Annotated in this window: 51 protein-coding genes and 1 riboswitch (2 of these 52 only partly in view); of the genes, 19 read left to right on the top strand and 32 right to left on the bottom strand. The window is 62.8% G+C overall.

The genetic code is table 11. The features are described from left to right. A protein-coding gene (locus IGS58_RS07675) for a LysR family transcriptional regulator (RefSeq protein WP_230521007.1) crosses the window boundary here: on the top strand, positions 1–487 show its 3' portion. It extends 434 nt beyond the left edge of the window; only the last 487 of its 921 coding nucleotides appear in the window; its start codon lies off the left edge, out of view; its stop codon occupies positions 485–487. A 42-nt stretch (positions 488–529) separates the two neighbouring features. Beyond that, positions 530–1,393, top strand: a complete 864-nt coding sequence (gene motA, locus IGS58_RS07670; protein ID WP_070255446.1) for a flagellar motor stator protein MotA — start codon at positions 530–532, stop codon at positions 1,391–1,393. A 26-nt stretch (positions 1,394–1,419) separates the two neighbouring features. Here motA and IGS58_RS07665 read toward each other — a convergent pair whose 3' ends face one another. From IGS58_RS07665 to IGS58_RS07645, 5 genes are all read right to left on the bottom strand, one after another. Beyond that, the gene (locus tag IGS58_RS07665) at positions 1,420–1,818 is read right to left on the bottom strand and encodes a VOC family protein (protein WP_230521006.1); all 399 of its coding nucleotides are present in this window, start codon (positions 1,816–1,818) and stop codon (positions 1,420–1,422) included. 139 nt (positions 1,819–1,957) lie between these two features. Further along, on the bottom strand, positions 1,958–3,424 hold the full coding sequence (locus tag IGS58_RS07660) for an aminotransferase-like domain-containing protein (RefSeq protein WP_092606014.1): 1,467 nt from the start codon (positions 3,422–3,424) through the stop codon (positions 1,958–1,960). 10 nt (positions 3,425–3,434) lie between these two features. After that, a complete protein-coding gene (locus IGS58_RS07655) occupies positions 3,435–4,019 on the bottom strand; it encodes a LysE family translocator (RefSeq protein WP_070255455.1) in 585 nt (194 codons plus the stop codon). Positions 4,020–4,261: 242 nt separating this feature from the next. Continuing rightward, entirely contained in the window at positions 4,262–4,789 is a 528-nt protein-coding gene (locus IGS58_RS07650) for a GNAT family N-acetyltransferase (RefSeq protein WP_329957975.1), read from the bottom strand. Positions 4,790–4,820: 31 nt separating this feature from the next. After that, complete coding sequence (locus tag IGS58_RS07645; RefSeq protein ID WP_329957974.1) at positions 4,821–5,816, bottom strand: AraC family transcriptional regulator; 996 nt, start codon at positions 5,814–5,816, stop codon at positions 4,821–4,823. 59 nt (positions 5,817–5,875) lie between these two features. On the opposite strand from IGS58_RS07645, the gene IGS58_RS07640 reads away from it, so the two are divergent. Next, entirely contained in the window at positions 5,876–7,129 is a 1,254-nt protein-coding gene (locus IGS58_RS07640; RefSeq protein ID WP_230521005.1) for an MFS transporter, read from the top strand. Positions 7,130–7,259: 130 nt separating this feature from the next. Here IGS58_RS07640 and IGS58_RS07635 read toward each other — a convergent pair whose 3' ends face one another. Together IGS58_RS07635 and IGS58_RS07630 are read right to left on the bottom strand one after the other, a co-directional pair. Further along, positions 7,260–9,077, bottom strand: coding sequence for a DUF4153 domain-containing protein (locus IGS58_RS07635; protein WP_099394689.1), 1,818 nt, complete (start codon positions 9,075–9,077; stop codon positions 7,260–7,262). Between the two features lie 101 nt (positions 9,078–9,178). Further along, entirely contained in the window at positions 9,179–9,616 is a 438-nt protein-coding gene (locus tag IGS58_RS07630; RefSeq protein WP_099388335.1) for a hypothetical protein, read from the bottom strand. Positions 9,617–9,698: 82 nt separating this feature from the next. Here IGS58_RS07630 and IGS58_RS07625 point away from each other — a divergent pair, with 82 nt between their 5' ends. Then, a complete protein-coding gene (locus tag IGS58_RS07625; RefSeq protein ID WP_099667219.1) occupies positions 9,699–10,088 on the top strand; it encodes a MerR family transcriptional regulator in 390 nt (129 codons plus the stop codon). 58 nt (positions 10,089–10,146) lie between these two features. Here IGS58_RS07625 and IGS58_RS07620 read toward each other — a convergent pair whose 3' ends face one another. The 3 genes from IGS58_RS07620 to IGS58_RS07610 all read right to left on the bottom strand — a co-directional run bounded on the left by IGS58_RS07620 (position 10,147) and on the right by IGS58_RS07610 (position 12,703). Further along, complete coding sequence (locus IGS58_RS07620; RefSeq protein ID WP_230521004.1) at positions 10,147–10,788, bottom strand: choice-of-anchor C family PEP-CTERM protein; 642 nt, start codon at positions 10,786–10,788, stop codon at positions 10,147–10,149. Positions 10,789–10,925: 137 nt separating this feature from the next. Beyond that, a complete protein-coding gene (gene rraA / locus IGS58_RS07615) occupies positions 10,926–11,420 on the bottom strand; it encodes a ribonuclease E activity regulator RraA (protein ID WP_230521003.1) in 495 nt (164 codons plus the stop codon). A gap of 32 nt (positions 11,421–11,452) precedes the next feature. Next, positions 11,453–12,703: an MFS transporter gene (locus IGS58_RS07610; protein WP_230521002.1), complete on the bottom strand. Its 1,251-nt coding sequence runs from the start codon at positions 12,701–12,703 to the stop codon at positions 11,453–11,455. A gap of 100 nt (positions 12,704–12,803) precedes the next feature. On the opposite strand from IGS58_RS07610, the gene IGS58_RS07605 reads away from it, so the two are divergent. Further along, a complete protein-coding gene (locus IGS58_RS07605) occupies positions 12,804–13,604 on the top strand; it encodes an AraC family transcriptional regulator (protein WP_230521001.1) in 801 nt (266 codons plus the stop codon). A 112-nt stretch (positions 13,605–13,716) separates the two neighbouring features. Here IGS58_RS07605 and fliD read toward each other — a convergent pair whose 3' ends face one another. The 4 genes from fliD to alr form a co-directional block, all read right to left on the bottom strand. Further along, entirely contained in the window at positions 13,717–15,102 is a 1,386-nt protein-coding gene (gene fliD / locus IGS58_RS07600) for a flagellar filament capping protein FliD (protein WP_230521000.1), read from the bottom strand. A 229-nt stretch (positions 15,103–15,331) separates the two neighbouring features. Then, positions 15,332–15,652: a PilZ domain-containing protein gene (locus tag IGS58_RS07595; protein ID WP_071653418.1), complete on the bottom strand. Its 321-nt coding sequence runs from the start codon at positions 15,650–15,652 to the stop codon at positions 15,332–15,334. A gap of 261 nt (positions 15,653–15,913) precedes the next feature. Then, complete coding sequence (radA, locus tag IGS58_RS07590) at positions 15,914–17,290, bottom strand: DNA repair protein RadA (protein WP_046683923.1); 1,377 nt, start codon at positions 17,288–17,290, stop codon at positions 15,914–15,916. Positions 17,291–17,359: 69 nt separating this feature from the next. Then, positions 17,360–18,457 carry an alanine racemase gene (gene alr, locus IGS58_RS07585; protein ID WP_230520998.1) on the bottom strand — a complete coding sequence of 366 codons (1,098 nt, stop codon included), beginning with the start codon at positions 18,455–18,457 and terminating at the stop codon, positions 17,360–17,362. A gap of 257 nt (positions 18,458–18,714) precedes the next feature. On the opposite strand from alr, the gene lplT reads away from it, so the two are divergent. Beyond that, positions 18,715–19,977, top strand: coding sequence for a lysophospholipid transporter LplT (gene lplT / locus IGS58_RS07580; protein ID WP_034779369.1), 1,263 nt, complete (start codon positions 18,715–18,717; stop codon positions 19,975–19,977). Between the two features lie 75 nt (positions 19,978–20,052). Here lplT and IGS58_RS07575 read toward each other — a convergent pair whose 3' ends face one another. Genes IGS58_RS07575 through tsaB form a run of 4 tightly spaced genes read right to left on the bottom strand, consistent with a single transcriptional unit; the run spans position 20,053 to position 23,123 of the window. Further along, positions 20,053–20,988 carry a DUF1853 family protein gene (locus IGS58_RS07575; protein ID WP_230522207.1) on the bottom strand — a complete coding sequence of 312 codons (936 nt, stop codon included), beginning with the start codon at positions 20,986–20,988 and terminating at the stop codon, positions 20,053–20,055. Beyond that, positions 20,984–21,895 carry a uracil-DNA glycosylase gene (locus tag IGS58_RS07570; RefSeq protein WP_230520997.1) on the bottom strand — a complete coding sequence of 304 codons (912 nt, stop codon included), beginning with the start codon at positions 21,893–21,895 and terminating at the stop codon, positions 20,984–20,986. The genes IGS58_RS07575 and IGS58_RS07570 overlap by 5 nt, the downstream gene beginning before the upstream one ends. Next, on the bottom strand, positions 21,892–22,401 hold the full coding sequence (gene rimI / locus IGS58_RS07565) for a ribosomal protein S18-alanine N-acetyltransferase (protein ID WP_070255497.1): 510 nt from the start codon (positions 22,399–22,401) through the stop codon (positions 21,892–21,894). Before rimI ends, IGS58_RS07570 begins: the two co-directional genes overlap by 4 nt. Next, a complete protein-coding gene (gene tsaB / locus IGS58_RS07560; protein ID WP_230520996.1) occupies positions 22,398–23,123 on the bottom strand; it encodes a tRNA (adenosine(37)-N6)-threonylcarbamoyltransferase complex dimerization subunit type 1 TsaB in 726 nt (241 codons plus the stop codon). The genes rimI and tsaB overlap by 4 nt, the downstream gene beginning before the upstream one ends. Before the next feature lie 224 nt (positions 23,124–23,347). Between tsaB and dapC the strand changes: the two genes are divergently transcribed. The 7 genes from dapC (at position 23,348) to IGS58_RS07525 (ending at position 31,854) form a co-directional block, all read left to right on the top strand. Then, positions 23,348–24,580: a succinyldiaminopimelate transaminase gene (dapC, locus tag IGS58_RS07555; RefSeq protein ID WP_070255503.1), complete on the top strand. Its 1,233-nt coding sequence runs from the start codon at positions 23,348–23,350 to the stop codon at positions 24,578–24,580. Between the two features lie 13 nt (positions 24,581–24,593). Next, the gene (gene dapD / locus IGS58_RS07550) at positions 24,594–25,421 is read left to right on the top strand and encodes a 2,3,4,5-tetrahydropyridine-2,6-dicarboxylate N-succinyltransferase (protein WP_034779378.1); all 828 of its coding nucleotides are present in this window, start codon (positions 24,594–24,596) and stop codon (positions 25,419–25,421) included. A gap of 122 nt (positions 25,422–25,543) precedes the next feature. Further along, positions 25,544–27,091, top strand: coding sequence for an FAD-dependent oxidoreductase (locus IGS58_RS07545; RefSeq protein ID WP_230520995.1), 1,548 nt, complete (start codon positions 25,544–25,546; stop codon positions 27,089–27,091). Between the two features lie 133 nt (positions 27,092–27,224). Further along, positions 27,225–27,581 (top strand): ArsC family reductase, encoded by a 357-nt coding sequence (locus IGS58_RS07540; protein WP_070282205.1) that lies wholly within the window; start codon positions 27,225–27,227, stop codon positions 27,579–27,581. Between the two features lie 47 nt (positions 27,582–27,628). Further along, positions 27,629–28,765 (top strand): succinyl-diaminopimelate desuccinylase, encoded by a 1,137-nt coding sequence (gene dapE, locus IGS58_RS07535; protein WP_230520994.1) that lies wholly within the window; start codon positions 27,629–27,631, stop codon positions 28,763–28,765. Between the two features lie 56 nt (positions 28,766–28,821). Beyond that, positions 28,822–29,712 (top strand): 50S ribosomal protein L3 N(5)-glutamine methyltransferase, encoded by an 891-nt coding sequence (gene prmB / locus IGS58_RS07530; RefSeq protein WP_070282203.1) that lies wholly within the window; start codon positions 28,822–28,824, stop codon positions 29,710–29,712. A 138-nt stretch (positions 29,713–29,850) separates the two neighbouring features. Continuing rightward, on the top strand, positions 29,851–31,854 hold the full coding sequence (locus IGS58_RS07525; RefSeq protein WP_092606050.1) for an ATP-binding cassette domain-containing protein: 2,004 nt from the start codon (positions 29,851–29,853) through the stop codon (positions 31,852–31,854). A 37-nt stretch (positions 31,855–31,891) separates the two neighbouring features. Here IGS58_RS07525 and IGS58_RS07520 read toward each other — a convergent pair whose 3' ends face one another. Further along, positions 31,892–32,374, bottom strand: coding sequence for a chemotaxis protein CheW (locus IGS58_RS07520; RefSeq protein WP_034779394.1), 483 nt, complete (start codon positions 32,372–32,374; stop codon positions 31,892–31,894). A 195-nt stretch (positions 32,375–32,569) separates the two neighbouring features. Here IGS58_RS07520 and arfB point away from each other — a divergent pair, with 195 nt between their 5' ends. Then, on the top strand, positions 32,570–32,968 hold the full coding sequence (gene arfB, locus IGS58_RS07515; protein WP_034779396.1) for an alternative ribosome rescue aminoacyl-tRNA hydrolase ArfB: 399 nt from the start codon (positions 32,570–32,572) through the stop codon (positions 32,966–32,968). Here the strand turns inward: arfB and IGS58_RS07510 are convergent, their stop codons facing one another. Next, the gene (locus tag IGS58_RS07510; RefSeq protein WP_230520993.1) at positions 32,969–34,828 is read right to left on the bottom strand and encodes a flagellar assembly protein A; all 1,860 of its coding nucleotides are present in this window, start codon (positions 34,826–34,828) and stop codon (positions 32,969–32,971) included. A 158-nt stretch (positions 34,829–34,986) separates the two neighbouring features. Next, a complete protein-coding gene (locus IGS58_RS07505) occupies positions 34,987–35,376 on the bottom strand; it encodes a hypothetical protein (protein WP_230520992.1) in 390 nt (129 codons plus the stop codon). Between the two features lie 263 nt (positions 35,377–35,639). Here IGS58_RS07505 and ompR point away from each other — a divergent pair, with 263 nt between their 5' ends. Next, the gene (gene ompR, locus IGS58_RS07500) at positions 35,640–36,341 is read left to right on the top strand and encodes an osmolarity response regulator transcription factor OmpR (protein WP_223278807.1); all 702 of its coding nucleotides are present in this window, start codon (positions 35,640–35,642) and stop codon (positions 36,339–36,341) included. A 13-nt stretch (positions 36,342–36,354) separates the two neighbouring features. After that, entirely contained in the window at positions 36,355–37,713 is a 1,359-nt protein-coding gene (locus IGS58_RS07495) for a sensor histidine kinase (protein ID WP_034779404.1), read from the top strand. 125 nt (positions 37,714–37,838) lie between these two features. On the opposite strand, the gene IGS58_RS07490 is transcribed toward IGS58_RS07495, so the two are convergent. Continuing rightward, positions 37,839–38,318 carry an Imm26 family immunity protein gene (locus IGS58_RS07490; RefSeq protein ID WP_034779408.1) on the bottom strand — a complete coding sequence of 160 codons (480 nt, stop codon included), beginning with the start codon at positions 38,316–38,318 and terminating at the stop codon, positions 37,839–37,841. Between the two features lie 125 nt (positions 38,319–38,443). Continuing rightward, positions 38,444–38,749: a ferritin family protein gene (locus tag IGS58_RS07485; RefSeq protein ID WP_070255786.1), complete on the bottom strand. Its 306-nt coding sequence runs from the start codon at positions 38,747–38,749 to the stop codon at positions 38,444–38,446. 142 nt (positions 38,750–38,891) lie between these two features. Between IGS58_RS07485 and IGS58_RS07480 the strand changes: the two genes are divergently transcribed. Together IGS58_RS07480 and IGS58_RS07475 are read left to right on the top strand one after the other, a co-directional pair. After that, on the top strand, positions 38,892–40,049 hold the full coding sequence (locus IGS58_RS07480) for an iron-containing alcohol dehydrogenase (RefSeq protein WP_034779411.1): 1,158 nt from the start codon (positions 38,892–38,894) through the stop codon (positions 40,047–40,049). Between the two features lie 78 nt (positions 40,050–40,127). Continuing rightward, a riboswitch (TPP riboswitch) is annotated at positions 40,128–40,225 on the top strand. Positions 40,226–40,310: 85 nt separating this feature from the next. After that, a complete protein-coding gene (locus IGS58_RS07475; protein ID WP_230520991.1) occupies positions 40,311–42,476 on the top strand; it encodes a TonB-dependent siderophore receptor in 2,166 nt (721 codons plus the stop codon). On the opposite strand, the gene IGS58_RS07470 is transcribed toward IGS58_RS07475, so the two are convergent. The 3 genes from IGS58_RS07470 to IGS58_RS07460 all read right to left on the bottom strand — a co-directional run bounded on the left by IGS58_RS07470 (position 42,477) and on the right by IGS58_RS07460 (position 44,229). After that, complete coding sequence (locus IGS58_RS07470; RefSeq protein ID WP_230522206.1) at positions 42,477–43,025, bottom strand: AAA family ATPase; 549 nt, start codon at positions 43,023–43,025, stop codon at positions 42,477–42,479. It abuts the gene before it with no gap. Further along, entirely contained in the window at positions 43,025–43,636 is a 612-nt protein-coding gene (gene pnuC / locus IGS58_RS07465; RefSeq protein WP_070282197.1) for a nicotinamide riboside transporter PnuC, read from the bottom strand. Before pnuC ends, IGS58_RS07470 begins: the two co-directional genes overlap by 1 nt. 74 nt (positions 43,637–43,710) lie before the next feature. Beyond that, positions 43,711–44,229, bottom strand: coding sequence for a DUF2867 domain-containing protein (locus IGS58_RS07460; protein WP_230520990.1), 519 nt, complete (start codon positions 44,227–44,229; stop codon positions 43,711–43,713). 67 nt (positions 44,230–44,296) lie between these two features. Here IGS58_RS07460 and IGS58_RS07455 point away from each other — a divergent pair, with 67 nt between their 5' ends. Then, a complete protein-coding gene (locus tag IGS58_RS07455) occupies positions 44,297–45,472 on the top strand; it encodes a TetR/AcrR family transcriptional regulator (protein ID WP_230520989.1) in 1,176 nt (391 codons plus the stop codon). A gap of 13 nt (positions 45,473–45,485) precedes the next feature. Here IGS58_RS07455 and IGS58_RS07450 read toward each other — a convergent pair whose 3' ends face one another. The 6 genes from IGS58_RS07450 to IGS58_RS07425 all read right to left on the bottom strand — a co-directional run. Next, positions 45,486–46,028, bottom strand: a complete 543-nt coding sequence (locus tag IGS58_RS07450; RefSeq protein WP_230520988.1) for a hypothetical protein — start codon at positions 46,026–46,028, stop codon at positions 45,486–45,488. Between the two features lie 118 nt (positions 46,029–46,146). After that, positions 46,147–48,303, bottom strand: a complete 2,157-nt coding sequence (locus IGS58_RS07445) for a S46 family peptidase (protein WP_442908356.1) — start codon at positions 48,301–48,303, stop codon at positions 46,147–46,149. A gap of 87 nt (positions 48,304–48,390) precedes the next feature. Beyond that, a complete protein-coding gene (locus IGS58_RS07440; RefSeq protein ID WP_230520986.1) occupies positions 48,391–50,520 on the bottom strand; it encodes a PAS domain-containing sensor histidine kinase in 2,130 nt (709 codons plus the stop codon). Continuing rightward, entirely contained in the window at positions 50,517–53,129 is a 2,613-nt protein-coding gene (locus tag IGS58_RS07435; protein ID WP_230520985.1) for a chemotaxis protein CheB, read from the bottom strand. The genes IGS58_RS07440 and IGS58_RS07435 overlap by 4 nt, the downstream gene beginning before the upstream one ends. 129 nt (positions 53,130–53,258) lie before the next feature. After that, positions 53,259–54,680 (bottom strand): efflux transporter outer membrane subunit, encoded by a 1,422-nt coding sequence (locus IGS58_RS07430; RefSeq protein ID WP_230520984.1) that lies wholly within the window; start codon positions 54,678–54,680, stop codon positions 53,259–53,261. Then, positions 54,677–57,074, bottom strand: partial view of an efflux RND transporter permease subunit gene (locus IGS58_RS07425; RefSeq protein WP_230520983.1) — the 3' portion only. The gene runs 854 nt beyond the window's last position; the window shows 2,398 of its 3,252 coding nt (coding positions 855–3,252); its start codon lies off the right edge, out of view — the gene reads right to left on this strand; its stop codon occupies positions 54,677–54,679. Before IGS58_RS07425 ends, IGS58_RS07430 begins: the two co-directional genes overlap by 4 nt.

Below are 57,074 nucleotides of genomic sequence, written 5' to 3'. Positions count from 1 at the left end.
CCGCTTCGGCGACTTGCCCGACACGCGTTTGTCGGCGCGCAAGATCATGTCGAACCGGCGCTTCCTGTGCGCTTCACCCGCCTACCTGCAGGCGCACGGCACGCCGCACACCCCGGACGAGCTGGCGCAGCACCGCTGCATCGTGCACCGGCAAAACGACGACGCCTACGGCATCTGGCGCTTGAGCCGTGGCCGCGCCACCCACACGGTGAAAGTGCGCGGCACGGTGTCCAGCAACGATGGCGACGTGGTGCTGGGCTGGGCGCTGGACGGCCACGGCATCCTGCTGCGCTCGGAATGGGACCTGGCCCGCTACCTCGACAGCGGCCGCTTGCGCGTGGTGCTGGAAGACTACGCGCTGGCGCCGGCCGACCTGTACGCCTACTACCCCAGCCGCCACCAGTTGCCCGCCAAAGTGCGCGCTTTTATCAATTTTCTCAGCCGGCAGTTACAGCCGGAAGCGGCCACGGCGGCCAAATCAGGTTAAACTACAATATTGCGATATGGCAATATTATGAAGGAGTAGGTTTTGCTAGTCATACTCGGATTTCTCGTCGTGCTGTTTTCCGTCTTCGGCGGCTTCGCCATGCAGGGAGGGCACCTGGCGGCCCTGTTCCAGCCGCTGGAACTGCTGATGATCGGCGGCGCCGCGCTGGGCACCTTCTTTGTCGGCAATGACGCCAAGGCCATCCGCGCCACGTTCGCCGCCCTGCCCACCCTGTTTCACGGCTCGCAATACACGAAGGCGCGCTATATGGAACTGATGGGGCTGATGTATGAAATCCTCAGCAAGATCCGCAAGGAAGGCCTGATGTCGGTCGAGGACGATATCGACGACCCTTACCGCAGCCCCATCTTCGTGAAATACCCGTACACGCTCGGTGACGAGCACATCCTGGAATTCATCACCGACTACCTGCGCCTGATGGTGTCGGGCAATATGGATGCTTACCAGATCGAAAACCTGATGGATAACGAGATCGAAACGCACCATGAAGATGCGGAAATGCCGATCCAGACGATTTCCCAGCTGGCCGACGCCATGCCCGCCTTCGGCATCGTGGCCGCCGTGATGGGCGTGGTGCACACGATGGCGTCCGTCGGCTTGCCGCCAGCCGAGCTGGGCGTGCTGATCGCGCAGGCGCTGGTGGGCACCTTCATCGGCATCCTGCTGGCCTACGGATTCATCGCGCCGCTGGCCAGCTTGCTGCGTCGCAAGCACCATGAAACGGCAAAGATGTACCAGTGCGTGAAAGTGACCTTGTTGGCCAGTCTGAACGGCTATGCGCCAGCGCTGGCCGTGGAATTCGGCCGCAAGGTCATTTCCGCCACGGAACGCCCCTCGTTCAGCGAACTGGAAAACCACGTGCGCCAGGTGCGCACGAAGAACTGATCCGGCCTGTTTGCTGACTCGGCGCGTCAGGCTTCCGGCGCCGTCCAGACCAGGTTCCACAGGTGGCCATCGATATCCTCGAAGCCCTGGTCATACATGAAACCATGGTCCTCGGGCGGATGCGGTATGCGGCCACCTGCGGCCTTGGCCCTGGCGATCAGGCTGTCCACCTCTTCCCGGCTTTCGCAGCTGAGGCAAATGACGACTTCATTGGCTTGCTTCGCATTCGCCACCGGCTTGCCGATCAGTGACTGAAAAAAGGCTTCGGTCGTCAGCATGGCCTGGATGCTGCCGTCGACGATATTCATGAACGCCGCGTTCTCGCCGCTGAAGCGGGGATCGAAGGTAAAGCCGAGGGCGGAAAAGAAGGCCCTGGATTTCTCCAGGTCCTTCACGGGCAGGTTCAGGATGATCTGTTTGTTCATGGCGCTTCCCTGATAAAAGTGGAATGGGCAACCGGTGCGCCGTCCCGGTGAAGGGTGGCGGCACACACAATCGACACGCTGGCGAAAAAAGAGCCCCTCCAGAATATCAACAAATCATGAAGGCAGGCGCAGACCATGCTCAGGACTTGCCGCCGATGCTGGCGGCGCGGCTGGCGCGGGCCAGGCTTGAGCGCGCGCCAGCCACCGCCCGCAGGCGTTCTTCAAGGTAGGCGCTCACGCGGGGATGCTGGCTGAAGGCGACGTTGAAGCGGATGTGCTGGTCGGGCGTGTCGTTGGCGGAGAACGCGGCGCCGCGCATCAGCAGGATCTTGTTGCGGTAGGCGTCCTGCACCAGCAAGTCCACGTCCAGCCCTTCGGGCATGCTGCCCCACAGAAAAATGCCGGCGTCGCCGGGCTGCTCGAACAGCACGCCGGCCGCGCTCAATTGCCGCGTGCTGGCGTTGCGCGCCACCATGATCTTGCGTTGCAGCCGCTCCAGGTGCTTGCGCAGGTTGCCGGCCTTGAGCACTTCCAGCAAAACGTATTCGTTCAGCGCAGGCAAAGTCATGATGGCGTGGATCTTGGTGCGCATCAGCAGCTTGAGCAAAGCGGGCGCCGCAGCCAGGTAGCCCATGCGCAGGGCCGGACTCAGCGCCTTGCACAGGCTGGAGTAGTAGATCACGCCATCCAGTCCGGACAGCGATGCCAGCCGCGTGCTGTGGCCCGGCTGAAAATGGCCGTGCACGTCGTCTTCGGCGATCAGGAAGCCATGCTGCTGCGCCATGATCAGCACCTTGTGCAGGTTGGCGGCGCTGCTGCTCCACCCGGTGGGATTGTGCAAAGCCGTCTGCACGAACAGCAGGCGCGGACGGTGCGCGCGGCAGGCCGCTTCCAGTTCGTCCAGGTCGAGGCCATCGGGACGGCGCTTGATGGGTACCAGGCGCACGCCGTCCTGGCGCAGCCTGCCGAACATCAGGAAGTATCCGGGGTCTTCCACCAGCACCGTATCGCCGGGCTGCAGAAACGTGCGGCAGATCAGATCGATTGCATGGGTGCCGCCGAACGTGGTGAGGATGTGGCTGGCGTCCGCAGCGATGCCGATGCCGCGCAACAGCAGCGCGATCTGCTCGCGCAGTTCGGCCAGCCCTTGCGGCGGACAGCGCGAAGCCATACCGGCCGCGCTGCGCGCCAGGCCACGTTGCACGGCAGCCGCCGGCAGCGCGTCCTGCAGCCAGGTGGGCGGCAAGGCGCCGCTGCTGGCCAGCAGCACGCCCGGCCGCTGGTCGTTCACTTGCTGGCTCAGCCAGACCGGCTCCTGCTCCTGGCCCGCTTCCAGCGCCACCTCGTCGGGAATGGCGCGGCTGGCATCGCTTGGCGCGCAGACGAAGAAGCCCGTCGTGCCGTGCGTATCGATGACGCCTGCGGCCACCAGCCTGTCATACGCCACCACCACGGTGTTGGTGCTGACCGCGAGCTGCGTGGCAAGCTGGCGGATCGACGGCAGCCTGGTCCCGCCAGGCAAGACGCGTTGCGCGATCTGCAGGCGCAATGCGGCCTCGATCTGCTTGAACAGGGCGATGGGCGAGGAGCGGTCGATGGCGAACATGGGTGGCAGTCTAGCGTAAAAACATCAAGGCGAGGAGCAGCAGGATGGCCCCCATCGCCAGATTGAATAGGCGCTGGTTGCGGGGCGCCTTCAGCACGCTGCGGATCGAGACGCCGAACAGCGCCCACATGGCGTTGCACGGCGTGCCCACCACGGTGCCGGTCACGGACACCAGCAGCGCGCTGGCCAGCATATTGCCCTGCGTAGGCATGAAGACCGACGCCATGGTGACCGCCTTGAGCCAGCTCTTGGGGTTCAGCGCCTGAAACAGCGCCGCCTGCGCAAACGACACGGCCTTCGGTGCGCTGCTTCCCGCCACCGAGGCGCCGGCCAGCTTCCAGGCCAGGAACATCAGGTACAGCGCGCCCGCGATCCGCAGCACCTGCTGCGCCATCGGATACGCGACGAACACGCTGCCCAGCCCCACGCACATGAGCACGGTCTGCACGAAGATGCCGGCCTGGATGCCGAGGATCACCGGCAGCGCGCCGCGATAGCCGAAGTTGGCACCGGTGGTGGCCAGCATGACATTGTTCGGCCCCGGCGTGGCGGACATCACAAAGCAATAGCTCATCAGGGGCAGGAGTTCGGTCATGGCAGGCAGTCGAAGCGTGGAGAAGGCCCCAGTCTAGAAGCGCGGCACGGCAGCGACAAGGTACAAGGCGCCGCATGCAGGCACATGCTGTATCAGTCGAACGACTGCTACAGCGGCGATACAGGCAGCCCTGCCCGGACAAACTCCACCGCAGGCGCGCAACGCAACTGGTGGATTGTCAATTGGACTCATTGGCAGTTTCCGCCACAAAACGGAGGCTCATCTTTATTATAAATGGCGCTCTACATTTGATCCGGGCGCCTGGTGTCCATTTCGCATGGACGAATGTAATAATTGTCAAAGTCTCCTTCCTCGATCAATGTAAATCCGTGGCGCACATAGAAACGGTTTGAGCCGCTACCGCGCAGGGCTCCCACTCGAACCGGCAAACCAAGAGCGTTTGCCTCTTCGATAATACGAGCGAGAACAACCGCCCCGATACCATTGCCCTGGTTGTTTGGATGAATATAGAGGTGGTCGAGCAGCATGGCCTTTGGTTGCTGTTTGAGAACAACAAAGCCGACCCGTTTGCCTTCTGTTTCAATATGGCGTGTGTGCTCCGGCAAGAAGCCTGACAGAAACCTCTCTCTCGCTCGAACCGGATCGAATCTCCCCACCTGCATCAGGCTATCGCGCATCGCCTCAATGCGAAGTGCGACAAGTTCATCCGCGTCGTCTTCCTGCGTCGGTGTAAACGTTACAAACGGTCTTTTCAATAACATATCAAAAATAAACCTTCTAGTGGCGAGGTTTGAAAAGTGGCGCGCCAAATCAATATTTGCTCCCCGAAAGCTATTCTCCTCACAGCACTTCCCGATCGCGACCCGGCGGCCTGCCGATGACGCGCTTAAAAGCACGACTGAACGCGGCTTGAGATGTATAGCCAAGGCGTTGGGCAACGGCGTCGATGGACACTCTTTCGTGAGTGAGCAATTGTTTAGCAAGACGCATCCGCAGTTCCGTGGCATACCGCAGGGGTGGCACCCCGATGGTGGTTTGAAAGCGTCGTGCGAAGACAGAGCGAGAGACATGAGACTCCGCAGCCAACTGTGCAACTGTCCATTCCCGTCCTGGCTGGCGGTGCAGCGCCAATATGGCAAGAGCGAGGCGCGGATCACGCAATGCGGCGAGGAGACCGGAGGCGCTTTCACAACCGCATTCAATCCAGCCGCGCACGATCATTGCTGCCGCAACCTCTGCCAGTCGAGCCAGAATGCCTGCAAAGCCAATACGACCGGCGCAGATTTCACGCTTCATTGAATCCAGCACAGGCAGCAAGCCGGGATAACCCTGCGCTTGCGTGTCGGCCACCATGACGGTTGGCATCAACTTACCGACCCCCTGCATCCCGCCGAGATCGAATTCCATGCAGCCGTAAAAAATAATTGCACTGGGCACGGAGGCCGTACTGGGACATGTGTCGACTCCGCTAACGGCGTCACCAAGGGGCGCGACATCGAACTTGTCGATGTCCTGAAATGCAATGCCCGCATCCGATAGCAGCTGGTGCCTCCTGCCGTGCGGCATGAACACCGCGCTACCGGCGGACAGCTCATGCAACTCGCCATCATCCGTACATAGGTAGGCAGTACCAACAGCCACGAAGTGGAAGTAGGCGTGGCCTGCCTTGTCTTCAAAGCCTATGCCGAAAGCTGGACCGGTCTGAATGCGGCGGTACTGGACGCCACGCAGGCGCATACCCATCAACAGTTCACTGACGAGACTTGAGGACAGGAAAACTTGATTCTTCTTGCTCATTTTAGGTGTTTCGGTCAAAACATCAAGACTTATCATCATAGATCATCCTGGACTTTCCCTCTAGACTTTCGACTCTGATCGTTTTAGGAATGTTAGAGATGAACAATGATGTTTTGGGTAACGGGCAAACGCCCAACGCGAGCGATGCGTCTGTTGCAGAGCCAGCGGCGGCAGCATGGATGGCAGTGTTTTCACTGGCAATGGGAGTTTTCGGCCTCCTGACGGCGGAGTACCTGCCAGCCAGCCTATTGACCCCGATGGCCTTCGATCTCGGTGTGTCGGAGGCGCTGGCTGGTCAGGCAGTGACGGTGACGGCCGTCGTGGCCATGGTCGCAGGGCTTTCAGTGCCGCGCCTGACGCGCAGTTTTGACCGACGTGTCGTCTTGTTAGCTTTCACAGTGCTGATGATCGCGTCGAACTTGCTGGTGGCGTTATCGTCAAGCTTGACAGTTTTGTTGGTGATGCGCATTCTGCTGGGCGTTGCCTTGGGAGGCTTTTGGAGTATGGCGGCAGCCGTGGCTATGCGACTGGTGCCAGCAAAGTCAGTGCCGCGAGCGCTATCCATAATCTTCAGCGGTATCGCCATCGGGACGGTTGTTTCCGTACCGTTGGGCAGCTACTTGGGGGGGATATATGGCTGGCGCAGTGCATTTATAGCAGCCGCAGCTGTCGGAGGGCTAACACTGTTGTTTCAATTGTTCACACTGCCCCGTATGGCACCGCGCACGATGATGCGCACCCCGTCTGTCCTGGCACTGCTGCGTCGCCCGGGGATCGGGATCGGGATGTTGGGCTGTGTACTTGCCCATACGGGGCAATACGCATTGTTCACCTATATTCGCCCCGCTCTTGAAAGCGTTGCCCATATTGATGTAAACAGTTTGTCTCTGATGCTCCTGGGTTTTGGTGTCGCCAACTTCATTGGCACGCTGCTGGCCGGCTGGCTAATGGAGCGTAGCCTGCATGCTACTTTAGTGGGTATGCCTGCGCTGGTGGGCTTGGCGGCATTCGGCATGATTTTACTGCCAGTCCAGGGAACCGGCCTGATGTTTTTGGTGGCTCTGTGGGGGCTGGCGTTCGGCGGCGTACCTGTCGCCTGGTCCAACTGGGTAGCTCGTGCCGTTCCTGATCAAGCGGAGACGGCCGGCGGCATGGTCGTCGCTGCGGTGCAATCTTCCATCGCTGCCGGCGCGGCATTGGGTGGCATGATGTTCGGGTTTGGTGGCGTCACAGGCGTTTTCATTATTGCTGGCGTTGTGATGCTGTTCGCTTCTCTTGTCATCGCTTTCAGAGTTCAAGTCGAACTGCCACAGGAAGACGCTACACTACCAGACACAGGCTCAACGATTTGAACAGTGTGTTGCGTTGATCGATTGAATCCGCAGCCGATACCGGGCAGTCTGAGTGATTCAGTGCACGAAGGTGCTGCCTTCGGAAGCAGCAAGAGGCTTGGTCCCGTGCGCCAAGTCCTCTCACTGCCATTTACGGAGCCGGCGCCGTCTCATCGGGGCAGCTGACCTCGTCCTCTGGCGTATATAAAGTCATCGGCACGCGCTGGCCGTCGACTTCCAGTTCGCGCACTTTCGGCGGCACCAGCTGGAATTCGCCCGCCTGCAGCTTCTCGCGCAAGGGCTTGCAGCGCAGGGCATCCGTGGGGATTTGCCCGCGCGCCGACCAGCTGCCGTCTTCCTTTTCCGCGAGCAACACCGACGAGGCGCGCGGGTCATTGCTGATCAACAGTACGTCCTGCTTGCCATCGCCATCGAAATCGAGCAGATACGCGTCGCACTGCGGCCCTGCCCGCTTCAAGCAGGCGGGCAGGCGCCAGGCCGGACTCACTTGCGTCCAGTCCTGGCGCAGGAAACTCTCCGGCAACTTCGCCGTGGCCGGGCGCAGGGTCAGGTTGATCGACACGTCGCTCAGCGCGCCCGTCTCGTCGAGGCGGTTCTGGCGCTTGAGCATGGCGTCGGCGCGGGCCCGCACGATGGCCGCGTCAGGCCCCGTCGTGCGTTTGCTCAATTCCTGCAAGGCCGCCTGGCCATAGCGGGCGCCCTGGAAGCGCAGGTATTCGAAATCGAACTTGTCCACGCCAACCTTGCCGCTGTTCAGGCGCGCCATCTGGCTGGCCACGGAAATGCGCGCCGGGTCCGCCAGCGGCGAGAACAGGGCAAACAGCACCAGCAGGGTGACGCCGGCGGTGGCTACGTTGACGTTGGCGATCAGGTGCAGCCAGTCGCCATACTTGCTGGCCGCCCAGGCATAGCCGGCGGCGTAGCAGGTGGCGACCAGCAGGCAGGCGGCCGCGATCAGGCGGTCGGACGTCCAGCCGTGCGACATCACGCGCAAGGTCAATGCATAGATGGCGATGCCCACCACCCACGGCAGCAGCAGGCAGGCCAGGCGCGTGCCCAGGCGGATGCCGCGCGCCACGCCATGACCCACTTCGCCATTCTGGAAGGCGGCATTGATCAGCACCACCAGCACGCCGGCCATGCCCAGCAGCACGGACGCCGCATGGCGCGTGGCCCACAGGCGCTCGAAACCGATGAATGGCAAGGTCAGCAGGAAGCCGGAGACCAGCACGGCGGCGATCGGCATCAGCCACGACAGCAGCACCAGCAGCAAGGTGCGGATGCCGCGCACGATGGATGGGCGCACGTCCGTGATATGGATGGCAAACGAAAACGCGAAACAGATGACGGGAATCACGAACCAGGCCTGGCCCAGCAGTTTTTTCAGGAAACTCAGTTTGATGAGCAGGAACAGCTGCCCGCCCAGCCACAGCACCAGCCACAGGCCCAGCACGAACAGCAGGGAAAACAGCAGCTGGATGCCGAGTTTCCAGGCGATTTCAAAGTAGGTGGGATAGCGGGCGATGCGCTGGCCATCCTGGGCGCTGGCCAGCACCAGCGCGTGGGCGATATAGAAGCCCACCACGCAAAAGCCGAACAGCTGGGCCGAGATCACGCGCAACGGCGCGCCCGGCTTGTAGTTGCCCCAGATCACGTGCTCGGCGCCGCGCGCCACGTCATGCCAAGCCAGCACGGCCAGCACGACGGCGGCGCCCGCCATCCACAGCACGATGCGCTTCGCCGACATATGGCCCAGGCTGGAGACCAGCAGGATCGGTAGCAGCAAGCTGATCAGCATCAACGGACCCAGCAGATAGGCTTCCGTGGCGGGCCACACCTTGTCCTGGGCCGTGCTGTACAGCCAGTACAGCAGCAAGCCTTGCAGCAGGCCCGTCACCAGGCGCGTCACCGCGATGCGCGGCGCCACCACCGGATCGAGCAACGCCATGTTTTTTCCAGCGGCATCCTGCTGCATATTCATTCCCTTAGAGTCGTTCATTGCAGTCATTGTTGCACTGCGAGCACGGCCATTATTGCATTTCGTTATCGTCATCTCAACAGCGATTCGCGTGGATGCCCTTCCCGCCCACCTTCGCTGCGGCGCAATGGCAAGCTTTGCGCGAGGCCCCAGGCCAGTTCCGGCACGAGGAACAGCCACAGCAGGGGCTGGCCCGTCACCAGCAAGGCCCACGCCATCCAGGTGGAAAACAGGTAGCGGGCCACCGCGTCGTAGCGGCCGAAGCGCGGCTGCGGATCGAGCATGCGCAGCACCGACCAGACCATCACCACGCTGCCCATCATGCTGCTGATGAGCAAATGCAAGGGTTCGAACACTGGCAGTGGCGCGCCGCCCAGGGCCAGGTTGAGGGCATTCAAGTGCTCGCGCATGAGCAGGAACGTCCACGGCGTGACAAACGCGGCCGTCATGAGCACATCGTAAATGGCGCTGGCACGCACCAGGCGGCGGAAAGCAACAACAGATAACATGGGAACTCCTGTGTATGGAAAGCGCCCATTCTCAAGGCTGGAGTACACTCCATGGTCAAGCATTTTATGAAGGAATATTTCCATGCAGATCGGCGAGATGGCGCAGGCGACGGGCTTGAGCCGCGATACCCTGCGCTTCTATGAAAAGCGGGGCTTGCTGCGCGCGCGGCGCGGCGCGAATGGCTACCGCGACTATCCGCCCGAGGCGGCGGACTGGCTGCGCTACCTGCGCACGGCGCAGCAGCTGGGTTTTACGCTGGCGGAAATCGAGGCCGACATGCCGCTGCTGGCCGGCGCAGGCGATCCGGCCATGGCGGACCTGCTGCGCGCGGCGCTGGCGCGCAAGCTGGCCGACATCGATGCGCGCATCGCCGGCTTGACGCAGCTGCGCGGCGAACTGGCGCGGCGGATGGAACCGCAGGCGGCCGCCTGTCCGTTGCGGGGAGATGCCGATGCAGCACCAGCCCCCTGAAAAACAAAAAACCGCCTGTGCAATGCAGCAGGCGGCCTGACGTGGGGCGGAGCCGGGATTACCTGGCGGCCTTGCGACGGCGCAGGAAACCCATCAGGCCCAGGCCGGCCAGCAGCATGGCGTAGGTTTCCGGTTCCGGCACGGCGGCCATCACGGAAACATTGTCGATCACGGCGCCCGAGTAATTGTCGAACGGCGTGCCGGCCTTGGCGGCGCTGGCAAACGACAGGGTCGCCATGCCGGTGGCAGCGGCCGTGAAGCTCAGCGTGTTGCTGTACAAGGTGTTCGAAGCGGCAGCCGTCGAGTAGAAATCCCCGGCCACGCCGCCGAAATTGACGCTCACGCCCTGGCCTGCCGGGCCGCCGGAATTGCGCGCCATGTCAAAGCTCAGGTTATATGTCTGGCCGGCAACGACGCTGAAATTTTGCGACAGGAAACCCGGACCTGGCGTGCCCAGCAAATCGATGCTGTAGCCGTCGATGGCGTTATACGCATTGCGGATCAGGTCAACGGAACTGGCGCCCACGGTCCAGCCCGTGATGGCCGACGAACCGCTGTTGACGACTTTAAAGCCGCTGTCGAAGGTGTAACCGGAAGCGACCGTTTCAAAATTGCCATTCGTGATCAGGTTGACGGGGCTGGCGCTGGCGCTGCCGGCGACGAACAGGGCGACAACTGCGGCGATGGTGGCGATTTTCATGATCTGATTTCCTTGCTTTGTTGACATTAAAGTTACCTTAAGTGAAATCATATCCCAGCCATGATGAAAATCAAAGAACTTTGCAAAAATATATTTAATGTAGAAAATTTGCAACACATCTTCCGGAGAGGAATGCCTCAATCAAGTTCCTGGCGCGCCACCAGGATACCGTCCGCATCGGCGTAGATCCAGTCGCCCGGATGCACGGCCACGCCGCTGATCTGCACGCGCACGTCGCGCTGGCCGGCGCCCGTCTTGTTGCTCTTGCGCGGATGCGTGGCCAGGGCGCGCACGCCGATCTGGCAGACATTGATTTCCTCGCTGTCGCGGATGCAGCCATCGACGACGATGCCGGCCCAGCCGTTGCTTTCGGCCAGCACGCCCAGCTGGCCGCCCACCAGCGCGCGGCGCAGGCTGCCGCCGCCATCGATCATCAGCACATGGCCGTGGCCCGGCGTTTCCAGGGTGCTGCGCACGAGCGCGTTGTCTTCGAACACGTGCAAGGTGGTGGCGGGGCCGCTGAAACGCACGCGCTGGCCGAAGGCGCGGTACACGGGCGGCAGCACGGCCAGGGTGCCATCGTCCAGCATGGCTGCATAGTCGTCGCACAGGTCGGTGGTGGCAAAGGTCATGGGGATTCCTTTCGTGGCAGATGGCAACGATTCTATGCCTTTTGCAGCGCCGCGGCGCGGGTTTTGCCGCCCACGCCCACGGCCGTGGCAATCGCCAGCGCCTGGAACACGCCGATGAAGACAAACAGCAGGGCCGGATGGTTGCCATCCATCAGCGCGCCAAAGAACAGGGGGCCGACGGCCAGGCCGCTGTCGAGGCCCGAATACACGACGCCATACACGCGCCCGGTGGCATTCTTCGGCGCTGCGGCGCGTATCATCAGGTCGCGCGATGGCCCCGCCACGCCCGACGTCAAGCCGATGGCGCCCATCAGCGCCACCGCGCCCCAGGCCGGCACGACGGCCATGGCCAGCAGCACGGCCAGCAGCGCGGCGGCGGAAAAGGCGATGGCGACGTTACGGTCCGGCTGCTTGCTGCGCGCGCCCACCACGCCGCCGGCCAGCATGCCCACGGCCGAGGCCAGCATATAGGCCGTGTAGGCGCTGGTGGCCAGCGCCAGGCTCATGCCATACAGCTTGACGAGGGCCACGCTGGCAAAGCTCTGGATGCCGCCCAGGGCGATGGCCGTAATGAAGAAGAAGGCAAAGCACATCCACACGGCAGGCAATCGCAGAAAGTCCAGCGTGCCTTCGCCACCGGCCGCCTGGCCCGGCGCGGCCTTTTTCACGGGTTCGGGGCGGATGGCGTGGCGGTTCAGGAACAGGATCAGCAGCACGCCGAACGGCAGCACGGCCGCGCACTGCAGCGCGATCCGCCAGTCATAATGGGTGGCAACATACGTCATGAACAGGGGCGCCAGGGCCCAGCCGATGTTGCCGCTGATGCCATGCACGGAAAAGCCGTAGGCCACGCGGGCCACCGAGACGCGCTGGTTGAGGATCGTGTAGTCGGCTGGATGAAACACACTGTTGCCCATACCGGCCAGCATGGCGCCCAGCATCAGCGCCGCATAGCTGTGCGCAGTGGACAGGGCCAGCGCCGACACGCCCAGCAAGAAGATGCCGGAAAACAACACGGCGCGGGCGCCGAAACGGTCGACGACAAAGCCGGCCAGCGCCTGCCCCACGCCCGAGATGATGAAGAACACCGTCATCAGCAGGCCCAGCTCCGCATACGACAGGTCGAAGGCGGGTTTCAGCCAGACGAACAGGGCCGCGAGGATCAGGTGATAAAAGTGCGACACGCCATGCGCCAGGCCCACCAGGGCGATGACGCGCGCATCGTTGCTCAGAGTTGGCGGTGAGTGCGGTGGCAAGTCCATTGCCGAGTTAGTTGTTATCATGTCATACCCTGTCTTATACTGGTGAAGCTCAAGTGTATGCAAAATACTATCGTCTGTTTTCCGACAGAACGACATAATTTATCGAATTAAGGCCAAGCTGATGGGTGTACCTATCCTCCACCATACCCGCATGTGTCCGCCGCGGGAAGCGCCCAGCGCGACCATCCCCGTGACGATGATCGCGCGCGACCTGCAACCCGATGAATTTTTATTACCGCACAGCCATCCCTGGGGCCAGGTGACGATGGCGCTCGAAGGCGTGCTGCGCATCACCGCCAACAACAGCAGCTGGGTGCTGCCGCCCATGCGCGCCATCTGGATCGCGCCCAACGTGGAGCATGCCGTCACGATACTGGAAAAAACCCGCTTGCGCCCCCTGTGCATCCATGCCGCGCGCGCGCCTTTCGCGGGCCAGGACTGCAAGGTGCTGGAAGTATCGAACCTGCTGCGCCAGCTGATCATGGCGCTGGAACAGCTGGACCCTGGCCAGGAACCGGCGCGCGAGGCGCTGCTGGCCGAACTGATCCTCGATGAATTGAAACGCTCGGCCACGCGCCCCATCCGCGTACCCTTGCCCAGCGATAAGCGCCTGAAAACCCTGTGCGACAGCCTGATCGAGAAACCGGGTTCGCACCAGACCCTGGAACACTGGGCGCAGCAAGTCGGCGCCTCGGAGCGTACCCTGGCGCGGCTGTTCGAACGGGAATTGGGCATGAGTTTTGGCCAGTGGCGCCAGCAAGTGCGCCTGGCGCACGCGGCGCCGCTGATCGCGCGCGGCGTGCCGCTGTCGCAAGTGGCCGAAGAATTGGGCTACGCCAGCCAGTCGGCCTTTTCCGCCATGTTCAAGAAGACTTTCGGCAGCTCGCCGTCAGCCTTCTTTTCCCAGGGCGACAGAATCTAGCCAGCTGGAAAGCGCGCCGATACAGCGCTCAGGGCAAGGCGCAGCGCCGCAGGCAGTACGCTGGTACGGCAAGGCGATGCAACGCCGCCATGGGCGCTTTAGCGGTGCGCTCTTAAGCCATGAAGTCGAACAAGGAATTCTTGCCGGTATAACCCGGCAAGGCCGAGTTCGTTCCCATCTGTTCCTGGGCCGAATATGCTTTCACCAGCGCCTGCGCCTGGGCCGTCAGCGCCTTGGCCAGCACGGCTTTCTTGTTGGTGAGCGTCGTGATGTCCTTGCCGACCGTCTGCACTTCCTTGCGTATGATGCTCGTTTCGCCTGTCAGCTCGCCGATCTTGCTGACGAACTGGTCCGCCACGCCCTTGCCGTTATTGGTGAACATCTTGCTGACGGCGTCCGGATCGGCAGCGATGGCGGCCTTGAGTTTTTTATCGTCCAGCACCAGCTCGCCGCTCTTGCCCAGGGTCACGCCGGCACTGCCCAGCACCGACGATGGCACGCCCGTGCTGGCCGTGCGCAGCACCTGCTCCATCTGCGAACGCACCTGGCCCAGGGCCGTGTCGGACTTCAAATCGCCCTGCTGCAGACTCTGCAGCTTGCTGTTGAGTTCATTGTAGGCCGTGACGAAGCTGGCCACGTTGCTGGCGATCTGGCTGCTGTCCTTGGCGATGACGAGGTCCGTCGTGCCTTTTTTCTTCAATTCGATGGTGGCGCCCTCGACGGCCGTCGTCAGGGTATTCGTGGCGCTCTTGATTTCCTTGCCGTCAACGGTCAGCAGCGCGTCCTGCGCGGCGGCCGTCTGCTGCATGCCCTTGCCGGCGCCGGGCGCATAGCTGAGCAAATTACTGACGGCCGCGTCGCCAGCCACGCTGATGCGCATGCTGCTGTCGGCGCCGCTCTTGCCGTTCAAGGCCAGCGAGTAGCCATCGGGGCCCTTGACCACGCTGGCGTCGATACCCTGCTGCTTGAGCGCGGCGGCGATGCCGTCGAGACTATTGTTGCTGCTGTCTATCGTCAGCGAAATGATCTTGCCGCTGCCGGGCGTAAATTGCTTGCCATCGGCCGTACCCACTTCGATCTTCACCAGCGCCGGCGCGCCCGTGCCGATCGCCGCACTCGAGGATTTCTGCGCGCCGCTGAGCAAAGTCTGTCCCTGCGCCAGTTGCTTGACGTTCAGTTCATGGCTGCCGCTGGCGGCCTTGTCGGTGGTGGTGGCGCTCAATACATCCTTGCTGCTGGACGTGGCCGACGTGGCCAGGCCGCTGCCGGCCATGTTCTTGGCCACGGTCTGAAATTTCGCCAGCGCCGATTGCAGCTGGCCCAGGCCCGAGAACTTGGCCTGGTCGCGCGCCAAGCTGGCGTTGAGCTTGACGACGCCCGTGTTTTGCGACTGCATCTGGCGCTCCACCTTCGCATACACATCGGCCGAGATATTGCCCTGCGTCGTCTGCTGCGTATTGTTGGTATAGGCCCTGCTGTTGATGGTCGAATTAAACATGGTAGGCGTTCCCGTCGGATGTAAGGTCATGGCGCACGGTTCAGGTCGTGACCGTGCTGCGCGAGAAACGGACGGCAGGCGCGCGTGGCGCGGCAAGGTCCCTCTTCTGGTTGATAATTATGCAGTATTACTGGAATATCAAAACAGCGAACAGAACAGGTTTTTCCTGACTGCAAACCCATATGCACCATTTTAGCGCATTTCACTTGCAGCACTCTCCCGGCTTGCCTCAGCGCATGAATTTCGAGATGGCGCTGCTGACGGCCATGTCCAGCTGCAGGAAAGTGAGTCCCACCTTGAAACCTGCGCTGCTGAAAATGCAGTGCGAGACGGACACGCGCGCCTCGATGATGTGCGCCGCGCCGTCGTAAAACAATTCGAACAGCACCTTGCCCTTCTTGCCTGTCGGCACCGGTTCCGCGATGACGGCCGCCATGCCGCCCGGCCCCACATCGAGGGTGCGCGCCGCCACGGGGCCCGCGCCATCCATTACCAACATCGCCTTGGCACGCAATATCTTGCGTGCGCCCTGCCTTTGCTCAACTGACACTGTATTCCGCTTCTCTATCAATTCATTGTCGATGCGGATTCATGGGGAGAATCCATCGGACAAATATTATAGTTCTAAACGGAAATTCTGTTTGACTTGTCTCAAGCTTGGCATTTAAACCATACCAAGCCAAACCTTTAAACACCTAACATAACCGTAGCGAGCGGAAGTGAGTTGTAGCCGAGAAGCGCAGCTGTGCGAATGCACAGTGAGCACCGCAGGCTGCAAATCGCGACGCGCAGTAGGTTAGGTTCGGTGTTTTTACTCCAGGTCGCGCAACTTGTTGAACGCTTCATCGATACGCTCGACGCCGATGACCTTGAGGCCTTCGATGACTTGCTTGGGCAAGTTCGACTTGGGCACGACGGCCAGGGTAAAGCCAAGCTTGGCCGCTTCGCGCAAGCGCTCCTGGCCCCGTGGCGCGGGGCGGATCTCACCGGCCAGCCCCACCTCGCCAAACACCACGAGTCCCCGCGGCAAGGGCTTGTTGCGCATCGACGAGTTAATCGCCAGCAACACGGCCAGGTCGGCCGCCGGTTCCGTAATTTTGACACCGCCAACGGCGTTGATGAACACATCCTGGTCGAAGGCGGCGATGCCCGCATGGCGGTGCGCCACGGCCAGCAGCATGGCCAGGCGGTTTTGCTCCAGGCCGACGGACAGGCGGCGCGCGTTGGGCAAGTGGCTCGTGTCGACGAGGGCCTGGATTTCCACCAGCAGCGGACGCGTGCCCTCCTGCGTCACCATCACACAGGAACCGGGCACCTGATTGTCATGCTGCGACAGGAACAGGGCGGATGGGTTTGACACACCCTTCAAGCCCTTTTCCGTCATGGCGAACACGCCCAGCTCATTGACGGCGCCGAAACGGTTCTTGATGGCGCGCACCAGGCGGAAGCTGGAGTGCGCGTCGCCCTCGAAATACAGCACCGTGTCGACAATATGCTCGAGCACGCGAGGACCGGCCAGCGCGCCCTCTTTCGTCACGTGGCCCACCAAAATGATGGTCACGCCCGTCTGCTTGGCCGCGCGCGTCAGCTGGGCCGCGCATTCGCGCACTTGCGCCACGGAACCGGGCGCCGAGCTGAGCGCGTCAGAGTACACGGTCTGGATCGAATCGATGACCACCACTTCCGGCTTCAGGTCGTTCAAGGTGGACAGGATCTTTTCCAGTTGGATCTCGGCCTGCAATTTGAGTTCCTTGGCGTCGATGACGAGGCGCTTGGCGCGCAGGGCGATCTGCGCGCCCGATTCCTCGCCGCTGACGTACAGCACGCGCTTGTGATGCGACATGTTGGCCAGCGCCTGCAGCAGCAGGGTCGACTTGCCGATGCCGGGGTCGCCGCCGATCAGCACGACGCCGCCCGCCACCATGCCGCCGCCCAGCACGCGGTCGAATTCCTCGATGCCCGTGCCGAAGCGGGGCACGTCGATGGCGTCGATATCATCGAGCGACAGCACGGGCGCCGTCTGCGCCAGCGACATGTGCTGCGGATTCGAATAGCGGTTGTTGCCGCCCGTCTCGGGCAGGGTTTCCACCATGGTATTCCACTGGTTGCACGAGGTGCATTGCCCCATCCATTTGTTGCTGATGGCGCCGCAATCGCTGCAGGTGTAGATGGTCTTGACTTTTGCCATGGTGTACTTTGCCCGGGTAAGGTGAAACTGCTGTCTATATATACAGTATATACAAACAGCGGGCCGCCGTCACTGTGTCGCTTCGACCAGAGGCACACGCGGTGCCAGTGCGCACATCAGCTCGTAGCCGATGGTGCCGGCGGCCAGGGCCACCTCGTCGATCGGCATGCCCTGGCCCCACAAGGTCACGCTGCTGCCAACCCGTGCGCCCGGCACGTGCGTCAGATCCACCATCAGCATGTCCATCGATACCCGGCCGATGAGCCCCGTGCGCACGCCGTCGACCAGCACGGGCGTGCCTTCGGGCGCATGGCGCGGGTAGCCATCCGCATAGCCGCAGGCCACCACGCCCACCTTGATATTGCCTACCGCTTCGTAGCGGCTGCCATAGCCCACCACTTCGCCGGCGGCGATATCCTGGATGCCGATAATGCGACTGCGCAAGGTCATGGTGGGCAGCAAGCCGAATGCTTGCGCCGATGTGCCGCCGGGAGCGCCGCTAGGCGTGCCGCCGTACAGCATGATGCCGGGGCGCACCCAATCGCTGTCCAGGTGGTGCAGCAGCACGCCGGCCGAATTGCACAGGCTACGCGGCAGCGGCGTGCCTATGCTGGCCGCGCCCGCTTCAAAACGCAGCATCTGCTGGGCCAAAGGCAAGCGCGTGGGCGCCGCCTCGTCCGCATTGGCGAAGTGCGTCATCAAGGTGATCGTACCGATATGCGGGATGGCGCGCAGGCGCGCATACGCGGCAGCCACGGCCTGCGGTGTGAAACCCAGGCGGTTCATGCCCGTATTCATTTTCAAGTGCACATCAATACTGTGCGGCAAGTGCGCCGCTGCCAGCATGGCGATCTGTTCTTCGCAATGCACGCTGCCGTTCAATCCATATTGCGCCATGACCGGCAAATCGCTGGCATCAAAAAACCCTTCCAGCAGCAAGATGGGCTTGGTCCACCCCAGTTCGCGCAAGCGCACGGCATAATCGACCTCGACCAGCGCGAGGCCGTCAGCGTCAGAAAAGCCCCGCATGGCCCGTTCCAGGCCGTGGCCGTAGGCGTTCGCCTTGACGACGGCCCACACCTTGGCGCCGCGGGCGCCGGCACGGGCGCGCGCCAGATTGTGTTGCATGGCATCGAGATGGATGGTGGCGATAAGGGGCCTGGGCATATGCGTCGTTCACGGCGGGTGGGAAAGCCGTATTTTACCGGATGGGCTGGATGCGGGTCGGCAAGCCGGCAAGGGAATGCCTGCGATGGTCGCCCAGGACAGCATGTACAAAATGCTCACATGTATGTGTATTTTTCTACGGCAGAAAAATTAAGCTTCGCTTAGACAAGACTATGCAAAGCAGCCCCTTCCAAACTTGGGGTTTGCCGTTTTTTCGTGGTATAAAGCAAGCCAGATATGATTTCAGGCATTCCAGAATGAATCGTGGTTTTTATACCATCATGGCGGCGCAGTTCTTTTCCTCGCTGGCAGATAACGCCCTCTTTTTTGTCGCCGTCGATTTATTGGTGTCCATGAAATCACCGGCGTGGATCACGCCGCTGCTCAAACTGTCATTCGTCCTGTTTTACGTGCTGTTGGCCGCTTTTGTCGGCGCCTTCGCGGATGCTCTGCCGAAAGGCAAGGTCATGTTCATCGCCAACATGGTCAAGATCTTCGGCTGCGCCCTCGTCTTCTTCCACGTACACCCGCTGCTGGCCTACGCCGTCGTCGGTTTTGGCGCGGCCGTGTACTCGCCCGCCAAGTACGGCATCCTGACGGAACTGCTGCCGCCGGAAAAGCTGGTGGCGGCGAATGGCTGGATCGAAGGCTTGACCGTCACCTCCATCATCCTCGGCACCGTCATGGGCGGCGCGCTCGTCAGCGGCCACGTGTCCGACATGCTGCTGTCCTTCGACTTCCCCCTGATCGACACGGGCATCACCAACAAGACGGAAGCGGCCCTGTGCGTGGTGGTCGGCATTTATGTGCTGGCGACCCTGGCCAACCTGAAGATTCCCGACACGGGCTGCGTGTATCCGCACCAGGAACGCAATCCTATCAAACTCATTACCGATTTTGCCAATTGCTATTCCATCCTGTGGAAAGACAAGCTGGGCCAGATCACCCTGGCCGTGACGACCCTGTTCTGGGGCGCCGGCGCCACCTTGCAACTGATCGTGCTGGAATGGGCCAAGCAATCCTTGAACATGCCATTCGACAAGGCGACCAGCCTGGTGGGCGTGGTCGCCATCGGCGTGGCCGCCGGCGCCGTGCTGTCGGCACGTTTCATTCCACTGCGCAAATCGCTGACCGTCATTCCGCTGGGCATCGCCATGGGCGTGATCGTCATGATGATGACGCAAGTGCACTCCGTGTGGATCGCTTACCCGCTGCTGATACTGATAGGCGCCCTGTCCGGCTTCTTCGTCGTGCCCATGAACGCCCTGCTACAACACCGCGGCCACGTGCTGATGAGCGCCGGCCATTCCATCGCCGTGCAGAACTTCAATGAAAACCTGTCGATTCTGACCATGCTGGCCGTGTACTCGATCATGATCCGCCTGCACCTGCCGCTGAACATCATCATCACCCTGTTCGGCCTGTTCGTCGCCGGCACCATGTACATGATCATGCGCAAGCACAAGCTGAACCAGGCAGAGCATGACAATCTGTCCTTGATTGGCGAGCAGAAACATTAAGCAATGTGACGTCGGATTACGCGCTACGCGCTAATCCGACCTACATGACTTCGGCAATAGGCTCACGGTACATGGTTACGCAGGTAGCGTGCCTGTCAACCGCCGCGCGGCAGCCTGCTCCGTCCAGTCATGCGGCACGACAAAACCGCGCGTGCACTCCACTTCCCAGCCTTCGATAGTATCCACCGTTGCCACCATTACGGGTTGCGCCAGATCAAACAACTGTGCGCGCAAGGCATCCACGTCCAGCACTTCCACGTCGCGCCCCTTGAATGGCGCCAGCCATTGCAGGCGCGGCAGCACGACATAGCGCCGCGCCGGCAATTGCGCCGGCGTGCACCAGAAGCCGTGCCCATGTTCCCGGGAAATGCCGTCCATGGCGGGCGTGGCGTCCGATGGATAGAACAGCCAGCCCTTGACCAGTGCCTGCGCCGCGCGCACAGGTTGCGCCAGCAGGCTTTGCGCGGCCCGATGACGGGACAAGGCCAATTGCTTGTCGAGAATCTTGCGCATCTTCAATCCCAGGGTATCGGCCAGGTTCGGGCCGATCAAGTGGTTGAAGACGCCGGGATCGGGCGCGCCTTCCAGCAGGTAGAACTTGGTGGCGAATTCCCAGTGCAGCAAGTCGTTACCATCACGCAGCAAAAAATCGAACTCGCCCACCGTGTCGTTGCGGTTGACCTGCACTTGCAAGCCATGCGCTTGCAATACTCCATGCTGCTCAAAATAAAAGGCCAGCAGCTTTTCAGCATACAGGCCCAGGCGGGAATAGAATTTCGGCCCCAGCGCCGCATCGAGCGGCGACGGATCATCCTGCAGCGCCCCCAGCCAGGCCGCCACAGTTGGCGTGACGGGCGCGAGGCTGGCGATGCGCCCGCCCCAGTGGGGACTGGCCGGGTCCAGCAAGTCGGGCGAGTCCAGCAGCCAGGCCAGCGCACGCACGCGGGGGTGCGTCAGATGCCCCCAGCGCTGCTCGAAACGGGCCTGGAAGGTGACGACGGCCGCATCAATCACCGTGCGAATCGCCGTGCGTGCTTTTCGCCAGGCACAGGTCGGCCCAGGCGCGCGCCTTGGCCTTGCCCGTCTCGTCCTGCAGCAACATTTCCGGATGGAAGGTAGCCACGACCGAGGCATTGCCCAATTGGCGCACCGTGCCACGCACGGGTTTTTCGCCCGGATTGATGCCGGCGGCGGCCATCGACCCCAGTGTCACGATGGTGCGCGGCTGCAGCAGGGCCAGTTCGCGGTCAAAGTACGGGCGGCAGGCGGCGGACTCGGATTCAGTCGGCAAGCGCTCCTGGCCCGCCTCGTCGAGCGGACGGCATTTCAGCAAGTGCGTGATGTACACGTCGCTGCCCGCATCGACAGCTATGGCTTTCAGCATATTGTCGAGCAACTTGCCCTGCTCGCCCGGCAAGGCGCGCCCTTCGCGTTCTTCCGCGCGCGAGGGACTGCTGGCCAGCATCAGCCAAGCGCCCTGGCGGTCGCCACGGCCCATGACGACGCCCTTGCGCGTTTTGCACAAGTCGCAGCGCGCGCACTTGGCGACGGCGGCCGTCAAGCCTTCCCAGTCGAGGGCGGCGATATCCGTATCGCTCAGCTGTTTGGCAGGCGGTGGTGGCGGCGCATCGTCGAACCAGGCCGTGTCGTCCGGCTCGGCGGCGGGAACCGGTGTAGCGGCAACGGCGACGGGTACGTCAGCCTTCACCTCGGCGACCACTTCGGCGACGACAGCAGCGGCCACCTCGGCAACCACCTCAGTCACGGATTGAGCGACTTCGGCCATGGGGGCCGCCACGGCGACTTCCATCTCCACGGGAGCTTCGACGACATCAACGGCTTCGGGTGCGGCGCCCTGGCGCAAGCGCCACAGGGGACCGACGCCCATTTCATCGAGGAAAACGGCGCTGCGGTTCATAAGGTATAACGCATCACGATGGCGTCCTCACGTTGCGAGTTGCTGGCCGGATAGTATCCCTTGCGCCGGCCGATCTGTTCAAATCCATAGCGCTGGTAAATATCGAGCGCGCGCACGTTCGACGGGCGCACTTCCAGCAGCATCGATTCCATGCCCAGCTGGCGGGCGCAGGCGCAGGACTGGTTCAACAGGAAGCGGCCCAGCCCTTGGCCCTGGATGGCGCCCTCGACGGCCACGTTGAGCAAGTGCGCTTCATCGACAACCAGCATCAGCAAAAAGTAGCCGAGCAGGGTGCCGTCCACGTCACGCAGCACCCAGGCAGGGTAGCCGCTCTTGAGGGAATCGACGAAATTGCCATGCGTCCAGGGATGCGGATACACGCGCTGCTCCAGCGCCAGCACCTCAAGCAGGTCCGCTTCGACCATGGGCTGATAGTCGAGGCGCAGCAAGTCCCAGCCTGCCGCGCTGCCATCCTGCGTCACTGCGTCCTTGCCCGCCTCCATCATTGTGCCGGATCCGCGGCGGCCTTGGCCTGTTGCATCTCGTGCCGTTCCGCGCTCGTGTAAGCGATCTTGTTGCGCAAGTACAAAGGCTGCGCCTCGGCCGCCGTCACGAAATGTCCGGCGGCAAAGGCGATGCGCGCCAGTTGCGCCACTTGCACGGCATGCGGCATGATGGCCGCGTCAGCAGTCGCAGCGCATGGCAGCGCGGCCAGTGCTTCGGCATAGGCACTAAAGCCGTTGCCACAGCCGGCAACATCGCCTTGCGGCGCCACGCCGGCGGGCGCGCTCAGTGCCGGTGGCGAAACGAGCCGCAAGCCATCCTGGCAATCATATTGCGCCCAGTACACTTCGCCCATGCGGGCGTCAAGCACGGTCACGATGCGTTGCGCGCCATGCTGCTGGTGGCATGCCAGCGCCATGGCGTCGAGCGTGACAACGGGCACGACGGGCAGGCTGGCGCCATAGGCCAGGCCTTGCGCGATGCCGCAGGCCGTGCGCACGCCCGTAAACGAGCCGGGACCGGAGCCATAGGCGATGGCATCGACGTCGGCCAGGGTCACGCCCGCTTCAGCCAGCAATTCCTGCACCATCGGCAAGATGGACTGGGAATGGGTGCGCACGCCCGACGACGCGCGGGACAGGACGACATCGCCGCGCAGCAAGGCGCAGGAGGCGAGTTCGGACGAAGTTTCAATAGCAAGCAGGGTGGGAAGTAAGGTAGACATAGCGTATTTTACCTTGCCGCGCCATGGCGCGGCACTCCCCGCTGCGGCATGCCGTGGCAAGCCGGGCAACGATCAGGCCGGCGCGGCCCGATGCGGCTTGCACAGCGGGCCCGCGAGGACGGCTATAATGAAAGACGCAGCTTATTATTTGACCGGCATCAAGTCTGCCGCGCCAGTTAGTCGCTTAGCAACATCGTCTTTCCACTCTTGCCCTGGTCCGTTCCGTGAATCCACTTCTTGCTAAACTGCAACCATATCCATTTGAAAAGCTGCGCCAGCTGTTTGCCGGCGTGACGGTCAACCCCGAGTATGCGCCCATCAGCCTGGGCATGGGCGAACCCAAGCACCCGACGCCGGCGTTCATCGAACAGGCATTGACCGACAATATCCATGGCCTGGCCAGCTATCCGACCACCATCGGCTCGGAAGCCTTGCGCACGGCCATCGCTGGTTGGCTGGAACGCCGCTACGGCATCCCCAAGCTCAATCCTGCCACGCAAATCCTGCCCGTGAACGGTTCGCGCGAAGCGCTGTTTGCGCTGGCGCAAACGGTGATCGACCCGTCGGCCGGCTCGCTCGTGATCAGCCCGAATCCGTTTTACCAGATCTATGAAGGCGCGGCCTACCTGGCCGGCGCCGAACCGTATTTCGTCAATTCCGACCCGGCGCGCAATTTCGGCTGCGACTACGACAGCGTGCCGGCCAGCGTGTGGGAAAAGGTCAAACTGCTGTTCCTGTGTTCGCCCGGCAACCCGACGGGCGCCGTCTTGACCCTGACGGACTGGGAACACCTGTTCGCCCTGTCCGAGCGCTACGACTTCGTCATCGCCGCCGACGAGTGCTATTCCGAGATCTACCACGGCGACACGCCCCCGCTGGGCGCGCTGCAGGCGGCGCACATGCTGGGCCTGTCCACCATCGAGCGCCCGTATGCGCGCCTGGTGGTGTTTTCCAGCCTGTCGAAGCGTTCGAACGTGCCGGGCATGCGCTCGGGCTTTGTCGCCGGCGATGCCGAAGTATTGAAAAAATTCCTGCTCTACCGAACCTACCACGGCGGCGCCATGAGCCCTGCCGTGCAGGCGGCCTCCGTCGCGGCCTGGAACGACGAAACCCATGTCGAGGAAAATCGCGCCAAGTACCGCGCCAAGTTCGACGCCATCACGCCGCTGCTGCAATCGGTGATGGACGTGCAATTGCCGGACGCCGGCTTCTACCTGTGGGCCGACGTCAGCCGCACGGGACTGTCCGACACGCAATTCGCGCAACGCCTGTACGCCGAATATAATGTCACGGTATTGCCTGGCAGCTACCTGGCGCGCGACGCGCACGGCATCAATCCGGGCCGCAACCGCATCCGCATGGCCCTCGTGGCCGAAACGGCCGAAGGGCTGGAAGCAGCGTTGCGCATAGTAAAATTCTGCCAGCAGCTTTCCGCATCCGCATCAACCCCTACATAAACAAGACATCATCATGAGCCAACAACTGCAAAACATCATCGACCAGGCCTGGGAAAACCGCGCCGAGATCAATCCGGGCAACGGCACGGCCGAACTGCGCGACGCCGTCTCCCACGTCATCAATGGCCTGGACAACGGCAGCATCCGCGTGGCGGAAAAAACCTCGGGCGACTGGGTCGTCAACCAGTGGGTCAAGAAAGCCGTGCTGCTGTCGTTCCGCCTGGAAGACAACGTCGTCCTGCCATCGGACGGCACGATGCAGTTCTACGACAAGGTCCCGACCAAGTTCGCCAACTACACGAAGGAAGACTTCGTCAAGGGCGGTTTCCGCGTGGTGCCGCCCGCCGTCGCCCGCCGCGGCAGCTTCATCGCCAAGAACGTCGTGCTGATGCCGTCCTACGTCAACATCGGCGCCTACGTCGATGAAGGCGCCATGGTCGACACCTGGGCCACCGTCGGTTCCTGCGCGCAGATCGGCAAGAACGTCCACCTGTCCGGCGGCGTCGGCATCGGCGGCGTGCTGGAACCGATGCAAGCGAACCCGACCATCATCGAAGACAACTGCTTCATCGGCGCCCGCTCGGAAATCGTCGAAGGCGTGATCGTCGAAGAAAACTCGGTCATCTCGATGGGCGTCTACATCGGCCAGTCGACCAAGATCTACGACCGCGCCACGGGCGAAGTGACGTACGGCCGCGTGCCAGCCGGTTCCGTCGTGGTCTCGGGCAACCTGCCTTCGGAAGACGGCAAGTACTCGCTGTACTGCGCCGTGATCGTCAAGCGCGTGGATGCGAAGACGCGCGCGAAAACCGGCATCAACGAACTCTTGCGCGGTATTTAATTACTGCGCCGTAAGGCGCACGTAGCACCGTGAATGTCCCGCTTCGGCGGGACATTTTCATTTCCGGACAGCAACTTCAATCGTCGCGCAGCCATGCCCCATCCTGTCCTATACTGGATGGCATGAATACTCCTCCCGTCTTGATCGTCGGCGCCGGTCCTACCGGCCTCATGCTTGCCTTGCACCTGGCGCGCCATGGCGTCGATTGCCGCATCATCGACAGGAATAGCGGTCCGGGCCAGGCGTCGCGGGCCATGGCCGTGCATGCGCGCACCCTGGAGTTTTACCAGCAGCTGGGCTTTGCCGACGAGCTGGTGCACCTGGGCATCAAGATCAATGCCGTGCACATCCACGAAGGCGGCGAGGAGCTGGTGAAACTGGCGCTGGGCGAGATCGGCGAAGGGCTGAGTCCCTATCCTTTCGTGCTGAGCCTGCCCCAGGACGAGCATGAACGTTTTCTTATCAGCAAGCTGGCGGCGGCCGGCGTGCACGTGGAATGGAACGTGGCGCTGGACCTGTGGACGCAGGACGATAGCGAAGTGCAAGCCATCCTGCTCAACAATGGCGAACGCCAATATTGCACGTTTAACTATATTTGCGGCTGCGACGGCGCCCGCAGCAAGGTGCGCGAGATCGCCGGCTTTGCGTTTTCCGGCGGTACCTACGACCACCTGTATTACGTGGCCGACGCGCAAGTGGCCGGCAAGAATACGGACTTGCACGCCCACCTGGGCGCGAACGCGTTTGCGCTGATGCTGCCCGTGCGCACCAGCGGCATGCAGCGCCTGATCGGCATCCTGCCCGACCGCCCCGATGGCGCGCCGGCGCCCGTCTTCGACGACGTGCGGGAGCAGGTGCAAGCCTTGCTGGGCATCGAGGTCGAACGCGTGAACTGGTTTTCCACGTACAAGGTGCACCACCGGGTGGCGGCGCAGTTTCGCGAGCGGCGCTGCTTCATCCTCGGCGACGCGGCCCACCTGCACAGCCCCGTGGGCGGCCAGGGCATGAATACGGGCCTGGGCGACGCCGTCAACCTGGCCTGGAAACTGGCGCAAAAGCTGCGGGGACAAAGCAACGACGCCCTGCTCGACACCTATGAAAGCGAGCGCATCGTGTTTGCCCGCAAGCTCGTCGCCACCACCGACCGGGCCTTCCAGGCCATCGTCGCGCAAGGCATGGCCGGGCAATTCCTGCGCCGCTGGCTGGTGCCGCACGCGCTGCCCTTCCTCTCCGGCTTCGCGCGCGCGCGCCGGCTGCTGTTCCGGACCGTGTCGCAAATCCAGATCAGCTATGAAGACAGCGCCCTTTCCGCGGGCCATGCGGAATACCTGCGCGGCGGCGACCGCCTGCCGTGGTTCTCGGACGGCACGCAAGACAATTTCACAGCCTTGCGCAGCATGGATTGGCAATTGCACATCTATGGTGAAGCAGCGCCCGAACTGCTCGACGAAGCGCGCGTGCTGAAACTGCCCGTGCATTGCTATACCTATAACGTGGCCGCCAAACTGGCCGGCCTGGGCCGCGACGCGGCCTATCTCGTGCGCCCCGACGGCCACATCGCGCTGGCCCTGCACCTGCAGGAAAGCGGCGCCCTGCGCGCCCTGGCCTTGCGACTTGGCCTGCATTTCGGTCCGGCCGAATCGGGCAAGGCGGCGCCACGGCCTGTGTAGGGCGAATCACTGGGACGTGTTGCACTGCCGCATCGACTGCGCATCGACTGTATAATGGCGGCTACCATCGTATTTTTCCCTGGCGCAAGCGCCACGGTCAAGCGAACCGCATTCATTCCCCTTAGCCCTACCCATGACGACCATTACACTCTACGGTATCCCCAACTGCGATACCGTCAAAAAGGCCCGCACCTGGCTGGCCGCACAACAACTCGATTTCACCTTCCACGACTTCAAGAAGCAGGGCCTGGAACGCGCCACCGTCGAGGCGTGGCTGCAGCAATTGCCGTGGGATGTGCTGGTCAACAAGAAAGGCACGACCTGGCGCGCCCTGTCCGACGAACGCAAGGCGTCCACCGTCGATGCGGCAAGTGCCCTGGACCTGATGCTGGAAAACCCGTCCATCATCAAGCGCCCCGTGCTGGACAAGGATGGCCAGTTCAGCGTGGCGTTTTCCGATGCGCAGTACAAGACCCTTTTCTCGCTGTAACCAACTTAGTTGACCACCGGAACGATGTTGCCGGCACGACCTTACCCATGACCACCTCCAAAACCCTTGCCCTGACCGAAAAACTGATCGCCCTGTCCTCGGTCACGCCCGACGACAAGGGCTGCCAGCAGCACCTGATCGACCTCCTCACGCCGCTGGGCTTTGTCTGCGAGACGATACAGTCGAACGACGTCACCAACCTGTGGGCACGCCGCGGCACGACATCGCCCGTCTTCGTCTTTGCCGGGCATACGGACGTGGTGCCGACCGGCCCCGTCGAGCAATGGCGCTCGCTGCCCTTCATTCCCACGCACCGCGACGGCAAGCTGTACGGCCGTGGCGCGGCCGACATGAAGACCTCGATCGCCGCCATGGTCGTTGCTTGCGAGGAATTCATCGCCGCCACGCCCGGGCATACTGGCTCGATCGCCTTTCTGATCACCAGCGACGAGGAAGGCCCGGCCACGGATGGCACCGTCATCGTCTGCGAGCAATTGAAGGCGCGGGGCGAGCAGATCGACTATTGCCTGGTGGGCGAGCCGACCTCGAGCGCGCAGCTGGGCGACATGATCAAGAACGGCCGCCGCGGTTCGCTGTCGGGCCAGCTGACGATCAAGGGCGTGCAAGGCCATATCGCCTACCCGCACCTGGCAAAAAACCCGATTCACGAAGCGGCGCAGGCGCTGGCCGACCTGGTCGAGGAAAAATGGGATGCCGGCAACGAGTACTATTTGCCGACCTCGTGGCAAATGTCCAACATCAACGCGGGCACGGGTGCCAATAACGTGATTCCCGGCGACATGGTGATCGATTTCAATTTCCGCTTTTCCACGGCCAGCACGGCGGAAAACCTGCAGGAACGGGTCCACGCCATTCTCGACAAGCATGATTTGCAATACGATTTGCAGTGGACCCTGAGCGGCCTGCCCTTCCTCACGCCGCGCGGCACCTTGAGCGATGCGCTGTCCGCCGCCATCCTGGAAGAAACGGGCATCACGACGGAGCTGTCGACCACGGGCGGCACCTCGGATGGCCGGTTTATCGCGCAAATCTGCCCCCAAGTGATAGAATTCGGGCCGCCCAATGCCAGTATTCACAAGATCGACGAGCACATCGAATTGCGCCACATCGATCCCCTGAAGAATATTTACCGGCGCACGCTGGAGCATTTGCTGCCCGTCTGAACCAGAATACCGAGGCCCGTCACGGCGGGCCAGAACACCGTCTTTTCGAGAATGCCATGACCCCGAACCCGTTTTCCACGCCACGCGACCTGCTGCGCTACGCCGTTACCCGTTTCAATACCGCCAAGCTGTTTTTCGGCCACGGCAGCGCCGAAGCGTTCGACGAAGCGGCCTATCTGATCCTGCACACCTTGAAGTTGCCGCTCGACAAGCTCGAACCCTTCCTCGACGCCAAGCTGCTGCCGTCGGAAGTGGCCAGCGTGATGAGCGTCATCGACCGCCGCAGCATCGACCGCGTGCCGGCCGCCTACATCACCAAGGAAGGCTGGCTGGGCACGTATAACTTCTACGTCGACGAGCGCGTGATCGTGCCCCGCTCCTTCATCGCCGAACTGATCCCTGAATACTTCTCGCCATGGGTGGCGGAACCGGAAGCCGTGGAAAACATCCTGGAACTGTGCACCGGTTCGGGCTGCCTGGCTATCATGATGGCCGATGCCTTCCCGAACGCCGCAGTCGACGCCGTGGACATTTCCGCCGACGCGCTGGCCGTGGCCAAGCGCAACGTCGACACGTACAAATTGCAGGACCGCGTCACCCTGATCGAATCGGACCTGTACGCCAACGTGCCGGCCAAGAAATATGATTTGATCATCAGCAACCCGCCATACGTGAATTCCGCGTCGATGGGCGCCCTGCCCCAGGAATACCTGGCTGAACCGCAAATCGCCCTCGACGGCGGCAGCGACGGCATGGACCTGGTGCGCAAGATCATCGCCGGCGCGGCCGAGCGCCTGACGGACGACGGCATCCTGATGATTGAAATCGGCAACGAACGCGCCTACGCGGAAGCGGCCTTCGGCGAGCTGGGCCTGACCTGGCTGACGACCAGCGCCGGCGACGACATGGTCTTCCTGCTGACGGCCGAGCAGTTGAAGCTGGTTTAATGGAATTGGTAGGTCGGATTAGCGTAGCGTAATCCGACATGCCTGTGCGGCACCCGTCGGATTACGTCCTTCGGACTAATCCGACCTACACGATGTTTTTACGGCGGGGGTCAAAGCCCAGCCTTTACAAAGAAAAAAATGATACGTTTCCTACAAGTAAGCCTGATGCGCGGCATCAAACCGTTGCTCGAACAAGTCGATGTCACCCTCAATCCGGGCGACAAGATCGGCCTGATCGGCGCCAATGGCGCGGGCAAATCGAGCCTGTTCGCCATGATGCGTGGCGAATTGCACCCTGACCAGGGCGAGATCGATTTCCCGGCCAAATGGCGCGTGGCTTACGTGGCGCAGGAAACGCCGCCCCTGGACCGTGCCGCGCTCGACTATGCAATCGACGGCGACGTCACCCTGCGCAAACTGGAAGCGGAACTGGCGCGCCTGGAATCGGAGCCTGCCACGTCGGAAAACGGTATCGCCATCGGCGAAATCTACAGCGCCATGGCCGATGCCGACGCGTATACCGTGCAGTCGCGCGGCGAGCAATTGCTGCTGGGCCTGGGCTTCACCCTGGACCAGATGCAGCAACCGGTGGCCAGTTTCTCCGGCGGCTGGCGCATGCGTTTGAACCTGGCGCAAGCGCTGATGTGCCCGTCCGACCTGCTGCTGCTCGATGAACCGACCAACCACTTGGATCTGGACGCCATCATCTGGCTGGAAGACTGGCTCAAGCGCTACGCCGGCACCCTGCTGATCATTTCCCATGACCGCGACTTCCTCGATGAAGTCGTCAACGTGGTCGTGCATATCGACGAACGCAAGCTGAAGCGCTATTCGGGCAACTACTCGAGCTTCGAGCGCCAACGCGCGGCGCAGATGATCCTGGCCGCCGGCGCGCTGGAAAAGCAGCAGCGCAAACGTGCCCATCTGGAATCGTTCGTGAACCGCTTCAAGGCGCAAGCCTCGAAGGCCCGCCAGGCGCAAAGCCGCATGAAGGCGCTGGCGAAGATGGAAGAGCTGGCGCCATTGCGCGCCGCCGCCGAATTCTCGTTCGAATTCCGCGAGCCGCTGTCGGCACCAAACCCGCTGCTGGTGATGGAAGACGTCGATGCGGGCTACAAGATCGAGAACGAAGCGACGGGCGAAATCACGCATAAAACCATCGTCAACGGCATCAAGTTTTCGCTGCAGATCGGCCAGCGCATCGGCCTGCTGGGACAGAACGGCGCCGGCAAGTCGACCCTGATCAAGACCATCGCCGGCGAACTGATGCCGCTGACGGGCGACGCCACCATGGGCAAGGGCCTCAACATCGGCTACTTCGCCCAGCACCAGGTGGAAATGCTGCGCCACGACGAATCGCCGCTGTGGCATCTGGCGAAGATCGCCCCGACCGTGCGCGAGCAGGAACTGCGCAACTTCCTGGGCGGCTTCAACTTCCCCGGCAACATGGTCACGGCGTCCATCGCACCGTTCTCGGGCGGCGAAAAAGCCCGCCTGGCGCTGGCCCTGATCGTCTGGCAGCGTCCTAACCTGCTGCTGCTCGATGAACCGACCAATCACCTGGATCTGGAAACGCGCGAAGCGCTGACGGAAGCGCTGGCCCAGTTCGAAGGCACCCTGGTCGTCGTTTCCCATGATCGCCACTTGCTGCGCGCCACCACGGACGAATTCATCATCGTTGCCGACGGCAAACTGCAACCGTTCGACGGCGACCTGGACGACTACAAGGATTGGCTGTTCAAGACCAAGCTGGGCAAGGGCACGGACGTGCTGCCGGCCGCCGGCAAGGCCAACAAGACTGACTTCCCCGTGACGTCTTCCGTACCTTCGCCGGTAGCCGCCGCCCCGGCCCCTGCCGCGCCCGTGCGCGACAAGCGCAAGGAAGCGGAAGACCGCCAGAAGGCCGCCGCCCTGCGCAAACCGATCGAAAACAAGATCAAGCGCCAGGAAGAGCAGATCGCCAAGCGCAATGCGCAAAAGGCGGAAACCGACGCCAAGCTGGGCGAGCCGACCATCTATGACGCGGCCAACAAGGCCAAGCTCAAGCAATTGCTGGCCGACCAGACCTTCTTCACCAAGGACCTGGCGCAGCTGGAAGCGGAATGGCTGGACTTGCAGGATCAGTTAGAGAAACTGGGCTAACGCAAAACACCAAGACGACTCCCGGGTCGTCTTTTTTTTAGGCTGCCTGCATGGGACTGGGGCTGCGGATCGCCATCAGGCGGTCGATATCGACAAGGATCAATCGGCGCCCCGCCACCGTGCCCAGGCCCAGCAGGTAATCGGCTTCCGCCTCGCCCAGGCCGGGCACGGCGGCGATGTCGCTGGCGGCCAGGCTGACGATATCAGTGACGCCATCGACCACCATGCCCATCACGCCATTGCTCAGCTGCAAAATAATCACGTCGGTGGCCGGGTCGGGCGCGCCGTGGGCGCTGCCAAACGCGGCGCGCATGTCGACGATGGGGATGATTACGCCGCGCGAAACGGCCACGCTGTGCAGCACTTCCCCTTCCGAGGAAAAACGGTCGAGTTCCTTCAGAGGACGCAATTCCCGCACACAACGGTAATCGAGGCCGTATTCCAGGCCGCCCAGCCGGAAGCTCAAGTACTGCGTCAGGTATTGGGTCGTTGCGGCGCCAGGCGTGGTCGTGGGCTGCATGGTGTTCCTTTCATCCGGTAGGCGCTGCCAGGATGCGCAGTGGCGCAACGTTGGCCCCATGCTAACCAGCATCGCCGCAGGCGGCGTTGAGAAACATCAACTTTCCCGGAAGGCAGCCTGGCCTCGGCGCCGGGCCTTGCGCCGGCGCAGCCATCTTCCCTTACAATACCAACATCATCCCCCAACAGGCAGGCCATGCAACACCTCGTCAACCCCGCTGAAGTTGAATTTTCCGCCATCCGCGCCCAGGGCCCGGGCGGGCAGAACGTCAACAAGGTGTCCAGCGCCATCCATCTGCGCTTCCCCATCGCCGCCTCGTCGCTGCCGGAAGCGTACAAGGAGCGGCTGCTGGCCCTGCGCGACAGCCGCATCAGCAAGGATGGCGTGCTGGTGCTCAAGGCGCAGCAGTCGCGCAGCCAGGAGCAGAACAAGGAAGAAGCCTTGCGGCGCTTGCAGGAAATCATCGACAGCGTGACCTTCCTGCCCGCCGTACGCCGCGCCACCAAGCCCACGCGCAGCTCGCAGCGGCGCCGTCTCGACAGCAAGAGCACGCACAGCGTCCTCAAACAATCTCGCGGCAAGGTTATCGACTGATCAGAGTGGCGGCTGGTAGGTCCAGTCCAGGCTGCCCATGCTGTCCGCGAACACGGGCTGCGTGGCCGGCGTGGCGCTGCGCAGCAAGGCCTTGATTTCCTTCGGCGGCCGGTCGTAGACCTTGGCCGGACCGGGCGGCACGACGAGGGCGCGCACCGTCGTCTCGCCATCAATCAGGCTCAGGGTGCAGCGCGACTGGCCCGCCGTTGCCTGCCGCTCCTGGCGCACTTGCTCCACCAGCGCCAGCATCTGCGCGTGCAGGATTTCCGACTGTTTTACCTCCACGCGCAGCCGCGCCACCTCTTTCAGGACGGGAGCGATGCGCGCGGCCAGCTTGTCGTACTGTACCTGTTGCGTTGCTTGCAGTTGCAATTCGCCACGCCGCAGCTGACCCGCCAGGGTCAGGTAATTGCGTACCTCGGGCAATTGCGCGATGGCATCGATTTCCTGCTGGCGCTTGTGCTGCACCTGCAGGAATTGCGCCGCCTTCGCCAGGCTCTCGGCGATCTTTTGTTCCAGCGCACTCAAGTCGGGCACCAGCGGGAACAGCAGCATCTCCACCTGCTTGCGGGGACCGGCGCTGCCGATGCGGATGGTGCGCGCCGCCACGGCGCAGCCTTCGGCCAGTTCGATGACGACCTCGTCGGCGATGATCTCGCAATTGCTGGCGCTGTCGATCACTACGCGCGTGCCGGCGATGACGCAACTTTCCGCGCGCTTCACATGCACTTCGCCGCTCAGCGCCTGCAGCACGGAGCCGGAAGCGACGCCCTCGACGCGCACGTCGCCATGCTCGTTGAAGGCCGTGCCGCCCACCAGGTTGCGCTGCAGCCATATTAATCCGCCATGCGAGTGCAAGTGGCCGTAGACGTCGCCATGGATGGTGATGTCGCTGCCGTCGAGCTGGCGCTGCTCCTGCACTTCGCCGTACTCCTCGTAGGCGGCGCTCAGCTTCAGATTGCCCGTCGTACGGCTGCTGACGCCTTCGCGGCTGACGATCTTGTTTTCGATGGACATCTTGCCGTGTTCATCGACATTCACATAGCCATCTTGCGTGGCCACGACGAAATCGCCATCGCTGAAATGCTCGACCGCCGTGCCTGGCCCCGCCACGGTGGCCAGGTCCAGTTCCATCGGCGCGGGCGGCGGCAGCGCCTTGCCGGCCAGGTCGTAGCCAGGCAAGCCGGGAGTCCCCGGCAGCAGACGCAGCAGGCGCGCGTGTTTTTTCACTTGCGGAAAGCGGTTCTTGAAGCTGAGCAAATCCAGGCGGCCATCGGAGCGTTCGCGCGGCGCATCGTCGCGGTGGATGCCTTGCGATACTTCGACCAGCTGGGCGTCGCGCCCCGGCTGTGGCGGCAGCACCCGCGCCACCGTGATGCGCTCGGCCTTGCCGCTGGCAAGAATGGCGCGCACGGCCGCGCTATCGATGCCATAGTGCACGCCCTTGCACCACAGGTCGGCCACCAGCTCGTCGAATTCGCGGCGCGCCGGCACCTGGCCGTCCGCGTCCGCAGGCAAGGCTTCAAAGTAAAATTCGGCGCTGTCGCCACGGATCTTGATTTGTTTGTACAGCGCGCGGCGCGCGGGCGGAAATGGCCCCACGCGCACGGCGATGCGCAGCAGGGCATCGCCCTTGGGCGCGGCGCGGGGAGCGGGGGCATGGAACAGGGTCAGCAGGAACAAACCGTAATCGAGGCCGGCCAGCAGCTGGCCCGACTGGAACAGCTGCTCGACGGCGGTGCGCAGCTGCGCCGGCGCCAGCGACAGGTCAAGGAACACGCCCTCGTCGCGCTGGACCAGGCCGTGCGGCAAGCCGCCTGCGGGGACCGCATCCGGAACGGGTGTGTCGTCGTCGCTCACGCCTTGCCTCCCCCAGCAGCCATTTCAAAGAATTGCCTCCGTGCACTAGAACAATATCACGGGGCGGGGCCGTGTGCCTGACTGAGCAACAATGCGGGCGGCCAGATGCAAACAGGGCCATGTCTTGCGAGATGGCCCTGTCGGAGGGGGATGGCTGGCTAGCGGCGCGGGGGATTCGAGTAAATGTCCTGCCCCACTTCGTTGATCTGGCGGCGCAGGTCGCGCCGTTCGTCGGGCGTCATGCGGCCCGTGCGGCGCGAGGCGTCGGCGCCTTCGTTGGCACGGCGCTGCTCTTCTGCGCGCGTGTCGAAACTGCGTGCGTCACGCTGTTCGCGCAGTCGCGTATCATTGCTGTTGCTGCGCTGTACCTGTTCATACCGCTGGGCCTGCATTTGCTGCTGGTCGTCACGGCGTGGCGGCGGCTGGTTTTGCGCTGCCGCCAGGCTGGCGGCAAACACGGAACAAAAGGCAAATGCGGACAGCACGGTCGTACGGGCAGCAATAGCTGCGCTGGGAGCGGCGTGAATTTTTTTAGTAAAGATATTCATTGAGTTCCTCTTCCGCGATGCCGTATAAACTAAAGCTGATTTCCACTGTGGCCCCAGTGTATGATGCTTTACATGGTGCAGTAAGAGTAATTGGGTAAAGTTTGTAACACTTTGTAATGGGTCGCCACAGCCCCTTGCCGACGCCGCGCGAGGCGTTACTATAGCAACTAATATAAGATAACACGACACCCTAAATGACCACAACCTCCACTTCCGGCAGCAATACAACAACGCAATCGATCCACGGCCACCAGGCAAAAATCATGGTAGTCGATGACGATGTGCGCCTGCGCGATCTGCTGCGGCGCTACCTGACCGAACAGGGCTTCAATGTCTTCACGGCAGAGAGCGCGACGGCCATGAACAAACTGTGGCTGCGCGAACGCTACGACCTGCTGGTGCTCGACCTGATGCTGCCGGGCGAAGACGGCCTGTCGATCTGCCGCCGCCTGCGCGGCGCGGGCGACCAGACGCCGATCATCATGCTGACGGCCAAGGGCGAGGACGTGGACCGCATCGTGGGCCTGGAAATGGGTGCCGACGATTACCTGCCGAAACCATTCAATCCGCGTGAGCTGGTGGCCCGCATCGGCGCCGTGCTGCGCCGCAAGGGTCCCGATGAAATCCCGGGCGCGCCGTCGGAAACGCCGCAAACCTTCGAATTCGGCGACTTCGTGCTGGACCTGGGCACGCGTACCCTGAAAAAGAATGGCGAAACAGTGCCGCTGACGACCGGTGAATTTTCGGTGCTGAAAGTATTTGCCCGCCATGCGCGCCAGCCGCTGTCGCGCGAGAAACTCATGGAACTGGCGCGCGGCCGCGAATACGAAGTGTTCGACCGCAGCCTGGACGTGCAAATCTCGCGCCTGCGCAAACTCATCGAACCTGATCCGTCGAGCCCGCTGTTCATCCAGACCGTGTGGGGCTTAGGTTACGTCTTCATCCCGGACGGACAGCCGCGCTGATCGCAGGCGAGGCATGATGAAGCTTTTTCCCGATATCAGCCTGGCGCGGCTGAAAAGCGGCTTGTTCTGGCGCACCTTTTTGCTGCTCGGCACCTTGACCACGGTCAGCATGATCGCCTGGTTCAGCATGATTTCCTTCATCCAGCGCGAGCCGCAGGCGCAGCAGATTTCCGCCCAGATCATTTCCGTCGTCACCATCACGCATGCGGCACTGACGCACTCGGCTCCCGAGCTGCGCCGCGAGCTGCTGTTCGATCTCGTCAGCAATGAAGGCATCCGCATCTTCTCGCTGGAAGAGGACGACCGCATCGAGCCGCCGCCCGACAATTACCTGATGCCCGACATCGAGGCGCTGGTGAAGGCCAAGCTGGGCAAGGACACGCGCTTTTCCGCGCGCGTCAACGGCGTGGCCGGCTTCTGGGTCAGCTTCAAGATCGACGACGACGAGTACTGGCTGATGCTGGACCGTGAGCGCCTGCGCGGCCTGACGGGCTTCCAGTGGCTGGGCTGGGCCAGCCTGGTGTCGCTGCTGTCCCTGCTGGGCGCAGCCATCATTTCCAGCCTGATCAATCTGCCGCTGTCGCGTTTGACGGCGGCCGCGCGCGACATCGCCAAGGGCAAGCAGCCGGCGCCGCTGCCGGAAAAGGGCCCGATCGAAATCATCGAGGCGAACCGCAGCTTCAACCAGATGGTCGATGATCTGAAACAGGTGGAATCGGACCGCGCCGTGATTTTGGCCGGCATTTCGCACGACTTGCGCACGCCGCTGGCGCGCATGCAGCTGGAAGTGGAAATGGCGAACCTGTCGGACGAGGCGCGCGAAGGCATCCAGTCCGATATCGGGCAGATGGATGCCATCATCGGCCAGTTCCTCGACTACGCCAAGCCGACGGAAGCGTCGAGTTTTACGGACGTCGACCTGAGCGGCCTGCTCAGCGACATGACGCGCGAAGCCATGCGCCTGCCGGATGTGAAGATCAACGCCAGCATCGCCGACGGCGCGCATGCGATGGGCAACCCCACCGACCTGCGCCGCGTGCTGAACAACCTGATCGAGAATGCGCGCCGTTATGGCAAGACGCCGGGCAGCGACGTGACGGAAATCGACATCGCCTGCCAGGTGCGCACCAGCCACGGCGCGAAAAAGGTCATCATCGAAGTGCAAGACCACGGCACGGGCGTGCCGGCAGAAAAGATCGAGCAACTGATGAAGCCGTTCACCCGCCTCGACACGGCGCGCGGGCAGGCAAACGGCGCCGGCCTGGGCCTGGCCATCGTCGACCGCGTGCTGCTGCGCCATGGCGCCGAATTGCAAGTGCGCAACCGCGAAGGCGGCGGCCTGGCGTTTCAGATCAGCTTGCCAGCGGCGTAGGTCGGATCAGCGAGGCCTTGCCTCGCCTAATCCGACAACATTGTTGGCTATTCCTGTCGGATTACGCGCCAGGCGCTAATCCGACCTACGCTACCGGCTCCGGCGTTTCCGCCGCCCGACAACGGTCACGCGGACGCCTGCTCTTGCGCCAGCAATTTATTCATCAGCAATTCCGTCGCCCCGTAGCCGTACAGGGAATCGCTCTCCATGCCCGGCGTATCGAAGGGGATCGATTCCTCGCGGTTCAGCTTGGCAGGGTCGGCGTCCGCATAGCTGGCGCGCCAGGCGCGCTGCAAGGATTCATTGCGGCGGATAAAGGCCGGCATGGGCCAGGCGTCGCGCTCCCAGTGGAGGCTGTCACCCAGCAGGGGCCAGCGCTCGTTGAGCAGGGCCATGTCGCCCGTGCGCAGGCGGCGTACGGCCTGTTCCGGCCGCAAGCCTTCCAGCTCATCGAGCGTCGGCAAGCTGTCGCGCTTCGGCCCAAACATATACGCCAGCATGATGCGCCCGGCAGGCGCCCTGCGCGCCACCACGCCGACGGCATAGCCGCCGCCCGGCAAGGGCACGGCAAACCAGCTGCCTTCTCGGTATGGTAATGATCTCATTTCTTGAAGCCCCCTGGAATACACCGGACAGCAGCTGCTATCCGACGTTAAATTTAATTAGGGGCACAGTCTACGCGAAACGATGCAAAAGTGGCGCATGGTACGCCACAGCAACAAACCAATAGTTACAATATTTTCTCGTCATAGTGATACTGGGCAACAATCGGTCCCGCCTTGAACAGCGCTTCCTTCATGGCCGTATCCAGGCGCGCATCGCGGCGGCGCATCCATTCGAGCAGCATGGATATTTCGCGCCGGCTGGTGTCGCCCGCATGCGCCAGCACGCGGCGCAGTTCCGGGTCCGTGCACGCCTCGAAACGCTGGCTGTTCAAGTCCAGCGCCTGCAGCGCGGCGATGGCAGCGCCGATGGCGCGGTGCATATCGAGCGCGGTGGCCGGCAAGCCGGATTCTTCCAGTGGGACGTTGGTCATGCGCATTCCTTTTCGCGTGGTGGTGACATCGGCTGCATTCTCCACCGCGCGGGCGAAAAGCTCAAGCGTCCACGACACGTTTCCACCCGTTCGGCCATAATCATGGCTCAGCAACAGCCTAAACCCCAGCGGCAGGAGCCCCATGTTCAATTTCGACTTTTACAATCCGACGCAAATCCTCTTCGGCCAGGGCCAGATCGCCGCCATCACGGCGCTGATCCCGCCGCATGCCAGAGTGCTCATGACGTATGGCGGCGGCAGCATCAAGCAGAACGGCGTCTACGATGAAGTCAAGGCGGCGCTGGCCGGCCATACCTTGCTGGAATTTGCCGGCATCGAACCCAATCCCAGCTATGAAACCCTGATGCAGGCCGTGGCCATGGTGAAAAGCGAGCGCATCGATTTCCTGCTGGCCGTCGGCGGCGGTTCCGTGGTCGATGGCACCAAATTCATCGCCGCGGCCGCCCTGCATGAAGGCGAGGCGTGGGACATCCTGGCCAAAGGCGGCAAGATCGTCGAGGCCGCCCTTCCCTTCGGCACGGTATTGACGTTACCGGCCACGGGTTCCGAAATGAATGGCTCGGCCGTGATCACGCGCAAGGCCACGCAGGAAAAGCGCTCGTTCATGAGCCGCAAGGTGTATCCGAAATTCTCCGTACTGGACCCCTCGAAAACATTCACCTTGCCGCTGCGCCAGGTGGGCAATGGCGTCGTCGATGCGTTTGCGCATGTCATGGAACAGTATTTGACCTACCCCGTGAACGCGTCGGTGCAAGACCGCTTCGCCGAAGGCATTTTATTGACCCTGATCGAGGAAGGCCCGAAAGCCCTGTCGCACCCGGACGACTACGACGTGCGCGCCAACGTGATGTGGAGCGCCACCCTGGCCTTGAACGGCCTGATCGGCGTGGGCGTGCCGCAGGACTGGTCCACGCACGCCATCGGCCATGAATTGACGGCCTTGTACGAGCTCGACCATGCCCAGACCCTGGCCATCATCCTGCCCAGCATGCTGCGCGTGCGCAAGCAGGCCAAGCGCGCCAAACTGCTGCAATACGCGGCCCGCGTGTGGGGACTCGACGGCGGCGACGAGGATGGCCGCATCGAGGCCGCCATCGCGCGCACGGAATTCTTCTTCCGCCACATGGGCGTCAAGACGCGCCTGGCCGACTACGGCCTGAACCACGCCAGCGTGGATGCCGTCGTGTCCGCCCTGGAAGCGCACGGCATGACGGCGCTGGGCGAGCAGCGCGAAGTGACGCCCGCCGTCAGCCGCAAGGTGCTGGAACTGAGTCTGTAGCGCAGTTTGCAAATTCCAGCCACACTGTTGTAAAACGGTCAGCCAGGGGGACAGCTGGCCGTGGTTCATGCTAAGCTGTCATTTCGCTAGGGGTCCTGGAGTCGTTATCCGGGTGAGAGATACCCTTCGTACCTGATCTGGATAATGCCAGCGAAGGAAAGCGCAAAGTACCTCCCTCCTTTGATAGCTCCTGCGTTGGCGCCAGCCGAACAAGCAGCCTGCCGTGCTCTTTACAGAGACGGCTTGAACCACGAGCAATCTATGTCCACACCGAATTTATCCGTTTCTGTACTGACCCTGGCCATCCTGCACGCGTTTGCCGCGCCTGCCTTTGCTGCGAACGACACCGCCGAAGCCGCCGATCCGCAGGCCCAAAACATGGCCGAAGTCGTCGTCACGGCAAGCAAGGCGCCGGCCGCCAAGCGTGCCTCCGTGGGCGGCTTTGCCGACGCGCCGCTGCTGCAGACACCGGCGTCCGTCACCGTCATTTCGCAAAAAGACATGCAGGACTTGCAGATCCGCAATCTCAGCGATGCCGTCAAGCTCGACGCCAGCATCAACGAATCGTACAACGCCGTCGGCTACGCGGAACAGTTCACCATCCGCGGCTTCAAGCTCGACACGAACTCCAGCTACCGCAAGGATGGCGTGGCCATTCCTGGCGACACGCAAATTCCGCTGGAAAACAAGGAACGCATCGAAGTCTTAAAAGGCCTGGCCGGCTTGCAGGCAGGCGTGGCCGCGCCTGGCGGCGTGATCGACTTCATCGTCAAGCGCCCCACCGCCGCACCGCTGCGCACCGTCACCGTGGAAGCGCGCGAACGGGGCACCGTGTATGGCGCCGTCGACCTGGGCGGACGCCTGGAAGACACGCGCTTCGGTTACCGCGTCAACGTGGCGGCCGAGCGCCTGCGTTCCTACATCAAGGGTGCGGACGGCAACCGTCGGTTCATTTCCGGCGCCTTCGACTGGCAGATTTCCCCGCAAGCGCTGCTGCAGCTCGACGCCGACTACCAGGACAAGGCGCAGGTCACGGCGCCCGGCTTCCAGCTGCTGAGCAACGGCAGCCTGCCGGCCAACGTCAGCGCCGACGCCATGCTCAACAAGCAACCGTGGACGCATCCGGTGGAAACCGTCACCAGCAACCTCGGCCTGCGCTTCCAGTACGCCTTCAATGACGACTGGCACGCCACCCTGTCCGCCAACCAGCACTCGTTCAAGCGCGACGACTACACGGCGTATCCGTATGGCTGCAGCCCGGAAGGCTGGGCGCCCGTCTTCTGCAGCGATGGCGATTTCTCCGTATGGGACTTCCGCAGCCTGGGCGAGACGAAAAAGCCGCTGAGCGCGCAAGCCATGATCCAGGGCAAGTTCGCCACCGGCAGCCTGCGCCACGAATTCACTGCCGGCGTGTCGTACTTCAACCGCAAGGACCGGGCCGGCAAGTACGTGTACGACGAAGTGGGCATCAGCAACATTTATCGACCCGTCATCGTCGCGCCATCCGACGGCGTCACGGGCCCCGTGCGCCTGGTACGCAACGACAAGGAAAAATCCGTCTTCGTGCAGGACATCGTCAGCCTGGCGCCCAACTGGAAGCTGCATGGCGGCCTGCGCCACATCAATGTGGATGGCTACCAGTATGTGCTGAAGGCCGACAAGGAAATCCGCGCCAAGCACGACTTCCTGTTGCCGAACGTGGCGCTGGTGTACAACCCGCAAGACAATATCGCCGTGTATGCATCGTATTCGCAAGGCATGGAGCACGGCGGCACGGCCGACCGCTACGCGGAAAACGCCAATGTGGAACTGACGCCGAGCCGCTCGAAGCAGATCGAATTGGGCGTGAAGGCGGACCTGACGCAGGACTTCATGGTGGCCGCCACCCTGTTCCAGATCCGCAAGGGCCTGGAATTCAACCAGTACCTCGACAGCAGCATGAGCACCTACAACTTCGTGCGCGCGGGCCAGGCCCAGCACCGTGGCCTGGAATTGTCGGCCCAGGGCAAGGCATCGGCCAACCTGAACCTGGGCGCGTCCGTCACGGCCCTGAACAGCCAGCAATCAGGCACGGGCAGTGCGGACTACGATGGCAAGCGCGTGCCCAACGTGCCGGCCTTCAAGGCGGCCGTGCACGCGGACTACGCCGTGCAGCAGGTGGCAGGCTTGAGCGTGAATGGCAGCTGGGAATATGCGGGCAAAAAGGCGTTTGAAAACAACAACACCACCTTCGTGCCGTCGTACAGCGTGTTCAACCTGGGTGCCGCCTGGGCCACGCGCCTGGCCGGCACGCCAGCCGTGCTGCGCGCCACCGTCAACAACGTGACGGACAAGTTCTACTGGCGCGATGTGACTCCGGAAGCAGGCGGCTACCTGTTCCCGGGTGCAAGCCGCACCTTGAAGGTGTCGGCGCAATTCGACTTTTAATTAAGTTGACGTAAAGGCAGGCGCCGCATCGAGCGCCTGCTGCAGCAAGGGCGCCGCCTGTTCCAGGCGCGCCTCCAGGCTGTCGTGCAGCACGTGGTAGGCGATGCCGCGCGCATCGAGCTCGTCGAGCAGATAGCGGTAGATCAGCTGGCGCACGGCTTCCGACTCGCGCTGCAAGCCATCGGCCACCCACGGGCTGTCGGGCGCCGTCACCAACGTCAGGTCGTACTGCGTGGCATCGGCCAGCGCCGCCAGCGGCGCATCGGCGCCATTGAAATAATGGCGGCTGTAGACCACCGTCATCAACGGCGTCGTATCGCAAAACAGGAAATGGCGCGCCTGCGCGGTGGCGGCCGCTTCGCGTTCGACTTGCATTCGCGCAATGCCAAACTGGTCGGCCGCGACGGGCACCCTGCCCTGCTTCTCGACAAATTCGCGCAAGTATTCCGGCACCCACACGGTGCCGTAGCGTTCGGCCAGGGCGGCTGCCAGGGTCGACTTGCCCGACGATTCCGCGCCCAGGATGGCCACGCGCACGCAACGCTCCATCACTTGAGGACCATCGCGCTCGGCGCGGCCGGGGCCGACTTTCTCCACGCCAGCAAGCCGATGATGGCCATCACGACGAAGAAGGCATACAGCACGGCCGTCAGGGTCAGTCCCTTGTGCAGGTATAGCCACACATACAGCACGTCGACGATGATCCAGGCGATCCAGTTTTCCAGTTTCTTGCGCGACAGCAGGAATTGCCCCACCAGGCTGCCGGCCGTGAGGAAGCCGTCCGCATGGGGCACGTCCGTATCCGTCGTCGTCAGCAGCCAGGCGATCAGCAGGAAGCCGACCAGCCAGCCTGCGGCGCACGCCATCCAGCCGCGTCCATCGAGGCGCGTGACGGGCAGGGTCTTGCCGCCGCTGGCCGGGTGCAGCCACTGGTACCAGCCCCAGAACGAGACGCTGATAAACAGCAGTTGCAAGGCCATGTCGCCATACAGGCGCGATTCGAAAAACACGAAACCGTAGGCGGCCGAGGAAATGATGGCGAACAGCCACGCCCAGTGATTCTGGCGGATGTTCAGCGCAACGGTTGTCAGTGCCAGGACAAAGGAAATCAGTTCAAGCGGCGTGGTGGCAAAACCCAGCAGGAGAAGCGTATCGTTCATGGGAATCGTGATGAGGCTGGTGGTGCAGTATGCAATACCGGCCATGAATAAGCAAGATTGCCAGCTCAGTGCGCTCAGGCAAAGCCGCCCTTGACGGCGCGTGCCAGCGAACGCTGCACGATCAGCTTGTGGAAAGGCCGGATCATCAGGATGTAGGCACGTCCCACCCCGTTATGGCAATGCACGACGCTGGACATGGTGATGCTGCCATGCGGCCCCGCGTCGCGGTGGCGCAGCACCGACAGGCGGAAATCCAGGTGGCTGTCATCCTCGCCCACGATGATTTCATCGTCGCTGACGGCAAAGATGCGGAAGATGCCGATGCGCTTGCCGGGCCGCGCTTCCATCTGTTTTGCCGTCCGGATACCGAAGCGCGCCACAATGGCGTCGCGCACCACCATCAGCTTGCGCGCCCAGCCCGGCTGGCTGCCCAGCAGCACGCGCGCCAGGCTTTCCATGTCCATCTGGCGCGCCTGCGCAGTCGGCAAGTCGACGGCATACGCGTCGGCCAGGTTGCTGCCCGGATACAAGGGGGCGATGCTGGCGCCTGGCGGCAAGGCCACGGCGCGTACCACGTTGCTTATCTCTTGCATGTGCTCTCCATGTGTTCAGTGATAACATGGCCATCATACACGACAATGTGAACAGCGATAACATAGAATGACAAGCACAAGTACTTACCATCACGGCAACCTGCGCGACACCCTGGTCGCCGCCACCATCGCGCAACTGGCGCAGCAAAGCGACGCCACCCTTTCCCTGCGCGAACTGGCGCGCACGGTGGGCGTGTCGATCGCCGCCGTGTACCGCCACTTCCCCAGCAAGGAAGCCTTGCTGGCCGACGTGGCGGCAGCCGGTTTCGCCAGCCTGATCGCCAAATGGGAGGCAGAACTGCCGCCGCAGGGCAGCCTGCCCTCCGAACAGCGTTTTCAGCTGCTGGGCCAGCAATACATCGAATTCGCCCTGGCCGCACCGGCCCACTACCGGCTGATGTTCGAACACCAGGACGTGCGCCAGTTCCCCGCCCTGCTGGAAGCGGCGCAAGCGTGCTTCCAGTACGTGTTGCAGACGGCCGGCGCGGCCGTGCGCGAAGCGGGCCTCGACCCGCGCTGGGACAAGGCCGCCGCCAGCGCCGGCTGGTCGCTGGGCCATGGCTACGTGATGCTGCTGCTCAGTGGCCGCCTGGCCATGGCGGACGGCGGCGACGATTTGTCGCCGGCGATGGTGCCGCGGTTTTTCCAGTTGCCGGTGGAGGCACTGCGGCAGGCTGCCTTGCCAGGCGGGACAACCGTCATCAAGTCAGATGGACCCAGTGATCGGCGAGTGCCAACGTCAGGAACTTTCATGCGCAACATATCGATAGACACGCTCTCGGTGACCGCCAGGCAATGCATTGCCGTAAGCTGCCTGCAACGCTTTTGCCAGCGCTTTGACATTCACCATCCGGCGCTGTCCGCGTTCGCCGGGCACGTCTGGAAAGTGGCGCAGCTCGCGCCTGGGGATTTTGCCGCCTGGGAACGCGGCTTTGCTTGCCTGGCCGTCACGGGCATGGGCGATCCCTTGCCGGGCGACCTCCGCCTGGCCATCCCCGGGCACCTGCTCGGCACGCTGGAGCAACTTGTCGGGCATGTGCTGGAAACGAGCGCCTGTACCTGGTATGGCGATGACCTTCCGGCAAGCCGGCGGCAGCTGGAAGCCGTCCTTGATCTCTGTGCCAGGCATGACGTGGCCGTGCCGCAGCTTGCGCACTATGCCCAGCACGATGCGGCGCTGCGCGGCGGCTGGGGGCCGGTGCTGACGGACGCGGAAGTAACGGCCTGGCAAGCCCTGATCTAGCGTTCAGTGCCCATCAGGCACGGCTTGCCAGCGCCGCCAGCCGCACCTGCTCGAGCAGCCGCTCCTCTTCATCCGTATCGGCGTCGACCTGCGTGACCACGGTCCAGAATCGCGGGCAGGTCCTGATCTGCTCGAACGCATGGCTCGTTTCTAGCCGCACCATGGTTTTCCTCAGGCTGTGCAGATAGCCTTTCTCGATGGCATCGAGCAACTCGTCATCGGCAGCATCGATCAGCTCGAGGAGCGCGCCTTCGATCCCTGCATGGCCCTCTTCCCACAGCCGGCCGATTTCCGGCACATCGACTTCCATGCACTCGTTCGACCAGTCCGGCGGGTAATCACCGCGCTCCCTGTTGTCGGGATCGGTGTCAAAGCTCAGCGAAAGGGACGGGAACGAAACGGCGTTGAAGGCAAAGGCTGAAAATGCCTGATCCTTGAAAGCGGACGCGCCCAGCAGCGCCAGCGATGCGCTGGCCAGCATGAACCAGGTTGCTTCGACGTCGTATGCAGTTTCGAACGCGTGCCAGTCAGGCGGAAAATCGGGAGTCGGGGGCATGGGAACCTGTCGAAAAAGAATAGCGGTGGATAGTGCGAGGAATTATACGTGGCACAGCCGCAAAAAAGCCGCATCGGCCCTGCGGCGGATGCGGCTTTGCGCTAACGCAAGTTAAAGCTTACTTCTTGGCGGCTTTCACTGGCTTCGGATACTTGATCGTCATTTCCTGCAGCAAATTATCCGCATGGTCCACTTCCTTCATCACCCACAGCATGTAGCGGATGTCGAGGTGGATGGCGCGCGTGATGGCCGTGTCGAAGTACCAGTCCTTGGTGATCGATTCATACGTCGAATCGAAGTTCAGGCCGATCAATTCGCCGCGCTTGTTCATCACGGCCGAGCCGGAATTGCCGCCCGTGGTGTCGGCGCTGGTGAGGAAGTTGACGGGCACCGTGCCCAGCACCGGATCACGGAACTGGCCGTAGCGTTTTTGCTTGACGGCGTCAATCAGGCCTTGCGGCGCTTCGAACGGGGCCTTGCCCGTGACTTTCTCAACGATGCCTTCCACGGTCGTGAACGGCCCCTTGGTCAGCCCATCGCGCGGCGAGTACGGCGAGACCGTGCCATAGGTCACGCGCAGGGTCGAGTTGGCGTCAGGATAGACCGGTTTGCCTTGCGACTTTTTCCAGGCAATCACGGCTTGCATGTATTGCGGAATCACGCGTTCCAGGTTGCCGTCGATTTCCTTGCGGCGCTCTTCCAGCGCCGCTTCGACCGGCTGCAGCTTGATGGCCAGCGCCATGAAGGCGTCGTCGGATTGGGCAACAGCGGCCTGGTCCTTCTCCAGCCAGGCCAGGCGCTTGGCCGTGTCAGCCAGTTGCGTCTGCTGGTACAGGGCCGCCACGGCAGCTGGCGCCGGCAGCAGCGCGTCCAGGCCTTGCGGATGGCTCTTCGCCGCCAGTTGCGCGTAACGCTTCAGACCGGCTTCAAAACGCGCCTGGTCGACCTTGTTGACATACGACTGTTCCAGGCGGGCCAGACGGGCCTTGATGAAGGCCAGGTCGCGCTGCTGGAAGCCCGACTCGCGCTCGGCGTCCGCCTTCTGGCGCTCCAGCGACAAACGGTAGAGGGTGCGCGCGCTTTTCAGCAAGTCGCTGTTGGTGGCCACGCTCCAGGCGAACTCTTCTTCGCTCAAGGCCATGTCGCTGGCGATCGCCGCATCCAGTTCGGCCAGCAGGGTCGGCGACACGTTCGGCTGTTTCGCGTACCAGGCGCGGAACTCGGCATCCTGCACGTCCTTGATGGCGGCGATGTCCTTGCGCGCGAAACCGTCGAGCAAGCCCTGGGTTTTCTTCAGCACGTTGTTGATGCTTTTCACCACGCTCGCATAGCGCACGGCAGCGGCAGCGTCGCCATTCGTGGCGTCAGCCATCACGGCCAGGTCCGCTTGCAGTTCCGACACTTTCAAAGGGAAGGCCGTATCGCGCGCGAAGCGGATTTCCGCCGGCAGCTTGTAGCGGCTGGTGCGGCCGGGGTAGCCCGCCAGCAAGATGCCGTCACCGGCCTTCAAGCCTTCTGCCGAGACCACCAGGAAATCCTTCGATTTGTACGGCACGTTGTCGGGCGACGGGTCGGCCGGACGGCCATCCTTGCCCACGTAGGCGCGCAGGAACGAATAATCGCCCGTGTGGCGCGGCCATTCGTAGTTGTCGATATCGCCGCCGAAGTTGCCGATCTTGTCCGATGGCGCGTACACGAGGCGCACGTCGCGTATCATCATCTGGCGGATGCGGTAGTACTCGAGGCCGCGGTGGAAGGCGGGCACGGAGCAGCGGTACATCTTGTCCGTTTCGCATTCGGCGATCAGGTCCTTGACGCGCTTTTCCACGGCTTCGTGGCGCGCGCGGCCGCTCATGTCGGCCGTCAAGCCTTTCAGGACGCGCTCGCTGACGTTCTCCACCTTGTCCGTCACATACACGAGGCTGTTCGGACCGCCCGGCAGCTCTGCGGCGCGCGTCTTGGCCAGGAAGCCGTTGGTGATGTAATTGTGTTCCGGCGTGGAATTGCGCTGCACGGCACCATACGCGCAATGGTGGTTCGTCACCACCAGGCCGGCGTCGGAAACGAAAGCGGCCGAGCAGCCGCCCAGCGACACAATGGCGCTCATCGGGTGCTTGCTCAGGTCAGCCAGTTTTTCTGCAGGAATTTCGATGCCGACCCGTTTCAGTTCGGCTTTCAGCTGTGGCAATTGGTGTGGTTGCCACTGCCCTTCGTCGGCGTGTGCGCCGGCGAACGCGCCCAACAAGGCGACTGGTAAAACGATTGTTTTGAACAAGATATGCCCCTCCATAAATAGCAGGCGAAAGTATAGCCTGTCCAGGCGGCATGAGTCGGCAAAAATTAACCCATTGCAATTTCTGTATCAGGCGGCCGGCCGCCCCGTCCCCTGCAAGGGAATCTGCAGGGCCAGGCGGCAACCGGCGCCCGATGCCGGCATGCCGACCTCGAATTGCCCGCCCAGCGCCGTCACCCGCTCGGCGATGCCGATCAGGCCGAAGCACTGTTTCTTGCGCTGCTGCTGCGGCGTGATGCCGATGCCGTTGTCGCTGATGGCCATATACACGGCGCAGGCATCCGAGCTGAGTTCGATCTCTACCTGGCTGGCCTGGGCATGGCGCATGACGTTGCTGAGCGCTTCCTGCACGATGCGGAACAGCACGATCTCGACCTGGCTGCCGATGGAGGAAAACAATGCCTCGTCGCGTATCAGCAGCTGGCAAGCGATGCCGCTGCGCTTGCGGAAGTCGCCCACCTGCCACTCGATGGCGGCTTGCAAGCCAAGGTCCAGCGCCATCGGGCGCAGCTCGTTCATGATGCCGCGCACGCTCTTGATCGTGGTGTCGACGTTGCTGAGCACAGCGCCGACGCGGCGGTGCAGGCGCGGATGGGAACGTTCGGTGCGCGCGCTGAGCATGGAAATATCGATGCGCAGCGCCAGCAGGTTTTGCCCCAGCTCATCGTGGATATCGCGCGAGATGCGCTTGCGCTCGTCCTCCTTGGCCGTTTCCAGGTGCAGCGCCAGCTGGCGTAGCTGCGCATGCGACTGGCGCAGGGCGCCATCCATCAGCTTGCGTTCGGTGATATCCGTATGCGCCACCACCACGCGCAGCGGCCCTTCGCCGAGGAAGCGGCTGATCCTGGCCTGCGACCAGCGGGGGCCGGCGCGCGTGGCAAACTCATACTCGAGCGCAAACGTGTCCGCATTGCCGGCAATGACGGCGCGGATGCCGGCGGCCAGCTCGCGCCCGGCGCTGCGCTGCCAGCGCGGGTCCAGTTCGCAAAACTCCAGGTAATTCTGCGGTTTTTGCATCTGCCCGACAAAATCCAGGCACGCCTGGTTGGCATGCGCGACGCGGCCCGCCCGGTCCAGCACCAGCACGCGGTCCGTCAATGAATCAATGGTGGCGTGAAAGAAGCGCTCCGCATCGCGCAAGGCTTCCTGCGCCCGCTCGCGCTGGTGTACTTCCAGCTGCAGATGCTGGTTGGCCCGCAGCAATTCGGCCGTGCGGTCGACCACGCGCTGGTCCAGCTCGCGGTGCAGCTCGCGCAAGTCCGCTTCGGCCAGCTTGCGCTCGGTGATGTCGGAAAACACGCCGACGAAATGGCTGATCGCGCCATCCGGGCTGCGCATCGGCGTGATCGACAGCGACTCGACGAAGCGCTCGCCATTCTTGCGACGGTTCACCAGTTCGCCATACCAGCTGCCATCCTGGTGCAGGCTGCGCCACATGGCTTCATAGAAATGCGGCAAATGCGTGCCGCCGCCGAGGAAGGACGGATCGCGGCCGATGGCTTCCTCCGCCTGGTAGCCGGTAATGGTGGTGAAAGCGGGATTGACGGAAATGATGCGGTTGGCGCTGTCCGTCACCAGCACGCCTTCGCGGATACTGTCGAGTATCACAAAAGCGCGCCGCAAGGCCGATTCGCGCGCGTGCTCGTCGCCCAGGTCCGTCACCACCATGCGCGCCGTGGCGCTGTCCGCATCGTAATTTGCCTCGATGCGCACCATGCCGCTCATGCCACCCGCTTCGCCTTCGAACAATTGCGCTTCAAGCACCTGGCGCGCACCGTTGGTAAAGACCGCATCGAGGAAGCGGCGGAAGTCCCCTTGCGCCTGCGGCGCGACGAATTGCTCGAAACGCCGTCCCAACAGCCGGTTCTTGTCGCGCTGCAGCAAGCCGCAGGCCGCTACGTTGACGCGTGTGATGACACCCCCGCGCGCCAGCGAGAAATAGCTGACGGGCGCCTGCTCATACAGCTGCGCATAACGGTCGCGGCTGCTTTCAAATTCATTCTTCAGCTGCTCCAGTTCGGCCAGGGCCGCGCTCTGCATTTCCAGCTCGATCTGGCTGACCTGCAGCTCATGCAGCTGGCGCATCACGTCTTCATTCGACTGCGGCGGCGCTACGGGCTGGCGCTGCTGCGTCGCCAATTGCTCGGCCTGCTCTCGCAACCTGGCCGGCCCGCTCTCCTCGTCGAATGGTTCGCTCATGACGCGCGCTCTCCTGCTTTCCCGTCTGCCACGGCGCCGGCCTGGATCTGGCGCAGCTGGGCTTCCAGTACCTTTGACTCGGTAATGTTAATAAAGGTCACGACCACGCCATCAATGACATTTTCCACCGTGCGGTACGGCATGATGCGCACGTTGTACCAGCGCCCGTTCTTGGTCTGCACCTGCCGCTCGCAAAACACCAGGCTGCGGATGACCTCCAGCGCGTCCACTTCCAGGTTCGGGTAGGCGAGGTCGTTGACGATGTCGCTGAGCGGACGGCGCAGGTCCGTCTGGATCAGCTTGTAGATTTGCGTGGCCGGCGCCGTGAAGCGGCGGATGCGCAGCTCGCTGTCGAGGAAAATGGTGGCGATATCGGTACTATTGAGCAGGTTTTTCATGTCGCTGTTGACCAGCGACAAATCGTCGACCTTCGATTGCAGCTCCGCATTGACCGTGTACAGTTCTTCGTTCAACGACTGCATTTCTTCCTTCGAGGTGGTCAGCTCTTCGTTCGCCGATTGCAACTCTTCATTGGTCGATTGCAATTCCTCGTTGGCCGACTTGAGTTCTTCGCGCGAGGTCTGCATTTCATCGCGCACGGCCTGGATTTCATTGCGTGCCTGGATCAGCTGCTGCTCCAGTTCCAGCACCTTGGGGTTCGGCGAGCGGCCCCGGCGCGGGGAGGCCGCCAGCGGCACGCTGGCAAACGTGACGAAGACCATGCCGCTCAACGCTTCGGGCTGGTGCAAGGATTCCGCCGTCAGATCCACGCCCTGCGGATGTCCCGCGTGATCCTTGAGCACCAGGCCCTTCAGGCGTACGAGGCCGTCGCTTTGCAGCGCCTGATTGATCAGGCCGGCCAGCTCGTAACGCAAGCCCTCGCGCGCCATCGCGTGGATATTCCAGTTGGCCTTGCCTGCCGCCGGTTCCAGGAAGGCGCCCGTGCGCCCGTTGATATACAGGATGTCCCCATCCTGGTTCAACAGCACGGCCGCAGGCGAATATTTCTGGAGCAATAATTGCTCGACATGGGATTGGATTTTTCCGGGCATGCTGACTTCTCTCGTGTCACTGGGGGTAGGAGGAGTGGCCGACGATACCTTCGTGGGAAAGTACGTCAGCAAGCGCTGGCGCGCCAGGTTGTCGAGGCGGCGGTACAGCCGGGTCGATGTCGTCAGCGGCGCGAACAGCTCGGAAAAATGTCCGGGCGTGTCGGCGCTGCCCAACAGCAAAACGCCATCGCGGTTCAAGGCGTAGTGAAACAGGGGAATCAAACGCTGCTGCAACTTGGCATTGAGGTAAATCAACAGGTTGCGGCAACACAGGATATCGAGCTTGGTGAACGGCGGATCCGAAATGATGTTTTGCTGGGCAAAGATGATCATGTTGCGGATCTCTTTCCTGACCAGGTAATCGGTCTTGTCCTGCAAGAAAAACCGTTCCAGGCGCTCGGTCGACACATCGCTGCTGATCGTTGTCGGAAAGCGGCCCTGGCGCGCGCGGTCGATGGCGTCGGCCGACAGGTCGGTGGCAAAAATCTGCAGGCTGTACTTCGACGGCGGGTTGCTGCCGGCCACCACTTCATGGAACACCATGGCCAGCGAATACGCTTCCTCTCCCGTGGAACAGGCAGGAATCCAGGCCTTGAAGGCACGCCCGTCCGGGTGGGCGGCCAGCATCTGCGGCAAGACCACCATTTTCAGGTATTCCCACACTTTCGGATCGCGGAAAAAATTCGTCACGCCGATCAGCAATTCCTTGAACAGCAAGTCGATTTCCCCGGGATTGTTGCGCAGGTAGGGAATGTACTCTTCCATCGATGTCATCTGGTACAAGCTCATGCGGCGCTCGATGCGGCGCAGCACCGTATTGATCTTGTAGTCCGAGAAGCTGTTGCCCGTATGTTCGGACAGCAAGGCGACAATTTCCTGCAAGGAATTGCGTCCGCTCGGCTCCTTGCCCGGCAACTCCAGGAAACTGCTGCGAAACAGGTAACTGATGATCTTTTCCGGCATCTTGTCGGGAAAATCGACGAGGTCCACCGCGTCGGCGGCGATGGCACTTTGCGGCATCATGTCGAACTTGGCCGTATCGGGATGCTGGGCCAGGGTCAGGCCGCCCGCCTGCTTGATGGCCTGCAAGCCGCGCGTGCCGTCGCTGCCCATGCCCGACAGAATCACGCCCACGGCCAGTTCGCCCAGCTCGGCCGCCAGGTTTTCAAAGAAAGCATTGATGGGCAAGCGGTGTCCGCGCAGCTGCAGCGGCTCGCTGAGCAGGAAACGTCCCTTCGACAGGCCCAGGTCGGCATTCGACGGTATCACATAGATATGATTGGGCCGCAATGCCGCCTGGTGCGTGATTTCCGTGACGGGTATGCTGGTAGCCCGCTGCAGCAGCTCCGGCAACAGGGCTTTTTGCGTGGGATCAAGGTGCTGGATCACCACATAGGCGATGCCGCTTTCCAGCGGCACATGGGTCAGGAAAGCGACAATAGGGTCGAGTCCGCCAGCGGAAGCGCCAATGGCCACCACGGGGAAACCGATGGTGGGCGCTTCAGGAACAGTAGGCAGGCTGACCAGACTGGTTTTGCTGCGTTTGCGGGTTATCATCGTCTGCTAGAAACCAGCCTCGGCAAACCTTGCCATGGCCGGCAATTGATAATCTTGCATTCTAGCACTCAAGCCATGCGTGAAAACGCGAATTTGACGCAGGAGTTTTACCCTGCGCCAGCCTGCCCGCTACTGTGCCTGCGGCACATGCCAGCCGCCCCCCAGCGACTGGATCAGCGCCACGGCCGTCGTCTGGCGGTCCGCCTGCGCCTGCACCAGCGAACGGCGCGCCGACAGGGCCGTCACTTGCGCCGTCACCACGTCCGTATAGCCGACCTGGCCCGCGTTGTAGCGGTTCAGCATCTGCTGCTCGACCTGGTCGGCCGCCGATGACGCCTGCTGGCGCAAGGCCAGCTGCTCGGCCAGCGCGCGCGTGGCCGACAACTGGTCTTCCACGGCGCCAAAGGCACTCAATACCGTCTGGCGGTAGCGCGCCACGGCCGCCTCATGCCCCGCCTTGGCCGCATCCACGCTGGCCGTCGTGGCGCCCGCGTTGAACAGGGTTTGCGCGGCCGACACGCCCAGCGACCACAGGCTCGACGATGCATTGAACAGGTCGCCGACCTTGCTGGCGCCGGAACCATACGATCCCGTCAGGTTCAGGCTTGGATAGTAGGCGGAACGGGCGATGCCGATCTGCTCGTTGGCCACGGCCACCCTGCGCTCGGCGGCGGCGATGTCGGGACGGCGCTGCAGCAGGGTCGAGGGCACGCCCAGCGGCACGTCCGGCACGGTCAGGGTCCACGGCGCCACGGCCAGGCTGAAGTCGGATGGCGCCTTCCCCAGCAGGATGGCGATCGCGTGTTCCAGCTGGGCGCGCGCGCGCGTCTGGCTGGACAAATCGATCTGCGCATTGGCCAGCTGCGTCTGCGCCTGCAGCAGGTCGGATTTGGCGGCGATACCGGAATTGAAGCGGTTGCCGGTGATCTCGAGCACGCGCTTGTAGCCGTCGATCGTGGAATTGAGCAGCGCGATCTGCGCATCGCTCTGGCGCAGCGAAAAATAATTGGTGGCCAGCTCGCCCTGCGCCGACAGGCGGGCGGCGGCCAGGTCCGCCGCGCTGGCCGCGGCACTGGCGTCCGCCCCCGATACGCCCGCGCGCAGGCGGCCCCAGATATCCGGTTCCCACGAGGCGCCGATGGCGGCCTTGAAGTTGTTGTTCGTCTGCTGCTCGCCCCCGCCGCCGGAACGGGCGCCGCTGCCCGTCAGGTTCACCGTGGGGAACAGCGAGGCGCGCTGTTCGCGCACCAGTGCGCGCGCCTGCTCGTAGGAGGCGATGGCGGCCGCCACGTTCTGGTTCGATACTTCAATGCTGTCGGCCAGCTGGTTCAGCTGCGCATCGCCGAACAGGGTCCACCACGGCCCCCGTTCCAGCGTGTCGGCCGGCACGGCCGGCTGCCAGCCTGCCGCCTCCTTGAACGTTTGCGGCGCGGCGGCCGTCGGCGTTTCATACGTGGGACTGACGGCGCAGCCGGCCAGCAGGACAGCAGCGGCCAGCGCCAGCAGGTGGCGCGCGGGAATGGTCGATACGATAGGTTTTACTTGCTTCATGATTGTGTGCTCGGGTTATCTGGCCCAGGAATGCGGCTCAATTGCTGCTCGTCGGCGCTGCGCGTGCGCAGCTTGTCGAGCAGGATGTAGACCACCGGGGTGGTCAGCAATGTGAGTAACTGGCTGGCAATCAGGCCGCCGATGATGGCGACCCCCAAGGGCTGGCGTAGCTCTGACCCCTCGCCGAAACCGATCGCCAGCGGCAAGGCGCCAAGCGCCGCCGCCAGGGTGGTCATCAGAATGGGGCGGAAACGCAGCAAACATGCCTCGCGCACCGCCTCCACAGCTGTCAGCCCGCGCGAACGCTCGGCCTCCAGCGCGAAGTCGATGATCAATATAGCATTTTTCTTGACGATACCGATCAACAAAAACACGCCGATCAGGGCGATGATGGAAAACTCCATGCGGAACATCAGCAATGCCAGCACGGCGCCCACCCCTGCCGACGGCAAGGTAGACAGCACGGTGATCGGGTGGATCAGGCTTTCGTACAGGATGCCCAACACGATATAGATCACCACGATGGCGGCCAGGATCAGCAGCGGCTGCTCCTTGTTGCTGTCCTGCGCGCTCTTCGCCGAGCCCTGGAAGCTGCCGCGCACATTCACCGGCATGCCGATTTCCGACTCCGCCTGGGCCACGGCAGCCTGCCCGTCGCTGAGCGGATAGCCGTCGGCCAGGTTGAACGACACGGTGGTGGCCAGCTCCCCTCCCTGGTGGTTGATGGACGTCGCCGTCGAGCTTTCAGCAAAGCTGCTGAACGACGACAGCGGCACCATGCGCGCCAGGGTCGTGGACAAGGCCGAACCGCTGGACGGGTCGCGCGCCGCCGTCGTGTTGGACGTCGTCGCCACGCTGGTGGTGGCCGTGGCGGCGCTGGTGGCCGTCGTGCCGGTGGCGGCGACGGCGGCCGCATTCGACGCCGGCACGTACACGGAGCGCAGCGCTTCCGGGCTTTGCGCATAGCGGGGCGCCACTTCCATGATCACGTGGTACTGGTTCAGCTCATCGTAGATGGTCGCCACCTGGCGCTGGCCGAAGCTGTTGTACAGCGCATTGTCGATATCCTTGACTTGCACGCCCAGCTGCGTGGCACGGTCCTTGTCGATGCTGACAAAGGTTTCCACGCCGTTTTCCGCCTGGTCCGTGTCCACGTCGATCAGGGCCGGCTGCATCTTCATCTGGTCGGCCAGCTTGGCCGCCCATTTCTTCAGGTCCGCCTGGTTGTCGCTGATCAGGGTGTACTGGTACGTCGAATTGCTGGAACGCCCGCCCATGCGCAAATCCTGCACGGGGTTGAGGAACAGCGAGATGCCCGTCACCTTGGCCAGTTGCGGACGCAGGCGCGCGATCACGGCCTGGCCCTTGTCCGTGCGCTGCGACGCGGGTTTCAGGTCGATGAACATGAAGCCGCCCCCAGCCCTGCCGCCACCCGTAAACCCGACGACGGTGGCGACGGCCGGATCGTCCTTGATGATGTCGACCAGCTGGCGCAATTTACTCTGCATGGCCTGGAACGAGATGCTCTGGTCGGCGCGCATGCCGCCGTTGATCTGGCCCGTATCCTGCTGCGGGAAGAAACCCTTGGGCGCGGCCGCGAACAGGTACACGTTCAAGCCGACGACGAACACGAGGATCGTCATCACGAGCGCGGCGCTGGACAGGGCCCAGTCCAGGCAATGCTCGTACACTTTCAGCATGCGCTCGAAGCCGCGTTCGAACCAGCGCGCGACAAGGCCCGGTGGCTTGTGCTGCTCGCCGCTTTTCAGCAGCCAGGCGCACATCATCGGCGTGGTCGTCAGCGAAATGACCAGCGAAATCATCACGGCGGCCGACAGGGTCACGGCAAATTCGCGGAACAGGCGCCCCACCTGCCCGCCCATGAACAGCAGCGGGATGAAGACGGCCACCAGCGACAGGCTGATCGACAGCACGGTAAAACCCACTTCGCGCGCGCCCAGCAGGGCCGCCTTGAAGCGGTCCATGCCCGCCTCGATGTGGCGCTGCGTGTTTTCCAGCACCACGATGGCATCGTCGACAACAAAGCCCGTGGCCACCGTGAGCGCCATCAGGGACAGGTTGTTCAGGGAAAAACCCAGCATGTACATCACGCCGAAGGTGCCCAGCAGGGAGACGATGGTGGCCACGGCCGGGATGATGGTGGCGCGCACGCTGCGCAAAAAGGCGCTGACCACCAGCACCACCAGCACGATGGAGAGGATCAGGGTGAACTCGATCTCGTGCAGCGAGGAGCGGATGGAGTTGGTGCTGTCGGACGCCACCTGCAGCTTGATGTCGCCCGGCAGCTGCGCCTGCAGTTGCGGCAGCAGCGCGCGCACGCCATCCACCGTGGCGATGACGTTGGCGCCCGGCTGGCGCGTGATCAGCACGATG

Origin of the sequence: Janthinobacterium sp. EB271-G4-7A, from assembly GCF_020858075.1 — a bacterium.
Lineage (GTDB): Bacteria > Pseudomonadota > Gammaproteobacteria > Burkholderiales > Burkholderiaceae_D > Janthinobacterium > Janthinobacterium lividum.
This window is presented reverse-complemented; position numbering and strand designations above follow the sequence as displayed.

What these genes read in the sequence shown, in the direction of transcription:
- IGS58_RS07665 (WP_230521006.1), bottom strand. Translation starts at nt 1,818, where the DNA reads ATGAACAAACAGATCATCCTGAACCTGCCCGTGAAGGACCTGGAGAAA.
- IGS58_RS07660 (WP_092606014.1), bottom strand. Translation starts at nt 3,424, where the DNA reads ATGTTCGCCATCGACCGCTCCTCGCCCATCGCCCTGTTCAAGCAGATC.
- IGS58_RS07655 (WP_070255455.1), bottom strand. Translation starts at nt 4,019, where the DNA reads ATGACCGAACTCCTGCCCCTGATGAGCTATTGCTTTGTGATGTCCGCC.
- IGS58_RS07645 (WP_329957974.1), bottom strand. Translation starts at nt 5,816, where the DNA reads ATGATGATAAGTCTTGATGTTTTGACCGAAACACCTAAAATGAGCAAG.
- IGS58_RS07640 (WP_230521005.1), top strand. Translation starts at nt 5,876, where the DNA reads ATGAACAATGATGTTTTGGGTAACGGGCAAACGCCCAACGCGAGCGAT.
- IGS58_RS07635 (WP_099394689.1), bottom strand. Translation starts at nt 9,077, where the DNA reads ATGGCGTTGCTCGATCCGGTGGTGGCGCCGCGCATCGCGGTGACGCGC.
- IGS58_RS07630 (WP_099388335.1), bottom strand. Translation starts at nt 9,616, where the DNA reads ATGTTATCTGTTGTTGCTTTCCGCCGCCTGGTGCGTGCCAGCGCCATT.
- IGS58_RS07625 (WP_099667219.1), top strand. Translation starts at nt 9,699, where the DNA reads ATGCAGATCGGCGAGATGGCGCAGGCGACGGGCTTGAGCCGCGATACC.
- IGS58_RS07620 (WP_230521004.1), bottom strand. Translation starts at nt 10,788, where the DNA reads ATGAAAATCGCCACCATCGCCGCAGTTGTCGCCCTGTTCGTCGCCGGC.
- rraA (WP_230521003.1), bottom strand. Translation starts at nt 11,420, where the DNA reads ATGACCTTTGCCACCACCGACCTGTGCGACGACTATGCAGCCATGCTG.
- IGS58_RS07610 (WP_230521002.1), bottom strand. Translation starts at nt 12,703, where the DNA reads ATGATAACAACTAACTCGGCAATGGACTTGCCACCGCACTCACCGCCA.
- IGS58_RS07605 (WP_230521001.1), top strand. Translation starts at nt 12,804, where the DNA reads ATGGGTGTACCTATCCTCCACCATACCCGCATGTGTCCGCCGCGGGAA.
- fliD (WP_230521000.1), bottom strand. Translation starts at nt 15,102, where the DNA reads ATGTTTAATTCGACCATCAACAGCAGGGCCTATACCAACAATACGCAG.
- radA (WP_046683923.1), bottom strand. Translation starts at nt 17,290, where the DNA reads ATGGCAAAAGTCAAGACCATCTACACCTGCAGCGATTGCGGCGCCATC.
- alr (WP_230520998.1), bottom strand. Translation starts at nt 18,457, where the DNA reads ATGCCCAGGCCCCTTATCGCCACCATCCATCTCGATGCCATGCAACAC.
- lplT (WP_034779369.1), top strand. Translation starts at nt 18,715, where the DNA reads ATGAATCGTGGTTTTTATACCATCATGGCGGCGCAGTTCTTTTCCTCG.
- IGS58_RS07570 (WP_230520997.1), bottom strand. Translation starts at nt 21,895, where the DNA reads ATGAACCGCAGCGCCGTTTTCCTCGATGAAATGGGCGTCGGTCCCCTG.
- rimI (WP_070255497.1), bottom strand. Translation starts at nt 22,401, where the DNA reads ATGATGGAGGCGGGCAAGGACGCAGTGACGCAGGATGGCAGCGCGGCA.
- tsaB (WP_230520996.1), bottom strand. Translation starts at nt 23,123, where the DNA reads ATGTCTACCTTACTTCCCACCCTGCTTGCTATTGAAACTTCGTCCGAA.
- dapD (WP_034779378.1), top strand. Translation starts at nt 24,594, where the DNA reads ATGAGCCAACAACTGCAAAACATCATCGACCAGGCCTGGGAAAACCGC.
- IGS58_RS07545 (WP_230520995.1), top strand. Translation starts at nt 25,544, where the DNA reads ATGAATACTCCTCCCGTCTTGATCGTCGGCGCCGGTCCTACCGGCCTC.
- IGS58_RS07540 (WP_070282205.1), top strand. Translation starts at nt 27,225, where the DNA reads ATGACGACCATTACACTCTACGGTATCCCCAACTGCGATACCGTCAAA.
- dapE (WP_230520994.1), top strand. Translation starts at nt 27,629, where the DNA reads ATGACCACCTCCAAAACCCTTGCCCTGACCGAAAAACTGATCGCCCTG.
- prmB (WP_070282203.1), top strand. Translation starts at nt 28,822, where the DNA reads ATGACCCCGAACCCGTTTTCCACGCCACGCGACCTGCTGCGCTACGCC.
- IGS58_RS07525 (WP_092606050.1), top strand. Translation starts at nt 29,851, where the DNA reads ATGATACGTTTCCTACAAGTAAGCCTGATGCGCGGCATCAAACCGTTG.
- IGS58_RS07520 (WP_034779394.1), bottom strand. Translation starts at nt 32,374, where the DNA reads ATGCAGCCCACGACCACGCCTGGCGCCGCAACGACCCAATACCTGACG.
- arfB (WP_034779396.1), top strand. Translation starts at nt 32,570, where the DNA reads ATGCAACACCTCGTCAACCCCGCTGAAGTTGAATTTTCCGCCATCCGC.
- IGS58_RS07505 (WP_230520992.1), bottom strand. Translation starts at nt 35,376, where the DNA reads ATGAATATCTTTACTAAAAAAATTCACGCCGCTCCCAGCGCAGCTATT.
- ompR (WP_223278807.1), top strand. Translation starts at nt 35,640, where the DNA reads ATGGTAGTCGATGACGATGTGCGCCTGCGCGATCTGCTGCGGCGCTAC.
- IGS58_RS07495 (WP_034779404.1), top strand. Translation starts at nt 36,355, where the DNA reads ATGATGAAGCTTTTTCCCGATATCAGCCTGGCGCGGCTGAAAAGCGGC.
- IGS58_RS07490 (WP_034779408.1), bottom strand. Translation starts at nt 38,318, where the DNA reads ATGAGATCATTACCATACCGAGAAGGCAGCTGGTTTGCCGTGCCCTTG.
- IGS58_RS07485 (WP_070255786.1), bottom strand. Translation starts at nt 38,749, where the DNA reads ATGACCAACGTCCCACTGGAAGAATCCGGCTTGCCGGCCACCGCGCTC.
- IGS58_RS07480 (WP_034779411.1), top strand. Translation starts at nt 38,892, where the DNA reads ATGTTCAATTTCGACTTTTACAATCCGACGCAAATCCTCTTCGGCCAG.
- IGS58_RS07475 (WP_230520991.1), top strand. Translation starts at nt 40,311, where the DNA reads ATGTCCACACCGAATTTATCCGTTTCTGTACTGACCCTGGCCATCCTG.
- IGS58_RS07470 (WP_230522206.1), bottom strand. Translation starts at nt 43,025, where the DNA reads ATGGAGCGTTGCGTGCGCGTGGCCATCCTGGGCGCGGAATCGTCGGGC.
- pnuC (WP_070282197.1), bottom strand. Translation starts at nt 43,636, where the DNA reads ATGAACGATACGCTTCTCCTGCTGGGTTTTGCCACCACGCCGCTTGAA.
- IGS58_RS07460 (WP_230520990.1), bottom strand. Translation starts at nt 44,229, where the DNA reads ATGCAAGAGATAAGCAACGTGGTACGCGCCGTGGCCTTGCCGCCAGGC.
- IGS58_RS07455 (WP_230520989.1), top strand. Translation starts at nt 44,297, where the DNA reads ATGACAAGCACAAGTACTTACCATCACGGCAACCTGCGCGACACCCTG.
- IGS58_RS07450 (WP_230520988.1), bottom strand. Translation starts at nt 46,028, where the DNA reads ATGCCCCCGACTCCCGATTTTCCGCCTGACTGGCACGCGTTCGAAACT.
- IGS58_RS07440 (WP_230520986.1), bottom strand. Translation starts at nt 50,520, where the DNA reads ATGAGCGAACCATTCGACGAGGAGAGCGGGCCGGCCAGGTTGCGAGAG.
- IGS58_RS07435 (WP_230520985.1), bottom strand. Translation starts at nt 53,129, where the DNA reads ATGATAACCCGCAAACGCAGCAAAACCAGTCTGGTCAGCCTGCCTACT.
- IGS58_RS07430 (WP_230520984.1), bottom strand. Translation starts at nt 54,680, where the DNA reads ATGAAGCAAGTAAAACCTATCGTATCGACCATTCCCGCGCGCCACCTG.